This is a genomic window from Trabulsiella odontotermitis (assembly GCF_001297775.1).
GTDB classification, from domain to species: domain Bacteria; phylum Pseudomonadota; class Gammaproteobacteria; order Enterobacterales; family Enterobacteriaceae; genus Trabulsiella; species Trabulsiella odontotermitis.
In genome coordinates, this window is sequence record NZ_LIFX01000004.1 from 283,716 (window position 1) to 340,492 (window position 56,777).

57 protein-coding genes and 1 other annotated feature (2 of these 58 cut by a window edge) are annotated in these 56,777 nt (G+C 54.7%); of the genes, 30 read left to right on the forward strand and 27 right to left on the reverse strand.

The window, feature by feature from the left end; translation table 11 throughout:
- On the reverse strand, window positions 1-605 hold the 5' portion of the coding sequence (locus AOY23_RS06985; protein WP_054178523.1) for a helix-turn-helix domain-containing protein. 7 nt of this gene lie to the left of the window's left edge; the window shows 605 of its 612 coding nt (coding positions 1-605); it begins with the start codon at window positions 603-605; its stop codon lies beyond the left edge, outside the window.
- A gap of 374 nt (window positions 606-979) precedes the next feature.
- On the opposite strand from AOY23_RS06985, the gene spy reads away from it, so the two are divergent.
- Both spy and ves read left to right on the forward strand, forming a co-directional pair.
- Complete coding sequence (gene spy, locus AOY23_RS06990; protein WP_054178522.1) at window positions 980-1,471, forward strand: ATP-independent periplasmic protein-refolding chaperone Spy; 492 nt, start codon at window positions 980-982, stop codon at window positions 1,469-1,471.
- A gap of 203 nt (window positions 1,472-1,674) precedes the next feature.
- Entirely contained in the window at window positions 1,675-2,250 is a 576-nt protein-coding gene (ves, locus tag AOY23_RS06995; protein WP_054178521.1) for an environmental stress-induced protein Ves, read from the forward strand.
- Between the two features lie 22 nt (window positions 2,251-2,272).
- Here the strand turns inward: ves and nadE are convergent, their stop codons facing one another.
- Window positions 2,273-3,100 (reverse strand): ammonia-dependent NAD(+) synthetase, encoded by an 828-nt coding sequence (nadE, locus tag AOY23_RS07000; RefSeq protein ID WP_054178520.1) that lies wholly within the window; start codon window positions 3,098-3,100, stop codon window positions 2,273-2,275.
- 222 nt (window positions 3,101-3,322) lie between these two features.
- Between nadE and osmE the strand changes: the two genes are divergently transcribed.
- From osmE to chbG, 7 genes are all read left to right on the forward strand, one after another.
- Window positions 3,323-3,661, forward strand: coding sequence for an osmotically-inducible lipoprotein OsmE (osmE, locus tag AOY23_RS07005; RefSeq protein ID WP_054178519.1), 339 nt, complete (start codon window positions 3,323-3,325; stop codon window positions 3,659-3,661).
- A 282-nt stretch (window positions 3,662-3,943) separates the two neighbouring features.
- A complete protein-coding gene (gene chbB / locus AOY23_RS07010; protein ID WP_268807232.1) occupies window positions 3,944-4,282 on the forward strand; it encodes a PTS N,N'-diacetylchitobiose transporter subunit IIB in 339 nt (112 codons plus the stop codon).
- A gap of 80 nt (window positions 4,283-4,362) precedes the next feature.
- Window positions 4,363-5,721 (forward strand): PTS N,N'-diacetylchitobiose transporter subunit IIC, encoded by a 1,359-nt coding sequence (chbC, locus tag AOY23_RS07015; protein WP_054178517.1) that lies wholly within the window; start codon window positions 4,363-4,365, stop codon window positions 5,719-5,721.
- Between the two features lie 54 nt (window positions 5,722-5,775).
- Window positions 5,776-6,123 (forward strand): PTS N,N'-diacetylchitobiose transporter subunit IIA, encoded by a 348-nt coding sequence (gene chbA, locus AOY23_RS07020; RefSeq protein WP_054178516.1) that lies wholly within the window; start codon window positions 5,776-5,778, stop codon window positions 6,121-6,123.
- A 16-nt stretch (window positions 6,124-6,139) separates the two neighbouring features.
- Window positions 6,140-6,979 carry a transcriptional regulator ChbR gene (gene chbR / locus AOY23_RS07025; RefSeq protein ID WP_072170942.1) on the forward strand — a complete coding sequence of 280 codons (840 nt, stop codon included), beginning with the start codon at window positions 6,140-6,142 and terminating at the stop codon, window positions 6,977-6,979.
- A 107-nt stretch (window positions 6,980-7,086) separates the two neighbouring features.
- Window positions 7,087-8,433 carry a 6-phospho-beta-glucosidase gene (locus AOY23_RS07030; protein WP_054178514.1) on the forward strand — a complete coding sequence of 449 codons (1,347 nt, stop codon included), beginning with the start codon at window positions 7,087-7,089 and terminating at the stop codon, window positions 8,431-8,433.
- 11 nt (window positions 8,434-8,444) lie between these two features.
- Window positions 8,445-9,203 (forward strand): chitin disaccharide deacetylase, encoded by a 759-nt coding sequence (gene chbG / locus AOY23_RS07035; protein ID WP_054178513.1) that lies wholly within the window; start codon window positions 8,445-8,447, stop codon window positions 9,201-9,203.
- A 36-nt stretch (window positions 9,204-9,239) separates the two neighbouring features.
- Here the strand turns inward: chbG and katE are convergent, their stop codons facing one another.
- Window positions 9,240-11,498 carry a catalase HPII gene (gene katE, locus AOY23_RS07040; RefSeq protein WP_054178512.1) on the reverse strand — a complete coding sequence of 753 codons (2,259 nt, stop codon included), beginning with the start codon at window positions 11,496-11,498 and terminating at the stop codon, window positions 9,240-9,242.
- 144 nt (window positions 11,499-11,642) lie between these two features.
- Here katE and cedA point away from each other — a divergent pair, with 144 nt between their 5' ends.
- Window positions 11,643-11,900 (forward strand): cell division activator CedA, encoded by a 258-nt coding sequence (gene cedA / locus AOY23_RS07045; protein ID WP_072170943.1) that lies wholly within the window; start codon window positions 11,643-11,645, stop codon window positions 11,898-11,900.
- 58 nt (window positions 11,901-11,958) lie between these two features.
- On the opposite strand, the gene AOY23_RS07050 is transcribed toward cedA, so the two are convergent.
- The 3 genes from AOY23_RS07050 to hxpB all read right to left on the reverse strand — a co-directional run bounded on the left by AOY23_RS07050 (window position 11,959) and on the right by hxpB (window position 14,876).
- A complete protein-coding gene (locus AOY23_RS07050; protein ID WP_054178510.1) occupies window positions 11,959-13,350 on the reverse strand; it encodes an L-cystine transporter in 1,392 nt (463 codons plus the stop codon).
- Window positions 13,351-13,481: 131 nt separating this feature from the next.
- Complete coding sequence (locus tag AOY23_RS07055; RefSeq protein ID WP_054178509.1) at window positions 13,482-14,072, reverse strand: metal-dependent hydrolase; 591 nt, start codon at window positions 14,070-14,072, stop codon at window positions 13,482-13,484.
- 135 nt (window positions 14,073-14,207) lie between these two features.
- Complete coding sequence (gene hxpB, locus AOY23_RS07060) at window positions 14,208-14,876, reverse strand: hexitol phosphatase HxpB (protein ID WP_054178508.1); 669 nt, start codon at window positions 14,874-14,876, stop codon at window positions 14,208-14,210.
- Window positions 14,877-15,043: 167 nt separating this feature from the next.
- Here hxpB and AOY23_RS07065 point away from each other — a divergent pair, with 167 nt between their 5' ends.
- Complete coding sequence (locus AOY23_RS07065) at window positions 15,044-15,580, forward strand: YniB family protein (protein ID WP_054178507.1); 537 nt, start codon at window positions 15,044-15,046, stop codon at window positions 15,578-15,580.
- Between the two features lie 35 nt (window positions 15,581-15,615).
- On the opposite strand, the gene yciA is transcribed toward AOY23_RS07065, so the two are convergent.
- From yciA to AOY23_RS07085, 4 genes are read right to left on the reverse strand one after another with little or no spacing between them, the layout of a single operon-like run.
- Window positions 15,616-16,014, reverse strand: a complete 399-nt coding sequence (yciA, locus tag AOY23_RS07070; protein WP_054178506.1) for an acyl-CoA thioester hydrolase YciA — start codon at window positions 16,012-16,014, stop codon at window positions 15,616-15,618.
- Complete coding sequence (locus tag AOY23_RS07075) at window positions 16,014-16,550, reverse strand: septation protein A (RefSeq protein WP_054178505.1); 537 nt, start codon at window positions 16,548-16,550, stop codon at window positions 16,014-16,016. Before AOY23_RS07075 ends, yciA begins: the two co-directional genes overlap by 1 nt.
- A 51-nt stretch (window positions 16,551-16,601) precedes the next feature.
- Window positions 16,602-17,345 (reverse strand): YciC family protein, encoded by a 744-nt coding sequence (locus AOY23_RS07080; RefSeq protein WP_054178504.1) that lies wholly within the window; start codon window positions 17,343-17,345, stop codon window positions 16,602-16,604.
- A gap of 24 nt (window positions 17,346-17,369) precedes the next feature.
- A complete protein-coding gene (locus AOY23_RS07085) occupies window positions 17,370-17,774 on the reverse strand; it encodes a YkgJ family cysteine cluster protein (protein ID WP_054178503.1) in 405 nt (134 codons plus the stop codon).
- Window positions 17,775-18,052: 278 nt separating this feature from the next.
- Here AOY23_RS07085 and ompW point away from each other — a divergent pair, with 278 nt between their 5' ends.
- Together ompW and AOY23_RS07095 are read left to right on the forward strand one after the other, a co-directional pair.
- The gene (gene ompW / locus AOY23_RS07090; RefSeq protein ID WP_054178502.1) at window positions 18,053-18,691 is read left to right on the forward strand and encodes an outer membrane protein OmpW; all 639 of its coding nucleotides are present in this window, start codon (window positions 18,053-18,055) and stop codon (window positions 18,689-18,691) included.
- A gap of 410 nt (window positions 18,692-19,101) precedes the next feature.
- Entirely contained in the window at window positions 19,102-19,287 is a 186-nt protein-coding gene (locus AOY23_RS07095; RefSeq protein WP_152958465.1) for a hypothetical protein, read from the forward strand.
- A 177-nt stretch (window positions 19,288-19,464) separates the two neighbouring features.
- On the opposite strand, the gene trpA is transcribed toward AOY23_RS07095, so the two are convergent.
- Genes trpA through AOY23_RS07120 form a run of 5 tightly spaced genes read right to left on the reverse strand, consistent with a single transcriptional unit; the run spans window position 19,465 to window position 25,996 of the window.
- A complete protein-coding gene (gene trpA / locus AOY23_RS07100; protein WP_054178500.1) occupies window positions 19,465-20,274 on the reverse strand; it encodes a tryptophan synthase subunit alpha in 810 nt (269 codons plus the stop codon).
- The gene (trpB, locus tag AOY23_RS07105) at window positions 20,274-21,467 is read right to left on the reverse strand and encodes a tryptophan synthase subunit beta (protein WP_054178499.1); all 1,194 of its coding nucleotides are present in this window, start codon (window positions 21,465-21,467) and stop codon (window positions 20,274-20,276) included. The genes trpA and trpB overlap by 1 nt, the downstream gene beginning before the upstream one ends.
- Window positions 21,468-21,476: 9 nt before the next feature.
- Window positions 21,477-22,835, reverse strand: coding sequence for a bifunctional indole-3-glycerol-phosphate synthase TrpC/phosphoribosylanthranilate isomerase TrpF (gene trpCF, locus AOY23_RS07110; RefSeq protein WP_054178789.1), 1,359 nt, complete (start codon window positions 22,833-22,835; stop codon window positions 21,477-21,479).
- A 3-nt stretch (window positions 22,836-22,838) separates the two neighbouring features.
- A complete protein-coding gene (gene trpD, locus AOY23_RS07115; RefSeq protein ID WP_054178498.1) occupies window positions 22,839-24,434 on the reverse strand; it encodes a bifunctional anthranilate synthase glutamate amidotransferase component TrpG/anthranilate phosphoribosyltransferase TrpD in 1,596 nt (531 codons plus the stop codon).
- Window positions 24,434-25,996: an anthranilate synthase component 1 gene (locus AOY23_RS07120; protein ID WP_054178497.1), complete on the reverse strand. Its 1,563-nt coding sequence runs from the start codon at window positions 25,994-25,996 to the stop codon at window positions 24,434-24,436. Before AOY23_RS07120 ends, trpD begins: the two co-directional genes overlap by 1 nt.
- Window positions 25,997-26,030: 34 nt before the next feature.
- Window positions 26,031-26,125: a sequence feature (Trp leader region), on the reverse strand.
- A 158-nt stretch (window positions 26,126-26,283) separates the two neighbouring features.
- Here AOY23_RS07120 and rnm point away from each other — a divergent pair.
- Together rnm and AOY23_RS07130 are read left to right on the forward strand one after the other, a co-directional pair.
- Entirely contained in the window at window positions 26,284-27,159 is an 876-nt protein-coding gene (gene rnm / locus AOY23_RS07125; RefSeq protein WP_054178496.1) for an RNase RNM, read from the forward strand.
- A 9-nt stretch (window positions 27,160-27,168) separates the two neighbouring features.
- Window positions 27,169-27,789 (forward strand): L-threonylcarbamoyladenylate synthase, encoded by a 621-nt coding sequence (locus AOY23_RS07130; protein WP_038154311.1) that lies wholly within the window; start codon window positions 27,169-27,171, stop codon window positions 27,787-27,789.
- A gap of 35 nt (window positions 27,790-27,824) precedes the next feature.
- On the opposite strand, the gene AOY23_RS07135 is transcribed toward AOY23_RS07130, so the two are convergent.
- The 3 genes from AOY23_RS07135 to ttdA are packed head-to-tail and all read right to left on the reverse strand — an operon-like array spanning window position 27,825 to window position 30,847.
- Window positions 27,825-29,288, reverse strand: coding sequence for an anion permease (locus AOY23_RS07135; protein ID WP_054178495.1), 1,464 nt, complete (start codon window positions 29,286-29,288; stop codon window positions 27,825-27,827).
- A gap of 48 nt (window positions 29,289-29,336) precedes the next feature.
- Window positions 29,337-29,942, reverse strand: coding sequence for a L(+)-tartrate dehydratase subunit beta (gene ttdB, locus AOY23_RS07140; RefSeq protein WP_054178494.1), 606 nt, complete (start codon window positions 29,940-29,942; stop codon window positions 29,337-29,339).
- Window positions 29,939-30,847 (reverse strand): L(+)-tartrate dehydratase subunit alpha, encoded by a 909-nt coding sequence (ttdA, locus tag AOY23_RS07145; RefSeq protein ID WP_054178493.1) that lies wholly within the window; start codon window positions 30,845-30,847, stop codon window positions 29,939-29,941. The genes ttdB and ttdA overlap by 4 nt, the downstream gene beginning before the upstream one ends.
- Before the next feature lie 213 nt (window positions 30,848-31,060).
- Between ttdA and ttdR the strand changes: the two genes are divergently transcribed.
- From ttdR to AOY23_RS07165, 4 genes are all read left to right on the forward strand, one after another.
- Window positions 31,061-32,002, forward strand: a complete 942-nt coding sequence (ttdR, locus tag AOY23_RS07150) for an L-tartrate utilization transcriptional activator TtdR (protein ID WP_054178492.1) — start codon at window positions 31,061-31,063, stop codon at window positions 32,000-32,002.
- Between the two features lie 221 nt (window positions 32,003-32,223).
- On the forward strand, window positions 32,224-33,099 hold the full coding sequence (gene rluB / locus AOY23_RS07155) for a 23S rRNA pseudouridine(2605) synthase RluB (protein ID WP_054178491.1): 876 nt from the start codon (window positions 32,224-32,226) through the stop codon (window positions 33,097-33,099).
- 165 nt (window positions 33,100-33,264) lie between these two features.
- Window positions 33,265-33,810, forward strand: coding sequence for a LemA family protein (locus tag AOY23_RS07160; protein WP_038154304.1), 546 nt, complete (start codon window positions 33,265-33,267; stop codon window positions 33,808-33,810).
- Window positions 33,782-35,785 (forward strand): DUF2207 domain-containing protein, encoded by a 2,004-nt coding sequence (locus AOY23_RS07165; protein ID WP_081005621.1) that lies wholly within the window; start codon window positions 33,782-33,784, stop codon window positions 35,783-35,785. The genes AOY23_RS07160 and AOY23_RS07165 overlap by 29 nt, the downstream gene beginning before the upstream one ends.
- 32 nt (window positions 35,786-35,817) lie before the next feature.
- Here AOY23_RS07165 and cobO read toward each other — a convergent pair whose 3' ends face one another.
- Window positions 35,818-36,408, reverse strand: coding sequence for a cob(I)yrinic acid a,c-diamide adenosyltransferase (gene cobO, locus AOY23_RS07170; protein WP_054178490.1), 591 nt, complete (start codon window positions 36,406-36,408; stop codon window positions 35,818-35,820).
- The gene (locus AOY23_RS07175) at window positions 36,405-37,163 is read right to left on the reverse strand and encodes a YciK family oxidoreductase (RefSeq protein WP_054178489.1); all 759 of its coding nucleotides are present in this window, start codon (window positions 37,161-37,163) and stop codon (window positions 36,405-36,407) included. Before AOY23_RS07175 ends, cobO begins: the two co-directional genes overlap by 4 nt.
- 257 nt (window positions 37,164-37,420) lie before the next feature.
- Here AOY23_RS07175 and sohB point away from each other — a divergent pair, with 257 nt between their 5' ends.
- Window positions 37,421-38,467, forward strand: a complete 1,047-nt coding sequence (gene sohB, locus AOY23_RS07180) for a protease SohB (protein ID WP_054178488.1) — start codon at window positions 37,421-37,423, stop codon at window positions 38,465-38,467.
- 35 nt (window positions 38,468-38,502) lie between these two features.
- On the opposite strand, the gene AOY23_RS07185 is transcribed toward sohB, so the two are convergent.
- Window positions 38,503-38,754, reverse strand: coding sequence for a YciN family protein (locus AOY23_RS07185; protein WP_054178487.1), 252 nt, complete (start codon window positions 38,752-38,754; stop codon window positions 38,503-38,505).
- A 385-nt stretch (window positions 38,755-39,139) separates the two neighbouring features.
- Between AOY23_RS07185 and topA the strand changes: the two genes are divergently transcribed.
- The 5 genes from topA (at window position 39,140) to acnA (ending at window position 46,643) form a co-directional block, all read left to right on the forward strand.
- Window positions 39,140-41,737 carry a type I DNA topoisomerase gene (gene topA / locus AOY23_RS07195; protein WP_054178485.1) on the forward strand — a complete coding sequence of 866 codons (2,598 nt, stop codon included), beginning with the start codon at window positions 39,140-39,142 and terminating at the stop codon, window positions 41,735-41,737.
- A 190-nt stretch (window positions 41,738-41,927) separates the two neighbouring features.
- Window positions 41,928-42,902, forward strand: a complete 975-nt coding sequence (gene cysB, locus AOY23_RS07200) for an HTH-type transcriptional regulator CysB (protein WP_038154297.1) — start codon at window positions 41,928-41,930, stop codon at window positions 42,900-42,902.
- A gap of 326 nt (window positions 42,903-43,228) precedes the next feature.
- Window positions 43,229-43,390 (forward strand): YmiA family putative membrane protein, encoded by a 162-nt coding sequence (locus AOY23_RS21625; RefSeq protein WP_072170945.1) that lies wholly within the window; start codon window positions 43,229-43,231, stop codon window positions 43,388-43,390.
- Window positions 43,391-43,693: 303 nt separating this feature from the next.
- Complete coding sequence (gene ymiC / locus AOY23_RS22980) at window positions 43,694-43,792, forward strand: small membrane protein YmiC (RefSeq protein ID WP_235501647.1); 99 nt, start codon at window positions 43,694-43,696, stop codon at window positions 43,790-43,792.
- 175 nt (window positions 43,793-43,967) lie between these two features.
- Entirely contained in the window at window positions 43,968-46,643 is a 2,676-nt protein-coding gene (gene acnA / locus AOY23_RS07205; RefSeq protein ID WP_054178484.1) for an aconitate hydratase AcnA, read from the forward strand.
- 36 nt (window positions 46,644-46,679) lie between these two features.
- Here acnA and ribA read toward each other — a convergent pair whose 3' ends face one another.
- Window positions 46,680-47,270, reverse strand: coding sequence for a GTP cyclohydrolase II (gene ribA, locus AOY23_RS07210; RefSeq protein ID WP_038154295.1), 591 nt, complete (start codon window positions 47,268-47,270; stop codon window positions 46,680-46,682).
- 181 nt (window positions 47,271-47,451) lie between these two features.
- Here ribA and pgpB point away from each other — a divergent pair, with 181 nt between their 5' ends.
- From pgpB to yciH, 5 genes are all read left to right on the forward strand, one after another.
- Window positions 47,452-48,216, forward strand: coding sequence for a phosphatidylglycerophosphatase B (gene pgpB, locus AOY23_RS07215; protein WP_054178483.1), 765 nt, complete (start codon window positions 47,452-47,454; stop codon window positions 48,214-48,216).
- Between the two features lie 151 nt (window positions 48,217-48,367).
- A complete protein-coding gene (locus AOY23_RS07220; RefSeq protein WP_054178482.1) occupies window positions 48,368-48,676 on the forward strand; it encodes a LapA family protein in 309 nt (102 codons plus the stop codon).
- A gap of 6 nt (window positions 48,677-48,682) precedes the next feature.
- On the forward strand, window positions 48,683-49,852 hold the full coding sequence (gene lapB, locus AOY23_RS07225) for a lipopolysaccharide assembly protein LapB (RefSeq protein WP_054178481.1): 1,170 nt from the start codon (window positions 48,683-48,685) through the stop codon (window positions 49,850-49,852).
- A gap of 187 nt (window positions 49,853-50,039) precedes the next feature.
- Window positions 50,040-50,780 carry an orotidine-5'-phosphate decarboxylase gene (gene pyrF, locus AOY23_RS07230; RefSeq protein WP_054178480.1) on the forward strand — a complete coding sequence of 247 codons (741 nt, stop codon included), beginning with the start codon at window positions 50,040-50,042 and terminating at the stop codon, window positions 50,778-50,780.
- Window positions 50,777-51,103: a stress response translation initiation inhibitor YciH gene (gene yciH, locus AOY23_RS07235; RefSeq protein WP_054178479.1), complete on the forward strand. Its 327-nt coding sequence runs from the start codon at window positions 50,777-50,779 to the stop codon at window positions 51,101-51,103. Before pyrF ends, yciH begins: the two co-directional genes overlap by 4 nt.
- 104 nt (window positions 51,104-51,207) lie before the next feature.
- On the opposite strand, the gene osmB is transcribed toward yciH, so the two are convergent.
- The 5 genes from osmB to AOY23_RS07260 all read right to left on the reverse strand — a co-directional run.
- The gene (gene osmB, locus AOY23_RS07240; protein WP_054178787.1) at window positions 51,208-51,426 is read right to left on the reverse strand and encodes an osmotically-inducible lipoprotein OsmB; all 219 of its coding nucleotides are present in this window, start codon (window positions 51,424-51,426) and stop codon (window positions 51,208-51,210) included.
- Window positions 51,427-51,703: 277 nt separating this feature from the next.
- Window positions 51,704-52,453: a DNA-binding transcriptional regulator YciT gene (gene yciT / locus AOY23_RS07245; RefSeq protein ID WP_054178478.1), complete on the reverse strand. Its 750-nt coding sequence runs from the start codon at window positions 52,451-52,453 to the stop codon at window positions 51,704-51,706.
- Window position 52,454: 1 nt separating this feature from the next.
- Window positions 52,455-52,637 carry a YciZ family protein gene (locus AOY23_RS07250; protein ID WP_054178477.1) on the reverse strand — a complete coding sequence of 61 codons (183 nt, stop codon included), beginning with the start codon at window positions 52,635-52,637 and terminating at the stop codon, window positions 52,455-52,457.
- Window positions 52,638-52,784: 147 nt separating this feature from the next.
- Window positions 52,785-54,776: a cyclic di-GMP phosphodiesterase gene (gene pdeR, locus AOY23_RS07255; RefSeq protein ID WP_054178476.1), complete on the reverse strand. Its 1,992-nt coding sequence runs from the start codon at window positions 54,774-54,776 to the stop codon at window positions 52,785-52,787.
- A 177-nt stretch (window positions 54,777-54,953) separates the two neighbouring features.
- Window positions 54,954-56,777, reverse strand: the 3' portion of a protein-coding gene (locus AOY23_RS07260) for an exoribonuclease II (RefSeq protein ID WP_054178475.1). 111 nt of this gene lie beyond the right edge of the window; only the last 1,824 of its 1,935 coding nucleotides appear in the window; the start codon falls outside the window, past its right edge; it ends in the stop codon at window positions 54,954-54,956.

Below are 56,777 nucleotides of genomic sequence, written 5' to 3' on the forward strand. Positions count from 1 at the left end.
CGTTCAGGCAGGCGGTGAACGTCAATCAGTTTGCCGTTTTCCAGCGAGATGTAATCGCCTTTTTTCAGTTCGCTCAGGATCCGCTGAATACCGCTTCGCGAGAGCAGGGTACGTTCCTGCAGGTATTCCAGCACAGGCATCGTATTACGCAGCAATTCCTCTTCCTGCATAAATGCCAGCAGCGTCTGGCGAATCAGCTGGTAACTGGATTGCCCGACATAGCTGGCCGGCTGGCGAAAAAGTTCTGTTGCCATGAAACCCTGCACCCAGGCAACGCTTTTCCATAGCTGTTTTTCATCGAAAAGGGCCAGCGCCTGCTGGTGGGGGATCATCTCGTAGCGCACCGTGTTGCGCGTTTTCAGGTAGATATGCGGCTGATGGTGGCTTTCTGCTAAGGCAAAGCCCAGCACAAACGGGGCGTAAAGGTGGGCTACCAACAGATGGTCGCTTTCCCGAAAAATACCGACGATCCCTTCATGAAGCACACAGACCATCGGTTCCGGTATATGGCGTAGCGAGATGAGTTGTCGTGGCCTGGCGGTACGAATATTTTCCGGGCGGGAGAGCGCGTTGGTCAGCGTCAGAATATGGTCGGAGGGCTTCATGCATTAACCAGACAAATATGAATGCTTGTGATTATAAAGGAGGTTGATGCTTTTGCCAGGGAAAGAAAGACAATAGTGCCGGGGCTTTTTTATGACGCGTTTAGCCTGAAAGCAGAATTATCCTGGAGAATTGCTTTTCTTTTATTCAGTTTGCAGGTATGCTTTCTTCATAATTTCTTTAAAATCAGCAATATAAAATACATTCTTTCCATTCTTCATCATTCTTCCTTATTTCCTCCATAATTGATGAAAAGTTGTTTTTTACACTTTCATTGTTTTACGCACACTCTGACTAATTGACGTTAAAGGTCGTAAAGTTAATCACGTCAACACGGCAACGCGCCGTCAGAATAACTGAAAGTAAGGAATAACCTATGAAGAAGATGACTGCTCTGTTTGTTACCTCTGCTCTGGCTCTGGGTGCGGCTAACCTGGCACACGCCGCCGATACCACCACGGCACCGGCCGCGCAGCCGGACGGTAAAATGATGATGCATCATAAAGGCAAGCCGGGTATGCATCATGACATGATGTTCCAGGGGCTGAACCTGACCGATGCGCAGAAACAGCAGATCCGCGACATCATGAAAAGTCAGCGCGACAACATGAAACGTCCGTCCCTCGACGAACGTCGCGAGATGCATAACCTGATCGCCAGCGACAGCTTCGACAAAGCGAAAGCAGAAGCGCAGATCGACAAAATGGCAGAGCAACGCAAAGGCATGATGCTCTCCCGTATGGAAACGCAGAACAAAATCTACAACATTCTGACCCCGGAACAGAAAAAGACCTTTAATGCCAATTTTGAGAAGCGTCTGACAGAACGTCACGCGCCAGACGGTAAAATGCCAGTGCCTGCTGAATAACTCAGCATCCGGATTCAAGACCGCCGGTCTTGCCCACGCTGCGCCTTATGGGCTGTGGGCAGGCCCGGCGGTTTTCTTTTTTACAGTGCGACGCTAAGGTATACATCCGGTGTGCCGATAGTCATTTTCGGACAGGAAAAATAACCATAAAACGGCTGCTTACCTTGAGCCTTCCGACGCATCCGCGTCGTTCAGGAGTCGCAATGGAATACTTTGATATCCGCAAAATGCCCGTCACGTTGTGGCGCAACGGTGGCGGCGAGACCCGTGAGCTGTGTTGCTTCCCGCCTGGCACACGCGATTTTAGCTGGCGCGCCAGCATTGCCTCTATCGCCAGCAACGGCGATTTTTCTCTTTTCCCCGGTGTGGATCGGGTCATTACACTGCTGGAAGGCGGTGAAGTAGTGCTCGATGGCGGCGCGGCGTTTCAACATGCTCTGACGCATTTCGAACCGTTCTATTTCGCTGGTGAACAGCGCGTCTACGCTCAGTTGTCTGAAGGCCAGATGTCGATGGATTTTAACGTCATGACCCGGCGGGACCAGTGCCGGGCGCAGGTGCGGGTGGCGGATCGAACCTTTACCACCTTTGCACCCAACGGCGGCGTGGTGTTTGTCCTGAGCGGCGCATGGCAGTTGGGCGACAAACTGCTGACTGCCGATCAGGGCGCTTACTGGCAGAATGGACCGCATACGCTGCGGTTGCTGGAATCGGAAGGGCGGCTGCTGTATGGCGAGATAAGCTGGCTGGTGAGCCCGGCGCTGGCGGCATCAGCCTGAGGCATAATGCCGCCGTGCGGGGTTATTTCTTCCAGAAATCGTCAAACACGGTGATGGGCGGGCGGCGCTTGTGCTCGGTGCGGGTGTACCAGCCTTCGATGATTTTCGCGATGCTGTCGTCGAGCTTTTTACCCTCGAGATAGTCATCAATGTTGTCGTAGGTGACGCCCAGCGCCGCTTCGTCAGGCAGAGACGGTCTGTCGTCTTCAAGGTCAGCGGTCGGCGCTTTCTTATAAAGATGCTCCGGGCAACCCAGTGTTGCCAGCAGCTGTTTTCCCTGACGCTTATTCAGGCGGAAAATCGGGTTAATATCGGTACCGCCATCGCCGTATTTAGTGAAGAAGCCGGTCACCGCTTCGGCGGCATGGTCAGTGCCCACGACAACGCCTTTGGTCATTCCCGCAATGCTGTACTGCGCTTTCATCCGTTCGCGGGCTTTTTCGTTGCCACGAACAAAATCACTCAGCTCAATGCCTGCCTCGCGCAACGCCTGTTCGCTCGCCAGCACAGCGCCTTTGATATTGACGGTCAATACGCGATCCGGCTGGATGAAATCAATGGCATCCTGACAGTCCTGCTCGTCAGCCTGAACGCCGAAGGGCAGGCGTACGGCGATAAACTGCAGGGCCGGATTCCCGGTCTCTTCGCGCAGTTCGCTGATGGCCGTCTGGCAAAGTTTGCCGGTGAGCGTGGAGTCCTGACCGCCGCTTATCCCCAGCACCAGCGTGTGCAGGAACGGGTAGGTTTTCAGGTAGGTTTTCAGGAAATCCACGCTACGGCGGATTTCGGCGTTCGGGTCAATCTGCGGCTTCGCGCCAAGTGCACGAATAATCTCGTGTTGTAACGTCATAGCAACACCTCCATAAATGAATAAGCGTGATGTGTTAAAGCTAACGCGTTGCCAGGAAAACGACAAGGATCACAGTTTTGATTGCTGCAAAAGGGCGCGATTCAGCAGCTTATCGTTTTTTCACTAGAATGTTCCGAAAGTTATTTCAATTAGCATGCTAAGTTGAAAAATTGTCTGATCTATTCCAGGCTTATAACACGCTGATAAACAAGAGGACGGAATATGAACACAAAAATCGCAGGAATGTTAGGTGCAGCGGCAGTATTCACAATGCTGGCAGGTTGTACTGCCTACGACAGAACCAAAGACCAGTTCACACAGCCCGTGGTCAAAGATGTGAAGAAAGGGATGACACGTGCACAGGTTCAGCAGATCGCGGGCCAACCGTCATCAGAAGTCTCGATGATCCACGCGCGTGGTACCTGCCAGACATATATCCTCGGTCAACGGGATGGTAAGACAGAAACCTACTTCGTGGCGCTGGATGACACCGGACACGTGATTAACTCTGGCTACCAGACCTGTGCAGAGTACGACACCGATCCGCAGGTCAATAAATAGCTATCCGTAGTTTGTCTGAGCTCTACGAAAGCCTGTCCTCACGGACAGGCTTTTTTGATCGCCAAATCTTATTTCTTTTCGCGAATTATTTGACTGAAGTGTGAGGGTAGTCATAACCCGAGGTCAACCAGAGACAATTTTTACTAAACAGGGATTATCCACCCCTGGTGTGTTGGCGTATACTCAACTCATCAAATCAAGTAACCAAACGGTTATAAAAACACCAGCAGTCAGGGTAAGGGGAATAATCCTGGCTGTCGGAAGCAGAAAGAAGATAGAAAAATAAGTGAGGAGTCGTCTATGGAAAAGAAACACATTTATCTGTTTTGTTCTGCGGGCATGTCGACATCGCTACTGGTCTCTAAAATGCGTGCTCAGGCAGAAAAATACGAAGTGCCGGTAATTATTGATGCGTTCCCTGAAACACTGGCAGGGGAAAAAGGACCAGACGCCGATGTAGTATTACTCGGTCCCCAGATTGCTTATATGTTACCCGAAATTCAACGCTTGCTTCCGAATAAGCCCGTGGAAGTGATCGATTCAATTCTGTACGGCAAAGTAGATGGTTTAGGTGTACTTAAAGCCGCTGTCGCCACAATTAAGAAAGCAGCAGCGCAATAATTTTATTATTTTTCCCGTCAAAGAGTAATTTCACACACATGCGCCGTAATATTCATTGCGGCTTTTAAGGGTATTTTTCTATGAGTAGAGTCATCGGTTCGCTTGAAAAGGTACTCCTTCCTTTTGCAGTCAAAATTGGAAAGCAGCCTCACGTTAATGCGATTAAAAACGGCTTTATTAAATTAATGCCGTTGACCCTCGCAGGGGCAATGTTTGTTCTTATTAACAACGTCTTTCTGAGTTTTGGCGAAGGCTCGTTTTTTTTCTCCCTGGGTGTTCGCTTAGATCCCGAAACCATTGAAACCTTGAATGGTTTCAAAGCCATCGGCGGCAACGTGTACAACGGTACATTAGGTATTATGTCGCTGATGGCGCCTTTTTTTATTGGCATGGCGTTAGCGGAAGAGCGAAAAGTTGATCCTTTAGCCGCAGGTTTATTATCTGTTGCTGCCTTTATGACCGTCACACCGTACAGCGTAGGTGAAGCTTATGCCGTGGGCGCGAACTGGTTAGGCGGGCAGAACATTATTTCCGGCATGATTATTGGTCTGGTTGTCGCGGAACTGTTTACTTTTGTTATCCGTCGCAACTGGGTCATTACCCTGCCAGACAGCGTACCGGCGTCGGTGTCGCGCTCCTTCTCGGCGTTAATTCCCGGCTTCCTGATCCTCTCCATTTTCGGGATCATCTCCTGGGCGCTGACGCACTGGCAGACCAACTTCCACCAGATCATCATGGACTCCATCTCTACGCCGCTGGCGTCGATGGGTAGCGTGGTCGGCTGGGCTTACGTGGTGTTCAACTCACTGCTGTGGTTCTTCGGCGTGCACGGTTCTCTGGCGCTGACCGCACTGGACAACGGCATCATGACCCCGTGGGCGCTGGAAAACATCGCGCTGTACAACCAGTACGGTTCTGTCGACGCGGCGATTGCTGCCGGTAAACAGTTCCACTTCTGGGCGAAACCGATGCTCGACTCCTACATCCTGTTGGGTGGTTCCGGGGCGACGCTGGGTCTGATTATCGCCATCTTCATCGGCTCTCGTCGTGCGGACCATCGTCAGGTCGCGAAACTGGCGCTGCCGTCAGGCATCTTCCAGATTAACGAACCGATTCTGTTTGGTCTGCCGATCATCATGAACCCGGTGATGTTCATCCCGTTTGTCCTGATTCAGCCGATTCTGGCCGCAATCACGCTTGCCGCCTACTCGATGGGCATTATTCCACCGGTCACCAACCTGGCGCCGTGGACGATGCCAACCGGCCTCGGGGCGTTCTTCAACAGTAACGGTAGCATCGCAGCACTGCTCGTCGCGCTGTTCAACCTGGGTGTCTCGGTTCTGGTTTACCTGCCGTTCGTGACGGTCGCTAACAAAGCGCAGACGGTCATTGACGAAGAAGAGAGCGAAGAAGATATCGCTGAAGCACTGAAATTCTGATGTTGCGCGGTGTGGGAGAGTCCTCCCACACCGTCAGTCAAAGAGGGAAAAGATATGTTGGATTTGGATCACATCACGGACGCAGAAACCCCGGAAAATGACCTTGAAGAGGTCGTCATGGGGCTGATTATTAACTCAGGGCAGGCGCGCAGCCTCGCCTACACCGCGCTGAAGCAGGCAAAGCAGGGCGATTTCGACGCCGCGAAAGCGACGATGGAGCAGTCTCGCGTGGCACTCAGTGAAGCCCACCGTGTGCAGACTCAGCTGATTGAGAGCGACGAAGGCGAAGGCAAAATGAAGGTCAGCCTGGTGCTGGTTCATGCGCAGGATCACCTTATGACGTCAATGCTGGCGCGTGAGCTGGTCGCTGAATTGATTGAACTGCACGAGAAGGTACAATAACAGGCAATCAACGACGATGAGGCAACCGAAGATGATGACCATGGAAATCAGCACCGCCAGAGAACAACAGCTTTTCAACGGTAAAAATTTTCACGTCGTTATCTACAACAAGACGGAGAGTGCCGGCGGTTTGCATCAGCATGACTACTATGAATTCACCATAGTGTTAACCGGTCGCTATTATCAGGAGATCAATGGCAAGCGGGTCCTGCTGGAGCGCGGTGATTTTGTGTTTATCCCGATGGGCTCGTATCACCAGAGTTTTTACGACTTTGGCGCTACGCGAATTCTCAATGTCGGGATCAGCAAACGCTTCTTTGAAACGCATTACCAGCCTCTGCTGCCTTCTGTCCTTGTCGCATCGCAGTTGTATTCTGTTAAAAATACCTTTCTCAGCTATATCGAATCAGTGGTTGCGTCATTAAATTTCCGCGAAACGGAATTTGATGAATTTATTGAACTGGTCTCTTTTTATGTGATTAACCGTTTACGGCATTATCGCGAAGAGCCGGTTCAGGACGTCACACCGCAGTGGTTAAAAACCACTGTCGAGGAGATGCACGATAAACTCAAGTTTGGTGAAAATGCGCTGGAAATGATGGTTGGCCTTTCAGGTAAATCGCAGGAATATTTAACCCGGGCCACGCAGCGTTATTATGGCAAAACGCCGATGCAGATTATTAACGATATCCGCATCAACTTTGCTAAAAAGCAACTTGAGATTACCAACTACTCGGTGACGGATATTGCTTATGAGTCAGGTTACAGCAGCCCCAGTCTTTTTATTAAGACGTTCAAGAAACTGACTTCATTAACGCCCAGCAATTACCGTCGGCAACTTACCGTAATAAATTAACGCTTAGCGGACGATATTTCCGCAGCAATTGATTACTGAATTTACCTGTCCGTGCTGAGCGTGGAGAGTCGCCCTCGCTCAGCCTGGAGAATCCTAGGGAGAAAGTTATGAGTCAGAAATTGAAGGTCGTTACGATTGGTGGTGGCAGCAGCTATACTCCAGAACTGCTTGAGGGTTTCCTGAAACGTTATCACGAACTGCCGGTCAGCGAATTGTGGCTGGTTGATGTTGAAGACGGGCAAGAGAAACTTGATATCATTCATGCGCTTTGTCTGCGGATGGTCGAAAAAGCTGGCGTACCGATGAAGGTATTCAAGACGCTGGATCGCCGTCAGGCGCTGGAAGGGGCTGATTTCGTGACCACGCAATTGCGTGTCGGCCAGCTTGATGCGCGTGAGAAAGATGAGCGTATCCCCCTCAGCCACGGTTATCTCGGTCAGGAAACCAACGGCGCGGCCGGTCTGTTCAAAGGGCTGCGCACCATTCCGGTAATTTTCGACATCATTAAAGATGTTCAGGAAATCTGCCCGAACGCGTGGGTGATCAACTTCACCAACCCGGCTGGTATGGTCACGGAAGCGGTATACCGTCACACTGATTTCAAACGTTTTATTGGCGTCTGCAACATTCCGGTCGGTATGAAGATGTTTGTTACCGATGTGCTGAAGCTGATCGAAAAAGACGACCTGTCACTTGACCTGTTCGGTCTCAACCACATGGTGTTCCTGCGCGATGTGCTGGTGAACGGCAAGTCACGCTTTGCCGAACTGCTGGACGGCGTAGCCTCCGGCAAGCTGACGGCGAACTCCGTGAAGAATATTTTCGATCTGCCGTTCAGCGAAGGGCTGATCCGCTCGCTGAATCTGCTGCCATGCTCGTACCTGCTGTACTACTTCAAGCAGAAAGAGATGCTGGCGATTGAAATGGGTGAGTACTACAAAGGCGGCGCGCGTGCGCAGGTGGTGAAGAAGGTCGAGAAACAGCTGTTCGAGCTGTATAAAGATCCTGACCTTAACGTCAAGCCGAAGGAACTGGAACTGCGCGGCGGGGCCTATTACTCTGACGCGGCCTGCGAAGTGATCAACGCGATTTACAACGACAAGCAGACCGAACACTACGTTAACATTCCGCATCATGGCCATATCGATAATATTCCGGCGGACTGGGCGGTAGAAATGACGGCAATCCTTGGCCGCGACGGCGCGAAACCGCATGCCCGCATTACGCACTTTGATGAGAAAGTGTTAGGTCTGATTTACACCATCAAGGGCTTTGAAGTGGCGGCGAGCCAGGCGGCGCTCAGCGGTGAGTTTAACGATGTGCTGCTGGCGCTCAACCTGAGTCCGCTCGTTCACTCTGATCGCGACGCAGAAGTTCTGGCGCGCGAACTGATCCTCGCCCATGAGAAGTGGCTGCCGAACTTTGCGACCACCATCGAAAAACTGAAGCCGTAACGGGAGTGCAGATGGAACGTGTTTTAATCGTCAATGCCGATGATTTTGGCCTCAGCAAAGGTCAGAACTATGGGATCGTCGAGGCCTGCAAACACGGTATTGTCACCTCAACCACCGCGCTGGTGAACGGCGCGGCGATTGAACATGCCGCGCAACTGAGCCGCGCTCTGCCGGAACTGGCGGTCGGGATGCACTTCGTGTTAACCCTCGGCCAGCCGCTGTCCTCCATGCCATCGCTGACCCGCGACGGCACGCTGGGAAAATGGATCTGGGAGATGGCGGAAGCCGACACGCTGCCGCTGGACGAGATTGCCCGTGAGCTGGACTGTCAGTATCACCGGTTTGTTGACCTGTTTGGTTATGAGCCGACGCATCTCGACAGCCATCATCACGTGCATATGATCCCGCAGATTTTTCCGATCGTGGCGGCGTATGCGAAAGCGAAAGGTGTGGCGTTACGCGTTGACAGAGGGCTGGCGGCCTTACACCAGCTTGATACCGACGGTATCCGCAGCAGCGACGGTTTCACCAGTGAATTTTATGGCGACGCCATCAGTGAGGCGTTGTTCCTTGAGACACTGGAGAAATCCGCCGCCCGCGGGGAACGCTCGCTTGAGGTGATGTGCCATCCGGCCTTTGTTGACAATACCATCATGGGTAGCGCCTACTGCTATCCGCGCCTCGCGGAGCTGGACGTGCTGACGTCGGCCTCGCTGAAACAGGCGGTGAGCGGAAAAGGCTATCGCCCCGGCACTTACCGGGACGTATAACACTGGCCCGGCCGCCTTGCGCGCGCCGGGCTTTTTTTACGCCGGAATCGACGGAATTTTAGCTGAACGCGACCACACCCGATGCGCCGCCATCAGCGTCAACAGGTCGTCCACCGTCTGCGTGGACACGGCATCGTCTTCGACAATCCCTTCTTCGCCCTGCGCACTGACATTCAGGATCTCCTTAAACTGCCGCGCATCGCCCGCCAGCACGATGGGTTTCAGGTGCTTGTAGGCTTCCAGCAGATAATACTGCGCATCACCGTTGTGGCGAATGCTGTCGATATCACCGCCAGGCACGATGACCGCATCAACGGTCAGGGAAGGGGAACCGGCAAACGTCGCCGCGATGGGGAGCGCTGAACCGTCATCCGCCGTCACTTCGCCCATGCGTGCGTACAGCAGCTTCGCGTGCACGCCTGCGGCTTTCAGCCCGGTCAGAAGCGTCAGCACATCGGCGGAGGCCACGCGATCATTGAGCAGCACCGCGACCACCCGGCCTTTCACCGTCCCGCCCGGAATGGCGTACAGGCTCAGCATTGGATCTTTATTAACGCCACTGACGTCCGGCGGCGGCATAATGCGCTGCTGTTCGTCGGTGAGGTCGATGCCCAGATTGCCCGCCACCGCCTGCGCCAGCGTCAGGTCGATGTGCGCCAGTTGATCCACCACGCGCTCGCGAATATACGGACGACTGACTTTGCTCAGCTCAAAGCTGAAAGCGCCGACAATATGTTCCTGCTCCTGCGGTGTCTGGCTGTTCCAGAACAGGCGCGGATGGGAATAATATTCACCAAACGAGGGGCTACGCTCACGGATTTTATGCCCGTCCACGCGCTCCTGATACGTCTCAAAGCCGCCGCGTTTTGGCCCTGGCGGGGTTTCGCGCGGCCAGTTGTCGTTGATCGAGTTCGGCTCATAGTTTGCCGGATTGGTTTCGATATCCATCCGGTGCATGCCGTCACGCTGAAAATTGTGATACGGGCAGGTCGGGCGGTTGATGGGGATCTCATGGAAGTTCGGCCCACCGAGGCGGCTGATTTGCGTATCGGTGTACGAGAACAGACGCCCTTGTAACAGCGGATCGTTAGTGAAATCCAGTCCGGGAACGATGTGGCCCGGGTGGAACGCTGCCTGCTCGTTCTCAGAAAAGAAGTTGTCCGGGTTGCGGTTGAGCACCATTTTCCCGACCAATTGTACGGGGACCAGCGCTTCCGGGATCAGCTTGGTCGGGTCGAGCAGGTCGAAATCAAATTTGAATTCGTCCTCTTCCGGGATCAGCTGTAGCCCCAGTTCATATTCCGGGTAATCACCCGCTTCAATGGCCTCCCACAACTCGCGACGGTGAAAATCCGGGTCACGGCCAGTGAGTTTTTGCGATTCATCCCACAGCAGTGACGCTTTCCCGGCGATCGGTTTCCAGTGGAAGCGCACAAAAGTGGCTTTCCCGGCGGCATTGATCATGCGGAAGGTGTGAATACCGAAACCTTCCATGGTGCGATAGCTGCGCGGGATGCCGCGGTCGGACATCGCCCACATTACGTTATGCAGCGTCTCCGGTTGCAGCGAGACATAATCCCAGAAGGTGTCGTGGGCGCTTTGCCCTTGTGGCAGCGCCCAGTGCGGCTCCGGTTTCACTGCATGCACGAAGTCGGGGAACTTTAATGCATCCTGGATAAAAAAGATGGGCGTATTGTTACCGACTAAGTCAAAAATCCCTTCCTCGGTGTAGAACTTGGTGGCAAAGCCGCGAATATCGCGCACGGTATCTGCCGAGCCTGCACCGCCCTGAACGGTTGAAAAGCGAACGAAGACCGGGGTGATTTTATCCGGGTCGGAGAGGAAATCGGCCTTTGTGATGTCCGCGAGATTTTTATAGGGCTGAAAGTAACCGTGCGCGGCGGAACCGCGAGCATGCACGATACGCTCCGGGATGCGTTCATGGTCAAAATGGGTGATTTTCTCCCGCAGGATAAAGTCTTCCAGCAGCGTCGGGCCGCGGGTTCCTGCGCGCAGTGAGTTCTGATCGTCCGCGATGCGTACGCCCTGATTGGTGGTCAGCGGAAAGTTTTCGCTGCCTTTACGAAACGGCTCCAGGGAGTCCAGCTTCTTGTTGCGGGTATCCGGCGCTTTCAGGCTGCCTGAGGTGGTGGGTTGCTCCCCGGGTGCGCTCGGTTGCGGGGAAGGGCGATGCGATCCATCCTCCGGCGCCAGCGAATCAAGCCCCGGACGGGACTCACTGGAATCATGCACCGGTGATGTGTGTTGATGGGGGTTCTTGTCATTTTGTGACATTGCACTCGTCTCCTGTTTCCATTGCTGAAAATTGGTCGTTGTTGCACCAAAACCCTTCTAACTATAGAACAAACGAGCGGGCGCTCCTTACGAAGCGGGACAGGATCGGCTATCATAAAGGTTTATGTTTGCCGTATCTGCATTATGAATTCGTCAATTATGAAACCGTATCGCCAGCAAAACCGACGCATCATCAGCTATGTACCACGCGTAGAACCCGCACCGCCCGATCATGCGCTTAAAGTCGACGGGTTCCGTGATGTCTGGCTGTTACGCGGGAAATACGTTGCCTTTGTAATGATGGGCGACAGCTTTTGCCGGTCGCAGGCGTTCAGCGGGCCGGAAGCGGCACAGCGCTGGGCGTTACAGATGCGACAGGAAGGCGAGATAGGCGAGGCGTAAGGACGTTTTTCAGTTATTTCTGATGAAAAAAAATCGCCCGAAGGCGATTTTTTGTTTTTTAGCGATGCGCCAGCTCGGCGTCATCTTCACTGTCGAGGATGGTTTTATCCGTCTGACGCAACCACTGGCTGGTCAGCGTGCCCGCCGTCATTGAACCACTGACGTTCAGCGCGGTACGACCCATATCAATCAGCGGCTCCACGGAAATCAGCAGCGCGACCAGCGTCACCGGCAGGCCCATGGCTGGCAGGACGATCAGCGCGGCAAACGTTGCACCGCCACCGACACCGGCAACCCCGGCGGAGCTGACAGTCACAATACCGACCAGCGTGGCAATCCACAGCGGATCCAGCGGGTTAATCCCGACCGTCGGGGCAACCATCACCGCCAGCATCGCCGGGTAAAGCCCTGCACAGCCGTTCTGACCAATGGTCGCACCGAACGAGGCAGAGAAACTGGCGATCGACTCCGGCACGCCCAGACGACGGGTCTGCGCTTCCACGTTCAGCGGAATAGACGCAGCGCTGGAGCGGCTGGTGAAGGCAAAGGTCAGCACCGGCCAGACTTTACGGAAATACTTGAGCGGGCTGACGCCGTTCACACCCAGCAGAATGCCGTGGATCACGAACATAATGCCCAGGCCCAGATACGAGGCAATCACAAAGCTGCCCAGCTTGATGATGTCCTGCAGGTTGGAGCCCGCGACGACTTTGGTCATCAGCGCCAGTACGCCGTACGGCGTCAACTGCATCACCAGACGTACCAGTTTCATCACCCAGCCCTGCAGCGTGTCGATAGCGGTCAGGACGCGTTTGCCTTTGGCTTCGTCATCTTTCAGCAGCTTCAGCGCCGCGACGCCGAGGAAGGCGGAGAAAATCACCAGGCTGATAATGGACGTCGGGCTGGCGCCGGTCAGATCAGCAAACGGGTTTTTCGGTACGAAAGAGAGCAGCAACTGCGGCACGGTCAGATCAGCCAGTTTGCCAACATAGTTGCTCTGAATGGCGTTCAGACGCGCGGTTTCCGCGCTGCCCTGCACCAGACCTTCTGCGGTCAGACCGAACAGGTTGGTCACCAGCACACCGACCAGCGCGGCAATCAGCGTGGTAAACAGCAGCGTGCCGATGGTCAGGAAACTGATTTTACCCAGCTGAGAGGCGTTATGCAGACGGGCCACCGCGCTCAGAATCGAGGCGAAGACCAGCGGCATCACAATCATTTGCAGCAGTTGTACATAGCCGTTACCGACGATGTTGAACCACTGGATAGAGTCTTTCAGTACCGCACTGTCAGAACCATAAATCAGTTGCAGTGCCAGCCCAAAGACCACGCCGATCACCAGACCGACTAACACTTTTTTTGCCAGACTCCACTGTTTATGGCGGGTTTGCGCCAGAGCAAACAGCAAAACCACGAACACGAGAATGTTCGCGACTAATGGAAAGTTCATCCCGTTCTCCTGAATCACGTTAATGGTCGGCTTATCGGGGCCGACTCTGATGGCGCAAGAGTAACAGAAGTGTCACATGCCGCTTATATCCAAATGGAATGGAATATGTCAAAAGTGAAATTTTTGACTATTTATTGCCCGCTCTGGTGGTTTATAAATCGATCAAAGCTGGTTTGCAGGGAGTTAATCACCCCGGACGACCATCGCACCGCGCTATTCTCCGGTAGCGACTGCGGCATCCAGACGGCCCAGGCAAAGAACGCCATACAGAGCACGCGCTCAAGCTGATTACCTTTTTGCGGCACCAGAATCGGCAGGCGAAAGCGCCAGCGGCAGGGCCACAACAGCGGCACGCCCGCGGGGGTGATCATGTCAGCGACAATATGGCTGAGATAGCCCAGCACCATGCCCTGCAACGCATCCGCCGGAACAATCCAGCTGTCAGGCACTTTCAGGTAGAAGAGGGTCAGGGCGGCAAAGACGGCCAGCAGACTATGGGTGAATCCACGATGACCGAAGGCGCGTGCCACGGGTTTTGAGATCCAGCGTAAGCGCTGGCCGAGAAACGATTTGGGGTGGTCGATGTCCGGTAACAGACAGGTCAGCACCGCCGACGGAACAATATGCCACCAGTCGCCCTGCGCCAGCACAGGCGTCAGCGCAGCATTTTTGGCAAATACCGCACTGGCAATGGAAAATAGCAGGTGGCCTTCCGCCGTCATGGTCAAACCCGATGAAACTGTCGATTCATCCAGTATAGGGTTTTTATACAGTATCCGGAAGTGGTGACGTTGTAACTCTTTGTCACAATCCACGCAAAATAAGGGGCGGGCAGTGAAACGCTGCCCGCGAGGTAATTAACCGCGCAAATCCTGAATCGTCAGCTGTTGCAGACTGCTCAGTTTGACGTCGGCCAGGATGTAGCGGGGATCCTGACGGTGCTCGTTGTCCGGCACCACAATTGAACGCATGCGCGCCGCTTTACTGGCAATCATGCCATTAACGGAGTCCTCCAGCGCCACGCAGCACAGCGGGTCAACACCCAGCTTCGCCGCACAGTCGATGTACACCTGCGGATGGGGCTTGCTGTAGGGCAGCGCTTCCGCCGACGCCAGCGCGTCAAACTGTTCGCGCAGGTCAAACATGATGAGCACTTTTTCCAGCATGTGCAGCGGCGAGGCGGAAGCAAGGCCCACTTTGAGCCCGTTCGCTTTACACAGCGCTACCGCTTCGCGTACGCCTGGCAACAGCGGGCGCTCTTCTTCGACCAGTGAAATGGCGCGGTTGATAATGAGATCCGTCACTTCTGCGCGATCCGGGCCTACCCACGGCTGGTGGGCGTACCACAGATCAACGACCATATCGATGCGCAGACCCAGCGTGTCCGGCAGCTCGCCGCGACGCGAGATATCCACACCCAGACTTGCCATCACTTCCAGCTCAGCGCGATCCCACAAGGGTTCGGAATCAATCAGCAGTCCATCCATATCAAAAATAGCGGCAAGAATTTGACGCGGGGTCGGCATAACCACTTCTCCTGTAGAGTCATCGGGAAGAAAACATTGCCTTCATGGTAACGTATTTCCCCTGAAAGATCGGGCGAAAAATTTCAGCTACAGGTAGACTTAACTGCTGTAGCATGAGGGCGATTCGTTTTGCCAGACTGGAGCAGGATTTTTTACAAGGGGAAGTCATGACGTATCAACAAGCTGGACGTATCGCTGTACTCAAACGTATCGCAGGATGGGTGATTTTCATCCCGGCAGTGGTTTCCACGCTGATCTCCGTTTTAAAATTTATGTACGACCACAGTGAAAAACAGACCGGTATTGATGCCGTGATGCTGGATTTCGCCCATGTCATGATTGATATGATTCGCGTTAACACCCCGTTTCTTAACGTGTTCTGGTACAACTCACCGGTACCGGATTTTAAAAGCAGCCTCAATATCCTGTTCTGGATTATCTTTGCGCTGATGTTTGTCGGGCTGGCATTGCAGGCTTCCGGCGCACGCATGAGTCGTCAGGCGAAATTTATTCGCGAAGGGGTTGAGGATCAGCTGATTCTGGAAAAGGCGAAAGGGTCGGAAGGGTTATCCCGCGAGCAGATCGAATCCCGCATTGTTGTGCCGCATCACACGATGTTTCTGCAGTTCTTTCCGCTGTACATCATGCCGGTGATTTTCATTGTCGTCGGCTACTTCTTCTTTTCGTTGCTGGGCTTTATCTGAAAAGAGACCGGCCGCAGAGCGCGGCCGGGAAATATTTATAGCGCCGGTAACGGACGCGGTTTCCCGTCGTTGTCGACCGCTACGTAGATAAATAAGGCTTCTGTCGCTTTATAGCGCTGACCAATCGGTTCAGACGATACCTTCTTCACCCACACTTCAATGTTGATATTAATCGAGGTGTTGCCGCGTTTGACGCAGCGGGCGTAGCAGCACACCACATCACCCACCGCGACAGGGCGTAAGAAGGTCATGCCATCGACTCTGACGGTGACCACACGACCATGGGCAATCTCTTTCGCCATGATCGCGCCGCCGATGTCCATCTGCGACATCAGCCAGCCACCGAAGATATCGCCATTGGCGTTGGTGTCTGACGGCATTGCCAGAGTCCGCAGAACGAGTTCGCCCTGCGGCGCGTTAACGATATCGGTCATTATTGCTCATCCTGCGGCATGTGACGGTAGATGTAGACACCACTCAATAGCGTAAACACCAGCGTCAGCGCTGTCAGGCCGAAGACTTTGAAGTTTACCCAGATATTCTGCGGCAGCCAGAACGCGATATAAATATTCGCCAGCCCGCAGAGGATAAAGAACACCGCCCAGGCGATGTTAAGGCGTGACCACACGGCTTCCGGCAGGTTGATCTCTTTGCCCAGCATGCGCTGGATCAGCGGTTTTTTCATTATCCACTGGCTGATTAACAGCGCACCTGCGAACAGGGCGTAAATCACCGTCACTTTCCATTTAATAAATTCGTCGTTATGGAAGAACAGCGTCAGACCGCCAAACACCGCCACCAGCACGAAGGTGACGAGGGCCATTTTTTCGATTTTACGAAAGCGCACCCAGCTGTAAATCAGCACCACTGCGGTGGCGATGATCAGCGCTGTGGTGGCAGCATAGATGTCGTACATTTTGTAGAAAGCAAAAAATACGACTAACGGTAAAAAATCCAGAAACTGCTTCATACATCGGTTCCGTTATTCAGTCATGGCCCGGTAGCCGGGCCTGCAATAAGTTTAGTTGCGGATCAGCATATACAGGCGGAACAAATAGACAAGCAACACGGCGGAAATCAGGTTGCTCAATGTATTCACCACCACGGCACCGACATACGGCGTCAGAACGGCAAAGTCTGCGGCAAACAGCAGCAGCACGGTTTTTGCCAGCAACCAGGCGATCACCGCCGGAGCCACGAGGCGCATATTTGCCCACGCGAGGCGAATACTGTTACGCATCGACGAAATGACGCCCTGTTTGTCCTGCACCAGCATAACCGGCGCGAAGGCCAGTACGATGGCCATCAGCACGCCCGGCACCACCACCAGCATCACGCCCATCTGCACCAGGAACGTGGTGAGTAAAATCAGCAGGAACAGCTTCGGCAACACCGGCGCACTGGCACCAATCGCGCGAAGAGCGCTGACACGATGCCCGGCGGTAATAAGCTGAATAAGCAACATCACGCCGCCTGCCAGAATCGCATTACCCACCAGCCCGGAAAAGGTCGAGGCGGCTGACGCGCGCAGCAGGATTTGCTGCTGTTCCGGCGTCATGTTTCGCACCAGTTCGAACAGACCGACGCTGCCCTCAAGGTTATCGCCTTCGCGCAGGACAGCGAGTTGCTCTTCGCTGGGTGAAAACGCATGGCCAAGCACTACCGTGATAAATGCGCACAACAATGCAATCAGCAAAATCGTAACGAACTGATTACGAAAAAAATTACCCGTGTCACGGTAAACGGACTTCGCCGTGATAGACATGCACTCTCCTTGAGTATGCAGGTGTTAATGAGGCGGTGATTGTAACTCAGAAGAGGCCAGCGTGGCAGCATCAAGACCTGTATGGAAAGGCATATCTTTGTAAAGAGGAGGTAAGCCGTAACGGGCGCGCGCACGGTTACAGGCGTCATTCTCTTCGCCATTTTCACCGGACATCGCAAATTCCCGGCACGGTGATGGCCGGTTTTCATAAATGGAACAGCTGACGCTGACGCCTGGCTCACCGGACAGCGCAGCGCAACGGCTCTGCCGGTTGTTAGTGCCGCTCATGCAGCGCAGGAAAGGGGTCAGGGGTTCGGTCAGGGACGCAGGGACACAACCGCCCGCATCGTCGGCTTCAGCCCAGTAAAAGGAGACACGAAAATACGCACAACAGGCACCGCATGTCATGCACGGATTTAACTCGCTCATAACTCACCTGAAAAAAACGCATCATGAAAGATTGTCCTGGCTAACGTATGCCGCGGCGATTGCCACCGCAAGTGGGTAACGCAAAAATAACGCTGTACCAGTAAGGAAATCTTAAAATTGATATAGATAGGATTTCAATTATCAAATTGTGTTTTATAAAAATTAACCTGGATCAATGAAAGTTAAATCTAATCATTTATTGTGATCTGTGTTGGATCACACCTACTCAAAAATGAGTATATTTTCCGCGCAGGTAAAACCATAACGAGGGTAAGGATATGAAGAAATTAGCTGTGGCGGCATTGGTTTTAAGCACACTTTCTGCTGGCGGGGCATGGGCGCATGAAGAGGGGGAATTCTTTATTCGCGCAGGTAGTGCAACAGTTCGACCAACGGAAGGTTCGGATAACGTTCTCGGCGCGCTTGGCGAGTTCAATGTTAACAACAATACCCAACTGGGTTTAACCTTCACGTATATGGCAACGGAAAACATCGGCATTGAGTTGCTGGCTGCAACGCCGTTCCGCCATAAAGTCGGCACCGGCCCGACCGGTACTATCGCGACGGTACATCATCTGCCGCCAACCTTAATGGCGCAGTGGTACTTTGGTGATGCGAGCAGCCAGTGGCGTCCGTACGTGGGTGCAGGTATTAACTACACCATGTTCTTTGATGAAAATTTCAATGATACCGGCAAAGACGCCGGACTGAGCGACCTGAGTCTGGACAACTCCTGGGGCGCTGCGGGGCAGGTGGGGCTTGACTACCTCATCAACCGCGACTGGCTGTTGAACATGTCCGTCTGGTATATGGATATCGACACCGACGTGAAATTTAAAGCCGGTGGCGTGGATCAGTCCGTCAGCACGCGTCTGGATCCGTGGGTGTTTATGTTCTCTGCGGGTTACCGCTTCTAATCCCCTCCAGAAAAAATACTGCTGAACAACTGGCCCTCTGCGGCCAGTTGTTATTTTGTTATCCGCATCAGACGTCTTCTCCTTTCTTCGCCCCACCAGGATCAATTCTGTTACTTTTGCACCCCGTGTGACATTGCCTTCATGTTAATGACACAACATCAGGTTAACGTTATTGAACGATTCCGCATCGTGCCGGGGCAAACTCCGGCTCCCCTTATTTTATCTTAAATCGGTGAGGTGGTTTTGAATCAACAGCTTAGCTTTTTCCCGATACGTCATAGAGATGAGAAAAAATCAGGAAATATAAAATCAAATCACTACTGATTCGCGGTGTGCTGCGCTACGTTAGCCTCTCCCAATGGAAAGGAATAACAACTAAAAGGGTTTGATCAATCACTATGGCTGAATCTATGTTACTGAGCAGAATTGCATCCTGTAATTGCATTGCAAAACTTGAATTACTGCATACCCTGATTTGCAGGAATATCCCGGCGAAAGATCGCGGGCAGTATATTCTGGCGCTGAATACCCGCCACGATGAGCTGGCGAGCATCATCTATTACGAGCGAGATTATCTCGACCTCGAAACCTTCTGAGCAAAAAAAAGCCCGCACGATGTGCGGGCAAGTCATACTGGAAGCAATGTGAGCAATGTCGTACTGAATACCTGAGTGATTCGCTCAACTATTCAGTAATGAGAAAGATAATATTTCTCATCTAAGATATCAACCCCAACTTTATTGCGGGTGCTCACATCACTTACGCTACCGTCATCACGCCCGGGCGGTGGCGGCTTTCATGTTGCGAACAAACGCTTTCAGCTCATCCAGCATCGCCGGGTGATTGTTGACATTTTTCTCAATGATTTTCACGATCGCCGAGCCGGAAATCGCTCCGGCCGCACCCGCGGCAATGGCCGCGCTGACCTGATCCGGCGACGAAATCCCGAATCCCTGCAACGGCGGGGCCGCGTGATATTCGGTCAGTTTTTCCACCAGATGATGCAGCGGTAACGCCGCGCGATTCTCGGCCCCGGTAACACCGGCGCGCGACAGCAGGTAGGTATAGCCGCGACCGAAGGACGCTATCTGGCGCAGCAAATCGTCATCAGCATTCGGCGGGCAGATGAAAATCGGCGCAATATTATGACGCATCGCCGCCTGGCGAAACTCAGCGGATTCCTCCACCGGCACGTCGGCCACCAGCACCGAATCGACACCCACGCGGGCACACTCGGCGTAAAACGCATCAATACCCCGGTTAAACACCAGGTTGGCGTACATCAGCAGGCCAATCGGGATGGTCGGGTGTTTCTGGCGGATTGCCGCCAGTAGCTCAAAACACTGCGTCGGGGTAACGCCCGCCGCAAATGCGCGCAGGGTGGCGTTCTGAATCGTCGGGCCATCGGCCAGCGGATCAGAGAACGGAATACCCAGCTCCAGCGCGTCGGCCCCGGCTTCAATCAGTGCATCGATGATGTTCAGCGACTGCTCCGGGCCCGGATCGCCGAGCGTGACGAAGGGAACAAACGCGCCTTCCTTGCGGGCCTTCAGTTGTGCAAACAAAGTGTCATAGCGTTCCATCAGATTTCCCCTCGCGCTTTCAGAATATCGTGTACGGTAAAGATGTCTTTATCACCGCGACCGGACAGGTTCACCACCAGCAACTGCTCCTTCTGCGGATCGTCGCGCATCATTTTCAGCGCGTGCGCCAGTGCATGCGACGACTCCAGTGCCGGAATAATGCCTTCATGAAGGCTCAGGGCTTTGAACGCCTCCAGGGCTTCGTCATCGGTAATAGAGACATAATCCGCGCGACCGATGCTGTTAAGATACGCATGCTGCGGCCCGACGGACGGGAAATCGAGCCCGGCAGAGATGGAATAAGATTCTTCAATCTGGCCTTCATCGGTCTGCATCATCGGCGATTTCATGCCGAAGTAGATCCCCACGCGGCCGTGTTTCAGTGGTGCGCCATGCTCGCCAGTTTCGATACCGTGACCGGCAGGCTCCACGCCAATCAGCCCGACGGAGGTTTCGTTGATAAAGTCAGCGAACATGCCGATGGCGTTCGAGCCGCCGCCGACGCAGGCAATGACCGCATCCGGCAGCCGACCTTCTTTTTCCTGAATCTGCGCTTTGGTCTCTTCACCAATCATGCGCTGGAATTCACGTACGATGGTCGGGAACGGGTGCGGGCCTGCCGCGGTGCCGAGCATATAGTGCGCGTTTTCGTAGCTGCCGGACCAGTCGCGCAGCGCCTCGTTACAGGCATCTTTCAGCGTGGCGGAACCGCTGTGCACCGGGATCACTTCAGCGCCCATCAGACGCATACGGAAAACGTTCGGCGACTGACGTTCAACGTCTTTTGCACCCATATAAATGCGGCACTTCAGACCGAGCAGGGCGCTGGCGAGCGCTGAGGCCACGCCGTGCTGTCCGGCGCCGGTCTCGGCGATGATTTCGGTTTTACCCATCCGTTTCGCCAGCAACGCCTGTCCCAGCACCTGGTTGGTCTTATGTGCGCCGCCGTGGAGCAGATCTTCACGCTTCAGGTACAGCGTGGTGTTGGTGCCAGCCGTCAGGTTGCGGCATTTGGTCAGCGCGGTCGGACGACCGGCATAGTTTTTCAGCAGGTCGGTAAATTCCGCCTGAAACGCCGGATCTTTCTGCGCGCTGACAAACGCTTCTTCGAGCTGGCGCAGGGCAGGCATCAGGATTTGCGGCACATACATGCCGCCAAACTCGCCGAAATACGGGTTAAGTAAAGTGCTCATTATTGCTCCTTAATATGCGCGCAGCGTCTGGAAAACCGAGGCCAGTTTGCTGGCATCTTTAATACCCGGTTGCGACTCTACACCTGAATTGAAATCGAGGCCTGCGGCGCCGCTTCTGGCGGCTTCCACGCAGTTATCGGGGCTCAGACCGCCCGCCAGCAACACGTTGCTGAGGTCGGCGCCGCTGAGCAATGACCAGTCAAAACGCACGCCTGTACCGCCCTGGCCGTTGTCAAAAATGTATTTATCGACGTGGTTCAAATCGCGGACGGGCAGCGTGTCGCCGACGCTGAGCGCTTTCCAGATTTGTACCTGCTCCGGTAGCGTCGCGCGCAGCGCATTGATGTACGCCTGATTTTCGTCCCCATGCAGCTGAACCGCGGCCAGTTTGAGCGCAGTGGCTTTCGCGACCACCTCATCAATGGTGGCGTTACGGAACACGCCGACGTAACTCAGCGGTGCCGCGTTGATGACATCGCGCGCCTGGGCGTCGTTCACGACGCGGGGCGATGAGGTGACGAAAATCAGCCCGCCGTAAATGGCGCCCGCTTCGTAAGCCGCCTGGGCATCCTGGGCGCGGGTCAGTCCGCAGACTTTATTTTCGCCCAACAGCACGCGGCGTACCGCGGCGCTGAGATCATCATGGGACATCAGCGCCGAGCCAATCAGAAAGCCATTGGCGAAGTGGCTCAGCTCGCGAACCTGGGCGTACGTATTGATGCCGGATTCGCTGATCACCGTCACGCCGTGACCCAGACGTGGCGCCAGCTGACGGGTGCGGTTGAGATCAATAGAGAGATCGCGCAGGTCACGGTTATTAATACCCACCACTTTCGCCCCGAGCGCCAGGGCGCGCTCCAGCTCTTCTTCGTTGCTCACTTCGGTCAGTACACCCATACTCAGGCTGTGGGCGACGGCGGCGAGCTGTTGATACTGCTCGTCATCCAGCACGGAGAGCATCAGCAGACAGGCATCGGCCTGGTAATAGCGCGCGAGGTAAATCTGGTAAGGATCGATAATGAAGTCCTTACACAGAATCGGCTGCGGCGCGATGTTGCTGACGATGGGCAGAAAATCAAAGCTGCCCTGAAAGTATTTTTCATCGGTCAGCACGGAGATCGCCGAGGCATGATGCCGGTAAATACTGGCGATACGCGCCGGGTCAAAATCGTCGCGGATCACCCCTTTGGAAGGCGATGCCTTTTTACACTCCAGAATGAACGCGGTACGCGCCCCCTGCAGCGCGTCATAAAAGCTGCGCGTGCTGGGGATGATCTCGTTCTGGAACGTCGCCAGCGGCTGTTGCTGTTTACGGGCTTCCACCCAGATCGCTTTGTCGGCAACAATTTTCGCTAATACGGTCTGCATCATTTACCCTCTTGCCGCGAGTGCGGTCACTCTGTCATACGCTGCACCGCTGCGCAGGACGTCAATCACCTGTTGCGCATTGGCTTTGAGATCGTTATGGCCGTGCAAACGCAGCAACATCGCGACGTTGGCGGCCACCGCAGCCTCGTGGGCTGCCTCGCCCTTACCTTGTAGCAGACGGGTGAGAATGTCACGGTTTTCTTCCGGCGTGCCGCCCGCCAGTTGTTCCTGACGATACGGCGTCAGGCCAAAGTCCTCGGCGGTCAGTTGATAGCTGCTGATCTCGTCATCATTCAGTTCAGCAACGATGGTCGGCGCATGCAAGGAAACTTCGTCCATTCCGCCGCTATGCACCACGGCGGCACGCTGATAACCAAGCACCCGCAGGGTTTCCGCAATCGGCAACACCAGTTCGGCGCTGTAGACGCCAATCAGCGCCAGCGGCGGATGCGCCGGGTTAATCAGCGGCCCGAGCACGTTAAACAGGGTGCGGGTTTTCAGCTGCTGACGAACCGGCATCGCGTGGCGGAACCCGGTGTGATATTTCGGCGCAAACAGGAAGCAGACGCCCAGCTCATCCAGTGCTTCGCGGGATTTCTCAGCATTCATATCCAGATTAATGCCGAACGCCGCCAACAGATCGGACGAACCGGATTTACTGGAAACGCTGCGGTTGCCGTGTTTCGCGACTTTCAGACCACAAGCTGCCGCGACAAAAGCGCTGGCGGTGGAAATGTTGATGCTGTTGCTGCCGTCGCCGCCGGTGCCGACAATATCCGCAAACGGATAATCGGGGCGCGGAAAAGGCGCGGCATTTTCCAGCAGGGCGGTGGCGGCACCGGCAATTTCGTTCGGGTGCTCGCCGCGCACTTTCATGCTCACCAGCACCGCCGCAAGCTGCTCGGGCTTCATCTCGCCGCGCACCACGGCGGAGAAAAGCTGGTGGCTTTCCTGCTGGGTCAGCGTTTTCGCCTGATAGAGTTTTTCCAGAATCGGCTGCAACGTGTTGACCGGCTCCAGTTTCTGTTGCGCCCAGGCCAGCGTCTGCTCCAGCAGGCGTGCGCCGTGGGTGGTCAGAATCGATTCCGGGTGGAACTGGAAGCCACAGACGCGATCGGTATCATGACGCACCGCCATCACCATGCCGCCAAAATGCGCGTTGATGGTCAGTCCGGCCGGAATATCGCTGCCAACCAGCGAATGGTAGCGCGCCACCGGCAGCGGGTTTGGCAGCCCGGCAAACATCGCCTGACTGTCGTGTTCAATGCTGGATGCCTTGCCGTGTAGGATTTCCCCGGCCTGGCCGACGTAACCGCCATATGCTTCAACAATCGCCTGATGGCCGAGACAGATACCGATAATCGGCAGTTTACCGCGCAGACGGGTCAATAACTCCGGCATGCAACCGGCTTCGGACGGCACGCCTGGCCCCGGCGACAGCATCAGCACCGGATTTTTCATGGTCGCCAGACGGTCAATTAACGTTTGTGCCGGAACATGGTTACGGTAAATCACTACATTGTGTCCCTTCGAACGCAGCTGATCCGCCAGGTTGTAAGTAAACGAATCGATATTATCGAGCAGCAGAATATCAGCCATCAGAACGTCTCCTGTGCGTGGTGTGCCTGAGCGATTGCGCGCACCACCGCGCGTGCTTTATTACGTGTTTCATCCGCTTCCGCCTGCGGGACGGAGTCCAGCACCACGCCCGCGCCCGCCTGCACGGTGGCAATGCCGTTTTCGACGTACGCAGAGCGGATAACAATGCAGGTGTCCAGGTCGCCGTGAGCGGTAAAGTAGCCCACCGCGCCGCCGTAGCTGCCGCGGCGCTTGCCTTCTGCTGCGGCAATCAGTTGCATCGCGCGGACTTTCGGCGCGCCGCTCAGCGTGCCCATATTCATGCAGGCGCGATAAGCGTGCAGCACGTCGAGATCGCTGCGCAGTTCACCCACTACGCGGGAAACCAGATGCATCACGAAGGAGTAGCGGTCGACTTTGGTTAAGTCAGCGACGTAACGGCTACCTGGCGTACAGATGCGCGCCAGATCATTGCGCGCGAGGTCAACCAGCATCAGATGTTCAGAAAGCTCTTTATGATCAGTCCGCATTTCCAGCTCGATGCGGCTGTCGAGGTCACGATCCAGCGTGCCATCAGCACGACGGCCGCGCGGACGGGTACCGGCAATCGGGTAGATTTCAATCTGGCGTGAGCTGGCGTCATATTTCAGTGAGCTTTCCGGCGAGGCGCCGAACAGCGTGAAGTCATTGTCCTGCATAAAGAACATGTACGGGCTGGGGTTGCTCTTTTTCAGCACGTCATAAGCGGCGAGCGGTGACGGGCAGGGCAGCGAGAAGCGACGGGACGGCACCACCTGGAAAATTTCCCCGGCACGAATTTCGCGCTGCATTTTGCGCACTACCGCGCCGTACTGATCGTCACTTTGATCGCATTCGCACTGCAGGTGCGCCATCATCTGTACCGGCAGCGGCGATACCGGCTCGCTAAGTTGCTGCTCAAGTTCGGCGATGCGCTGCGTTAAGCGATCTTTTTCGCTGGCGGATGGCGTGAAGAGGCTGGCCTGAATACGGGTGCTTTTCGCCTGATGGTCGATAATCAACAGCGTTTCGGCGAGGTAAAAGCAGTAGTCCGGGCAGGCGTTGTCAGCGTCGAGATGCGGTAAATTTTCAAACCCGGCCACCAGGTCATAGGCAAACAGGCCGCCGAAGAACATCGCTTCGCGCTCACCGGCGGGCACGGTCACCAGATCCTGCAGCAGGCGGAAGGCGTCAAACACCGACAGCGAACGCAGGCGGGCGTCTTCGTCCAGCAATGCGCTGACCGCCGGGAAACGCAGCACGCGGGACATCGGCTGGCGTTCGTTTTCAATCCCGGATGGCAGCGCGTTATCCAGCAGCGCGAGCAGCGCGGCGCCGTTGTCGGAAAGCGCCTGCAGGGTGACCGTATTGCCGAGCGCGGTAATGCGCAGGGCGCTGTCGACCAGCAGCAGACTTTTTAAATCATTTTTACTGTCGATATCTGCAGATTCGAGCAACAGCGTGGCCGGACGCGCGCCGCACAACTGGTGAAACAGCGCGGTGGGGTTATCCCGATAGAGGGCGTTGCTGGTCAGAAGTTCGAGCGCAGGTTTTGGTGTTTGCATCTTCGTTCTCGCCTGTCTGGATAAAATGGTGTTCAAAAAAAAGCCCGCTTGTAGGCGGGCCAGGTATCTGTATGCGGATTGCAGACGTACAACACTTGCCCGTTAACAGGAAGTGCGCCACCAGCCACCGTTCATGCGAATTTGCGTTTTCATGTGAGATACCGTTTTCTTATGAGCTTGTGTACTAGTTAACTAGTTCGTGAAAATAAAGTCAACCCCTGATTTCAGAAAAAGCGTCTGAACCGCTATGATGTGGCGCTGACCCCACTGATGTAACGGGTGCCACCTTGAGTGACCATAACGACAATTACGCAATTATTTACGACCTGCATAGCCACACTACCGCTTCTGACGGGCGTTTAACGCCGCAGGAGTTGGTTCATCGCGCCCATGAAATGCGTGTCGGTACGCTGGCGATTACCGACCATGACAGCGTGGCGGCCATTCCGGCCGCGCAGGCGGAAATCGCCCGCGCCGGTTTACCGCTGACGCTGATCACCGGCGTGGAGATTTCCACGGTCTGGGAAAATCATGAAATTCATATCGTCGGTCTGAACATCGACATTGACCATCCGCAAATGACCGGCTTTCTGGCTGAGCAAAAAGAGCGCCGTCAGCAACGGGCGAAACTGATTGCTGAACGGCTGGAAAGAGCCCATGTGCCAGGTGCCTGGGAAGGCGCGCTGGCGCTGGCGGACGGCGGGGCGGTGACCCGCGGACACTTCGCCCGTTTTCTGGTGGAGGCGGGAAAAGCCAGTAACATGGCCGATGTGTTTAAAAAATACCTTGCGCGCGGGAAAACGGGTTATGTTCCGCCGCAGTGGTGTACAATAGATCAAGCTATTGATGTGATTCATCATTCTGGCGGTAAAGCGGTGCTGGCGCATCCGGGTCGGTACGATTTGTCCGCCAAATGGCTGAAGAGGCTGTTGGCTTACTTCACCGAATGTGGTGGAGACGCAATGGAAGTCGCGCAGTGTCAGCAGGCACCCCATGAGCGCGCGCAACTCGCTACCTACGCTCGCCAGTACGGTCTGCTGGGATCGCAGGGCTCTGATTTTCATCAGCCCTGTCCGTGGATTGAACTCGGCCGCAAGCTGTGGCTTCCCGCTGGCGTGGAAGGCGTGTGGCAGACCTGGGAACAGCCGCAGAATAATTTGTGAGAGGGAAGTATGAGTCAGTTTTTTTATATTCATCCGGACAATCCGCAAGCCCGCCTGATCAACCAGGCTGTGGAAATCGTGCGTAAAGGGGGCGTTATCGTTTACCCCACTGATTCCGGGTATGCGCTGGGTTGCAAAATTGAAGATAAAGGGGCGATGGAACGCATCTGCCGCATCCGTCATCTTCCGGACGGGCATAACTTTACCCTGATGTGCCGCGATCTGTCCGAGCTGTCGACCTACGCGTATGTCGACAACGTCGCGTTTCGCCTGATGAAAAACAACACCCCAGGCAACTACACGTTCATTCTTAAGGGCACGAAAGAGGTGCCGCGCCGCCTGTTGCAGGAAAAGCGTAAAACCATCGGCATGCGCGTGCCGTCGAATCCGATTGCGCAGATGCTGCTGGAAGCGCTCGGCGAGCCGATGCTCTCCACCTCGCTGATGTTGCCTGGCAGTGATTTTACTGAGTCTGATCCGGAAGAGATTAAAGACCGTCTGGAGAAGCAGGTTGACCTGATCATTCACGGCGGTTATCTCGGTCAGCAACCAACCACGGTTATTGATCTGACCGACGAAGCGCCGGTGGTGCTGCGTGAAGGCGTTGGTGACGTTAAGCCTTTCTTGTAACCAACGGGGCGACCGTTATGTCGCCCCTGCGGGAGTTAAAGTAAAACCAGAGGCATCCAGGTCAGCCCGGTGATGACCAGCAACACCAGGAAAACCAGCCCGAAAATGGCGCCCAGTCGCCAGTAATCCGCCGTCGGCAGATAACCACTACCGTAGTAGATCGGGCTTGGACCGGTCGCATATGGGGTAATAATGCTGCCCAGACCAATTGCCGCGCCAACCATCAGGCCGAAGACAGGTAACGGAATGTCCGGCATAGCCAGCGCGGCCGCAATCATCATGGGCGCCAGTGCGGAGGTATATGCCGTGGCGCTGGCGAAGAAGTAGCGCAATAAATAAAACACCACGATCAACGCCACCATCACCATCACCGGCGAGTAACCGCTCAGTCCGTTTGCCAGCAGCTTACCAAACCAGGTGATGAAGCCTGTGTCATTAAGGCCGGTGGCAAGCGTTATCAGCGATGCCAGCCAGAAGAAGACGTTCCATGCTGATTTATTACTGATGATGTCATCCCAGCAGATGATGCGTAATACCAGCATCAGCGCGACCACGCTGTAGCCGACCATTGCGGCATCAATATAACTTCCCCCGAAGATCCACAACACCAGCGCGCCGACCATCAGCACCAGCATCTGTTTTTCGCGGGTGCAGAGCGGCCCCATCGCCTTCAGTTCCGCCTCTGCCCAGCGCGGTACCTGATCGCCTGATTTCAGAACTGGCGGGTACAACACATAGGCCAGCCACGGCACCAGCAGTACCAGCAGAATACTCAGCGGCAGCATACCCAGGAACCAGTCTCCCCAGCTCAGCGCGGTATGCGAGGCGCTCTTCATCAGACCAATCAGCAACAGGTTAGGTGCCATCGCCGTCAGGAAAATGGCGCTGGTCACACAGTCGGCGGTGATCCCCATCCACATAATGTAAGAGCCAATGGAGCGGGCGCTGCCGTCGCCAGGTTGTGAGTTATACAGTGGTGGCAGGTTGCGGATGATCGGGTAGATAATCCCTGCGCCGCGCGCGGAGTTGGACGGCGTGACGGGGGAAAGGATCAGCTCAGAGAACATCACCGCGTAGCCCAGGAACAGCGTGCGGTGCCCCATCTTTTTGACCAGCATCAGTGCGATACGCCGACCGAGGCCCGTTTTTTCATAGCCGGTACCAAACATAAAGGCGGCGAAAATCAGCCAGATAACGGAGTTGGAAAAACCCGACACCGCCCACGACAACGCTTTGGATGTAAATTTGAAACCCGCCTGGGCAAGTTGTTCCGGGCTGAACAGCAGCCAGGGCGAAAGGACAGCAATGATCGAAATGCCGATCATTGCCACGACCGCGCCCGGTACAGGCTCCAGAATGAGTCCCACGATGACGCCGGTAAAGACCGCAAAATAGAGCCAGGAATGGCTCTCAAGACCGGCGGGAACGGGCAAAACAGCAATAATGGCGATGACCACCAGCGGAGCCAGATATCGCCACCAACCAGTTAATGGTGCCATAGTCGTATCCCTGCATGAAGGGAGAGACAGCGCGTCTCTCCGGAAGGGTTATTTGATGTAATGCACGTGCTCGCAGATTTCGTCGACGATGGGGCCGCGACGCTCAGCGAACATTTTTTTGTTTTCGGCGATCAGGTTGTTGCCGTGGGTATCTATTGAGACGATCAGTGGCCCGAACTCTTTCACCCGACATACCCATAGTGATTCCGGCATGCCCAGTTCCGTCCAGTGCACCTCTTCAATCTCTTCAACCTGGGTTGCCGCCAGTACGGCGCAACCTGCCGGGAAGATCACATGCAATGCCTTAAATTTCTGGCAGCCTTCTTCCGTCAGTGGTCCCATGCCGCCTTTCCCCACTACCAGTTTGACGCCGGTCTGCTCAATGAACTCCTTCTCGAAGGCTTCCATTCTCATGCTGGTGGTCGGACCAACGGAGACCATCTCCCATTTTTCACCGTTCTTACGCACAATCGGCCCGGCGTGGAAAATCGCTTTGCCGTTCAGGTCGTAAGGGATAGGGCGTTTGAGTTCAATCAGGCGGCGGTGACAGACATCGCGGCAGGTCACCAGCATGCCAGTCAGGTAGATAACATCACCCACGCGGATGTCTTCCAGATCGTCGGCTTTGATCGGGGTTGTCAGGATCTTTTTCATAACGCGCTCCGGGTGTGAGACAGGTTTTCGAAAGAGAGGTCAGAATGAACCCGCAGCGTGCCGCGGCGGTGCGCCCAACAACCGGTGGAGACCGCCACACCAATCGTTGACGGGTGACGCGCGGCGGATTCGATATGAACCCCCATCACCGAACTATTGCCGGTGAGTCCTTGCGGACCAATCCCCAGGCGATTTAATCCCTCTTCCAGACGCAGTTCGAGCTCAGCCGCTTTTGGATTCGGGTGACGGGTACCGATGGGGCGCAGGATGGCTTTGCGTGAAAGTACGGCGGCGGTTTCAACGGAAGTGGCAATCCCCACACCGACCAGCACCGGCGGGCAGGCATTTACTGCTAACGTCGAAATATTTTCAAAGACGAATTTGACGACGCCTTCGTAGCCTTCCGAGGGCATCAGCACTTTCGAGCGCCCTGGCAGCGTGCAGCCGCCGCCCGCCATGTAAACTTCGATTTCAGCATCGTCGCCATCCGGGATGATGTCCCAGGTCACCCACGGCACGCCGCTGCCGGTATTTTTCCCGGTATTCACCTCGTCAAAAATCTCTACCGCGTTATGACGCAGCGGCGCTTTCACCGTGGCATCTTCTACTGCCTGTTTAAGGATTCGTTGCAGTTCGCCGAGCAGAGGAAAGCGCGAGCCCACCTTCACAAAGAACATGATTTCACCCGTGTCCTGGCAGGCCGGACGATTAAGATCGATAGCCTTTTGCATGTTGTCGAACATCGTGTGGTAGATGATTTTCCCCATGGAGGATGTTTCGGCGTCCCGCAGCTGTTTTAATTTATCCACCACGTCATCGGGCATCCGGGTGGATATCATGGCGGTAAAATTAGCGACAATTTCCGTCAGCGTATTCACCGCAGCTTGATTATTTTGATTGCTCATCCTGTTAACTCCAGTTCTTTTATTTATCTGGAAAGAAACTCTCCGCAATAAACTAACACTAAAAATGTGGTTTTATATTTTTTGGTACTGTGAATGTGCAATTAACACTTCGTAAATCACGCTGAAGAAAGACGCTGGAAATTGAGCAAGGGCAGGGATTAATCGCTTTTTGCGAATTACACTGCGGGTATTAACATCACGGGTAATGTGACGATGCTGAAAACGTGGCCCTTAGCCAAAGATCTGCAAGTGCTGGTGGAAATTGTTCATACAGGAAGCTTCAGCGCTGCCGCCGCCGCGTTGGGGCAGACACCGGCGTTTGTCACCAAGCGGATTCAGATTCTGGAGACGACGCTTGATACCACACTGCTTAACCGCTCGGCGCGGGCGGTCGCGCTCACGGAAAGCGGGCAGCGCTGCTATGAACAGGCGCTGGCGATCCTCACGCAATACCAGCGCTTAGTTGATGAGGTCACGCAAATCAGAATGCGGCCAGAAGGGATGATTCGCATTGGTTGTAGCTTTGGATTTGGCCGTAGCCATATTGCGCCAGCCATTACTGAATTGATGCGCATCTATCCTGAGTTACAGGTTCACTTTGAGCTCTTCGATCGGCAAATTGATTTGGTGCAGGATAATATCGATCTGGATATCCGTATTAATGATGAGATTCCTGATTATTATATTGCGCATTTGTTAACGAAGAATAAAAGGATATTGTGTGCGTCCCCGGAGTATTTACAAAAATATTCCATGCCTGAGTCCCTGCAGGAATTAAGTCGACATGATTGCCAGGTAACAAAAGAACGTGATATGACGCACGGAATATGGGAGCTGGATAATGGAACAACGAAAAAGTCGGTCAAAGTAAGCGGGCACCTCTCCTCAAACAGTGGTGAAATTGTGCTGCAATGGGCGCTGGAAGGGAAAGGGATTATGCTGCGCTCGCAATGGGATGTGCAGCCGTTTCTGGCGAGCGGCAAGCTGGTTCGGGTTCTGCCGGCGTATGCGCAGAGCGCAAATATCTGGGCAGTTTATCAGGAGCCACTGTATCGCAGCGTGAAGCTCAGAGTCTGCGTAGAGTTTCTGGCGACATGGTGCCAGCAGAGGCTGGGCAAGCCAGATGAGGGTTATCAGGTGCCCCGTCATCCTTAAACCCCCCATATCCCACGGGTTGTTCTGACCAGGGCTGATGAAACTAGATGAATCATTTAGACTAAAGTTCGTGTAGTATGTGCGCCCACGAATCAGCGTGTGAGACACGTTGTGTGCCATGAAATAGTTTCATAGCAGTGAGTTAATATGAGATTGTTATTAACTTATTGTTTTATAAAGTATATCAGACGCCTGTGAAGGCGACACCTATAGGAAGCTCTATGAGCGAAAAATTGCAGAAAGTGCTGGCCCGTGCGGGCCACGGCTCGCGTCGTGAAATTGAATCCATTATTGAAGCCGGTCGCGTGAGCGTGGACGGCAAGATCGCCACGCTGGGTGATCGCGTGGAAATCACCCCGGGTCTGCGGATCCGCATTGATGGTCATCTTGTCTCCGTAAAAGAATCCACCGAACAGATTTGCCGTGTACTGGCGTACTACAAGCCGGAAGGCGAACTCTGTACCCGTAACGATCCGGAAGGGCGCCCGACGGTATTCGACCGTCTGCCGAAACTGCGCGGCGCGCGCTGGATTGCTGTTGGTCGTCTGGACGTTAACACCTGTGGTCTGCTGCTGTTCACCACCGATGGTGAACTGGCGAACCGTCTGATGCACCCGAGCCGCGAAGTTGAACGTGAATATGCGGTGCGTGTGTTTGGTCAGGTGGAAGAGAACAAAGTGCGCGATCTGGCGCGTGGCGTTCAACTGGAAGATGGTCCGGCGGCGTTCAAAACCATCAAATTCAGTGGTGGTGAAGGCATTAACCAGTGGTACAACGTCACCCTGACAGAAGGGCGTAACCGCGAGGTGCGTCGCCTGTGGGAAGCGGTCGGTGTGCAGGTCAGCCGCCTGATCCGCGTACGCTACGGTGATATCCCGCTGCCGAAAGGCCTGCCTCGTGGCGGCTGGACGGAACTCGACCTGGCGCAGACCAACTACCTGCGCGAGCTGGTGGGGCTGAAGCCAGAAACCGAATCCAAAGTGGCTGTCGAAAAAGATCGTCGTCGTATGAAGGCGAATCAGATCCGCCGTGCCGTGAAGCGTCACAGCCAGGTCAGCAGTAATCGCCGCTCTGGTAGCCGCAACAACAACGGCTAATCTTCTCTCCCGGCTCAGGGGCGAATACCGCCCCTGACGTCGTTTCCTGCCGCAAGAAAAAATCTCATTTTGTAGACGGCTCGATTCCCACACGTTTACTGCCAGAATAAAATTCCTCCTTCACAGAAAGGCGTTTTAGCTTCGCTGCAAAGGGACAGGACACACATGGAAATTTATCTGGTACTCGCCGTTATTGCCGTTGTCATTATCTGGTTCATTTTCACCTATAACCGTTTTATTCGTCTGCGCCGTTTTAAGGATGAGGCGTGGAGTGGTATTGCCGTCCAGCTTAAACGTCGTCACGATCTGGCGCCAAACCTGCTGAGCCTGGTGAAGCGCTATGCCGGGCATGAAAAAGAACTGCTGGAAGCGATTTCACGCCAGCGCGGCGATCTGACAGGCAACACGCGCGATATTGCCGAAAACGAGCGCGATTATGCCGGTATTCTGGGGCGTGTCTTCGCCCTCGCCGAAGCCTGGCCTGAACTCAAGGCGAATGAGAACTTCCTCTCACTACAGCAAACCCTTGAAGAAATCGAAGAACAACTCCAGCTGGCCCGTCGCTATTTCAACGGTACGGTACGCGATCTGAATATTCTGGTGGAGTCTTTCCCGAGTCTTATCGTGGCGCGGGTTTTTGCGTTTAAAACCGGTGACTTTTTTGAGCTGGAGGAGCCGACTGATGCTGCTGTTCCACGGATGGACGTTTAGTCGTAAAAGCGTGCGCGGACTGTTGTTCTGGGGATGGATCTGTTTCTGGTCACCGTTTTCCTTCGCGGCGTCTGATTATGAGCATATTCTCGCCTTCGACGTGCAGGCCAGCTTCAGTAACGATGGCAGCATGGCGGTGACCGAGTCGATTACGGTCTATGCCACTGGTGACGAGATCAACCACGGTATTTTCCGCACGCTACCACTGACCTGGAATCGCCAGGACGGCAAAATTTTCCGCGTCGGGTATCAGGTGGAACAGGTGCTGCGCGATGGTAGCCCTGAGCCGTACAGCGAAGCGCGCACCGGCGACATGCTGGAACTGCGCATCGGAGATGCCTTCCGCACGGTGGACACCGGCGAGCATACGTACGTCATTTACTATCGGGTCTCCAACCATTTCAGCCGCTTCCCGGACTGGGATGAACTTTACTGGAACGTGACGGGCAACGGCTGGCCGTACGACATCGACAGCGCCAGTTTTCAGCTAACGTTGCCAGACTCAGCGGCGCATCTGAACAGCGACGGCTATGACCAGCGTCTGCGCAGCATCGATGTCTATACCGGTTATCAGGGCGAACGCGACGCGCAGGCCGAAATTCTGGCGGACGGCAGCGTCAGCACGGTGGCATCGCTGAGTGCGCAACAGGGACTGACGGTGGTCTATACCTGGCCGCGCGGGATTCTGGCAAATGCCCCCGACCCGGATGCGGTCAATCCGTGGATTTACGCGCTGCTGCCGAACGAAAAATCACTGGTATTGTGGATACCGGTACTGGCGATGCTCGTCTGGTTCCCGGTCTGGTGCTGGCGAAAAGTTGTCCGCGCCGGGTTGAAAAAGCCGCCGGTGATCCCGTTGTACGATATTCCGGAAGGTATTACACCGGGTTTCATTCGCTACGTCAGCCAGCGCCGTTTTGATAACGTCGTATTCAGTAGCGACCTGCTGGATCTGGTGGCCCGGCGGACGCTCTCCCTGACGCTGAAAACGCCGAAAGCGAGCAAGCAGGGGTTCTGGTCCTCATCACCGAAAGAAGAACAGTGGCTGTCACGACAGACTGAGGGCCGGACGGTGGATATCACCCCGGATGATCAGCAACTGCTGAAAACGCTGTTTCCCGATGCAAAGAGAAGCATCAACCTCAATCAGGCGCATCAGCCAGTGATGCAGAAAGCGCTCAGGCTGGTGGAACAACGTTACAGCGCCCAAAAGAGCGCGCTGTTTCTGGGCTGGAGAAAAGCATTCTGGGTCGGCATTCTTCTCCTGCTGACTGTCCCGTTGCTGTGTGCCGTTTTTATCAATGGCGGGGTGGGCGTGTTGACGCTACTGGCGCTGGCCTTCCTTCTTTTTACCGCGATGTTTGCGTTTATCGCGTTTACTGTTCTGCGAGCATCAAGCCGGGGCGTCATGCGCTGGGGCTGTGCGCCGCTTATTCTGCTGGCTGTCTCGATACCAAACGTTATCGCTGTGATGAGCTGGACTACGTCAATGCCGCTGGGGCAACTGCCTGCGGGGTATATCGGCGCATTACTGGCGGGGATGGCGATCCTGCTGGTGTTCGGGATAACGGTGCCGAAATACACACAGCAAGGGCTGGTGGCGCTGGCGATGGCGGAAGGGCTAAAGCGTTATCTGAGTACCGCTGAAACGCATCGTTATGAAACGCTCTATCCGCCGGAGCAGCGGGTGACACATTTCGAGCGCATGCTGCCTTATGCGCTGGCGCTGGGCGTCGGAGAAACCTGGGCCAATGCGTTTTCGGATTATCTGGTGGATAGCGGCAGCATGTCGGAGATCTTTAGCAACACGGACTGGCACCATGTGCGCTCCTTCAGTGATTCATGTCGCTCATCGGCGATGGCAAAACCCAGCGCGAGCCGTGGCGGGTCTGGATCGCGATCCAGCGGTTCGGGTTCGTCGGGCAGAGGATCGTCAGGGGGCGGTTCGGGTGGCGGCGGAGGCGGCGGCTGGTAAAAACGGCTGGCGCTGAGGCCAGCCGCAGGGCGCTAGTAATCTATGCCCGGCTGCGCTTTGACGCCCGCATCAAACGCATGTTTTACCGGACGGAGTTCGCTGACGGTGTCTGCCAGTTCCGTAATCTCACGGTGACAACCACGACCGGTGATGATCACCGATTGCTGCGCCGGGCGATTTTTCAGCGCCGTCAGCACCTCTTCCAGCGGCAGATAATCATACGCCACCATATAAGTGAGCTCATCGAGCACCACCAGATCGAGATCCGGGTCGGCAAGCATGCGTTTGCCATGCTGCCACACGGCGAGGCAGGCCGCGGTATCGCTTTCCCGGTTTTGTGTGTCCCAGGTAAACCCGGTCGCCATCACCTGAAACTCGACGCCGTGCGGCTCAAGTAAATTGCGCTCGCCGTTGGGCCAGTCGCCTTTAATAAACTGCACCACGCCGACTTTTTTGCCGTGCCCGACGGCGCGCGTGGCAGTGCCAAACGCCGCAGTCGTTTTGCCTTTGCCATTGCCGGTAAAGACCATCAGGACGCCACGTTCGTCCTGTGCGGCCGCTACGCGGGCATCGACCTTCTCTTTGACCCGCTGTTGACGCTCACGATAGCGTTCATCACTCATTGTGCGATCCCCGGTTTACGGCCTGGCTGCGCGTCAAACGTCATGCCTGTTTTGCGGCGGCTGTCGTCGCCCATCAGCCACAGGTAAACCGGCATGATATCCGCCGGGGTCTTCAGCTTTTGCGGATCTTCCGTCGGGAACGCGCTGGCGCGCATGCCGGTTCGGGTACCGCCCGGGTTGATGCAGTTCACCCGCAGTCGCCCCTGATACTCTTCCGCCAGCACCTGCATCATCCCTTCGGTGGCGAATTTCGACGCGGCATAGGCGCCCCAGTTGGCGCGACCTTCGCGTCCGACACTCGACGATGTAAAGACCAGCGATCCGGCATCGGATTTAAGTAATAAAGGAAGCAACGCCTGTGTCAGCATAAATGTGGCGTTCACATTCACCTGCATCACCTGTTGCCAGACCTTCGGACGCTGCTCCGCCATCGGCGCGACATCGCCCAGCAACCCGGCGTTATGCAGTACGCCATCCAGACGCGGCGAATGAATAGCGATTTTCTGCGCCAGTTGCTGGCACTCGTCCGGCGTGCAGGTCAGCAGATCGAGGGTAAACCAGTGGGCGGGAAGGAGCCCTTCGGCTTCAATCTGTTGGGAGACGGCGCGGAGTTTGTCATCGTTTCGCCCGAGCAGGATCACGGCGGCGCCGTGGCGGGCATAGGTTAATGCGGCTTCGCGACCAATACCGTCGCTGGCGCCGGTGACCAGAATAATACGATTTTGCAGTAAATCGCGCTGTGGTTGGTAATGCACGGCAACTCCTTGACTGGTCACTTTCGGACCAGACCTGTGTTCATTTGATCTGACTTTTCGGCTTTATGCCTTAAATAGCGCCTCATTACAATCAGCCAGGGGGAAAGTCAGCCATACTGTTAACATTTTGCAACGGTTTCATTGTCCTGCAAAAAAACGGGAAGGCGGCTCGCAGCGTAGAATAACGCCAGAGACGCTGCCCGGGGTGTGATGTAAACTGAGCGCGTATGTTGGGTGAACTTAACCAAGGTGGAAGAGTGGAATTACTTTCTCAGTACGGGTTGTTTTTAGCAAAGATTGTCACTGTTGTGGTGGCGATTGCCGTCGTGGCAACCATCATCGTTAACCTGACACAACGGAAACGACAGCGCGGCGAATTGCGGGTAACCAACCTGAGCGAACAGTATCAGGATATGCAGGAAGATATGTCAGTCGCCATGCTGGATAACGCGCAGCAGAAGCTCTGGCATAAAGCGCAGAAGAAAAAGCGCAAGCAGGAAGCCAAAGCGGCAAAGGCCAAAGCGAAGCAGGGCGACCTGAAAGACTCCGGCAAACCCCGCGTATGGGTGCTTGATTTTAAAGGCAGTATGGATGCCCACGAAGTCAACAGCCTGCGAGAAGAGATAACCGCCGTGCTGGCGGTTGTAAAACCGCAGGATGAAGTCGTGTTGCGCCTCGAAAGCCCCGGCGGTGTGGTGCATGGCTACGGGCTTGCAGCATCGCAGTTGCAGCGCCTGCGTGAGAAAGCCATTCCTCTGACGGTGGCGGTAGACAAGGTCGCGGCCAGCGGCGGTTATATGATGGCCTGTGTAGCGAACAAAATCGTCGCCGCGCCGTTCTCCATCATCGGCTCGATTGGCGTGGTGGCGCAGATCCCGAACTTTAACCGTTTCCTGAAAAACAAAGACATCGACGTTGAGCTGCACACTGCCGGGCAGTACAAACGCACGCTGACGTTGCTCGGTGAAAACACCGACGAAGGGCGGCAGAAGTTTCGCGAAGATCTGAACGAAACCCATCAGCTGTTTAAGTCGTTCGTGAAGCGTATGCGTCCGGAACTGGACATCGACACGGTCGCTACCGGCGAACACTGGTATGGCGTTCAGGCGCAGGAGAAAGGGCTGGTTGATGATGTCGGCACCAGTGATGATCTTCTGCTGGGTCTGATGGACGGCCGCGAGGTGATTAGCGTTCGTTACCTGCAACGCAAGCGCATGCTCGACCGCCTGACCGGTAGCGCGGCGGAAAGCGCCGACAGGCTGCTACTGCGCTGGTGGCAGCGCGGTCAGAAACCGATGCTGTAAATGCGAAAACGCGAGGCCTGGCCTCGCGTTTTTGTTTAATCGATCAGATGGTATTTTTCTGAGAGTTCATGCGCCAGGTATTTAAACATGTTGAATACCGCGGTGCTTTTCGGGGTGGGTAATCCCTGCTCATCAAGATAATACTCGCCGCTAAATACCAGCACGCCATTACGCTGGGTGACGCCGGTCGCTTCGATGCCCTTCATGGTATCGTCGTGCTCGCGAATGAGACGGTTCGCCTCTGCCAGTAAGGTTTGTTTGTCGATGGGTTGGGTTGTACCTTGCATTATTTACTCCTTAAATCTCAGGCATTAGTCTACGCCGCCAGCGGATTATCGGCAAATTTCCCCTTGTTTTTCCAGGGAAATGGAATAAGTTACACCGCTGGCAGGATCCGCGTTTGCATGCTAATAAAGTTGCGTAACGAATTTTATCAGGTAGAGTGTCACGCTTTCAGCAATCTGGTATCAGAATTGCTTGACAATCGACCGAAAATTCTTCGTGCTATACCACCTGACGGGAAAACGTCAGTAAACTCAGCCATCTGGCGCCAGCTTTCCGGGTTCGGTTCAGATAAGGGGTTGATATCCATTGACGTCGCCGCAATATCAGGGCTCGTCGCCAGTGGAAGGTGAATCTGTGTGCGATGCATTCAATCAGGTAAAGGTGAATATGGGTAAAGCTCTCGTTATCGTTGAGTCCCCGGCAAAAGCCAAAACGATCAATAAGTATCTGGGAAATGACTACGTGGTGAAATCCAGCGTCGGTCATATCCGTGACTTGCCGACAAGTGGCTCAGCCTCCAAAAAGAGCGCCGACTCTACCTCCACCAAAACGGCTAAGAAGCCGAAGAAGGATGAACGTGGTGCTCTCGTCAACCGTATGGGCGTTGACCCATGGCATGACTGGAAAGCACAGTATGAAGTGCTGCCGGGCAAAGAAAAGGTAGTTTCAGAGCTCAAACAACTGGCCGAAAAAGCCGACCACATCTATCTCGCAACCGACCTTGACCGCGAAGGGGAAGCCATTGCCTGGCACCTGCGGGAAGTGATCGGCGGAGATGACAAACGTTACAGCCGCGTGGTGTTTAACGAAATCACCAAAAACGCGATTCGTCAGGCGTTCGAGCAGCCAGGCGAATTGAATATTGATCGTGTCAACGCTCAGCAGGCGCGCCGTTTTATGGACCGCGTCGTGGGTTACATGGTCTCGCCGCTGCTGTGGAAGAAAATTGCCCGTGGTTTATCCGCCGGGCGCGTCCAGTCTGTGGCCGTGCGTCTGGTGGTGGAGCGCGAGCGTGAAATCAAAGCGTTCGTCCCGGAAGAGTTCTGGGAAATCGGCGCGAACACGACCACGCCTGCGGGTGATGCGTTGCCGCTGGAAGTGACTCACCAGAACGACAAACCGTTCCGTCCGGTGACCCGTGACGAAACCATGGCGGCGGTGAGCCTGCTTGAAAAAGCGCGCTACAGCGTTGTCGAACGTGAAGACAAACCAACCAGCAGCAAGCCGGGTGCGCCGTTCATCACCTCCACATTGCAACAGGCCGCCAGCACGCGTCTGGGTTTCGGCGTCAAGAAAACCATGATGATGGCGCAGCGTCTGTATGAAGCGGGCCATATTACCTACATGCGTACCGACTCCACCAACCTGAGTCAGGATGCGCTGAGCATGGTGCGCGGTTATATCGGCGATAATTTCGGCAAGAAATACCTGCCTGCCAGCGCCAATCTGTACGCCAGCAAAGAAAATTCTCAGGAAGCGCACGAAGCGATTCGTCCGTCTGACGTCAGCGTCATGGCGGAAAGCCTGAAGGATATGGAAGCGGATGCGCAGAAACTGTATCAGTTGATCTGGCGCCAGTTCGTCGCCTGCCAGATGACGCCAGCGCAGTACGATTCCACCACCCTGACCGTCGAAGCGGGCGCGTTCAAACTGAAAGCGCGTGGCCGTACGCTGCGCTTTGATGGCTGGACGAAAGTGATGCCTGCGCTGCGTAAGGGCGATGAAGATCGCACTCTGCCTGCGGTAAACCAGGGCGACACCCTGTCGCTGGTCGAACTGCAGCCTGCGCAACACTTCACCAAACCACCGGCACGTTTCAGCGAAGCGTCACTGGTGCGTGAACTGGAAAAACGCGGTATCGGCCGTCCGTCGACCTATGCGTCTATCATCTCCACCATTCAGGATCGCGGTTACGTGCGGGTGGAAAACCGCCGTTTCTACGCTGAAAAAATGGGTGAGATTGTTACTGACCGTCTGGAAGACAACTTCCGCGATCTGATGAACTACGACTTCACCGCGCAAATGGAAGATCACCTCGATGAGGTGGCAAACCATAAAGCCGAGTGGAAACAGGTGCTGAATAACTTCTTCGGTGATTTTACCCGTCAGCTTGATACGGCGGAAAAAGATCCGGAAGAGGGTGGCATGCAGCCGAACCAGATGGTGCTGACCAGCATCGACTGCCCGACCTGTGGCCGTAAAATGGGGATCCGTACCGCCAGCACTGGCGTATTCCTCGGTTGCTCCGGTTACGCGTTGCCGCCGAAAGAGCGCTGCAAAACCACCATCAACCTGGTGCCGGAAAATGAAGTACTCAACGTGCTGGAAGGCGATGATGCCGAAACCAACGCGCTGCGTGCGAAACGTCGTTGCCCGAAATGCGGCACGGCGATGGACAGCTACCTGATCGATCCGAAGCGTAAGCTGCATGTCTGTGGTAACAACCCGACCTGCGACGGCTACGAGATTGAAGAAGGCGAGTTCCGCATCAAAGGGTACGACGGTCCAATTGTTGAATGTGAGAAATGTGGTTCTGAAATGCACCTGAAAATGGGGCGTTTCGGCAAGTACATGGCCTGCACTAACGACGACTGTAAGAACACGCGCAAAATCCTGCGCAATGGCGAAGTGGCGCCGCCGAAGGAAGATCCGGTGCCGTTACCGGAACTGCCGTGCGAGAAATCAGACGCGTATTTCGTGCTGCGTGACGGTGCGGCTGGCGTGTTCCTGGCGGCGAATACTTTCCCGAAATCACGCGAAACCCGTGCGCCGCTGGTGGAAGAGCTGTTCCGTTTCCGCGATCGTCTGCCGGAAAAACTGCGTTACCTGGCCGATGCGCCGCAGCAGGATCCGGAAGGCAACAAGACGATGGTGCGCTTCAGCCGTAAAACCAAACAGCAGTATGTTGCGTCCGAAAAAGAAGGAAAAGCCACTGGCTGGTCTGCCTTCTTCGTTGACGGGAAATGGGTGGAAGGGAAGAAATAATTCTCAGATTTTTCACCACATTTCAGCGAAAAGGGCCACGTTGTGGCCCTTTTTTATAACCTTGTTATTATTTTTTGTTCCCGTCTATACACATCCGGTATAAATGATATAGTGGTTATAGTTAACCCAATTTTTATTCTCTAATCGTCTTAAGCGATGGATATCGCCGAGTCAACACCGGATACCCGCCATGAAATTACAACAGCTCCGCTATATCGTTGAGGTCGTTAATCACAATCTGAACGTCTCTTCTACGGCTGAAGGCCTTTATACCTCCCAGCCTGGTATCAGTAAGCAGGTGCGCATGCTGGAGGATGAGCTGGGGATCCAGATTTTTGCCCGCAGCGGTAAGCATCTGACGCAGGTGACGCCTGCCGGGCAGGAAATCATCCGCATCGCCCGTGAAGTGCTGTCGAAAGTGGACGCCATCAAATCGGTGGCCGGAGAACACACCTGGCCGGATAAAGGCTCGCTGTACGTTGCCACGACTCATACGCAGGCCCGTTACGCGCTGCCGGGCGTCATCAAGGGGTTTATCGAGCGTTACCCGCGCGTGTCGCTGCATATGCATCAGGGATCGCCGACGCAAATCGCCGAAGCCGTCTCTAAAGGCAACGCTGACTTCGCTATCGCCACCGAAGCGCTGCATCTTTACGACGATCTGGTGATGCTGCCGTGCTACCACTGGAACCGCTCTATTGTCGTCACGCCGGAGCATCCGCTGGCGTCAAAATCCTCTGTCTCCATTGAGGAACTGGCGCAGTATCCGCTGGTGACCTACACCTTCGGTTTTACCGGTCGTTCTGAGCTCGACACCGCGTTTAATCGCGCCGGGCTGACGCCACGCATCGTCTTTACCGCCACGGATGCCGACGTCATTAAAACCTATGTCCGTCTGGGGCTTGGCGTGGGCGTTATCGCCAGTATGGCGGTGGATCCGGTCTCCGATCCGGACCTGATCAAGCTTGATGCGCATGAAATTTTCAGCCACAGCACGACCAAAATCGGCTTCCGCCGCAGCACCTTCCTGCGCAGCTATATGTATGATTTTATTCAGCGCTTTGCGCCACATTTGACGCGTGATGTGGTCGATACCGCCGTAGCATTGCGCTCGAATGACGACATCGAAGAGATGTTTAAGGATATTAAATTACCCGAGAAATAATTCCGTCAGTGATAATGATATCCCCGGAAACGGGGATATCGTGAAATAGATCACTAAAGCTAAATTAGAACCGCCCGCATTATCATTTCTGTATTTATCAATTTCCCTCCACGCTAATACTTTACTAGTACTAAAGTGTCGCCATAGCCCGACAAAAGTAGAAACTATTTATCCGTAGCGCAAATTTTATGGGTCAATTATTTATTTGCCGTCAAAAGATTGAATTATTCCATGGTTGAAATGAGTAAATTCACTGGATTTTTGGTTAATTTTTAATTAGGATTTATCTCAGTGATGATTACTTGTACCGATTGTTTGGTGCCAAAATGATAAGCGATGTCGATTGTAAGAGGTTAGCGATGCCATCAGGAAGCGAAGGGCCGCAAAGGGATCCGGCGCTCAAGCGCAAAGCCTGGCTAGCGGTGTTTCTGGGTTCAGCGCTTTTCTGGATTGTCGTCGCATTGCTCATCTGGAAATTCTGGGGTTAAGAATGGTCGTTTCTGGTCAGTTTCAGTCAGCAAAATCAATGTGTAAATCTGATGACAAAGTGAAAGCGTCCGTGAAGGTCAGGTCAACGGTTCCCCCGTCCTGGAAACTCACGACGAAACAACAGTCATTTATTGATGCCTTTGCCGAAGACGAATCGAAGAAACAATAATTTATTTAATAAACCCATTTAATTATCAGGACTATTTCTCCTGAATATCAGCATATTATTATGCACATCAGCAATATACGTTCTGCCTGAAAAGGCAGTTCAGTTGAATAAATACGTAAATGGTAGTGGAATTATGAATCAACATAGCGAGATGAAATACTGGTCGTGGATCGGTGCTTTCACGCTATCGGTCCTGTTCTGGGGCCAGATGGCCTGGATGCTGATCAACTAATCCGTAAAAACCCGGCCCTGGCGTCGGGTTTTGTTTTTTCCCCCTTCCTGCAAAGAAATTCTCTGATTTATCATTTTGGGTTGTTATCAAATCGTTACGATATGTTTGTGTTATCTTTAATAACAGACCCTGAGGATTATCAGGGTATCGTCATATCTGTCATTAAGGAGGAGCTATGTCGTCAACCCTACGAGAAGCCAGTAAGGACACACTGCAGGTCAAAGAGAAAACGTATCATTATTACAGCCTGCCGCTGGCCGCTAAACAGCTTGGAGACATCTCCCGTCTGCCGAAATCGTTGAAGGTGCTGCTGGAAAACCTGCTGCGCTGGCATGACGGAGATTCCGTCACAGAAGAAGACATTCATGCGCTGGCCGGATGGCTGAAGAGCGCTCATGCCGACCGTGAAATTGCTTACCGTCCTGCCAGGGTGCTGATGCAGGATTTTACCGGCGTACCGGCGGTCGTTGATCTGGCCGCGATGCGTGAAGCCGTTAAACGCCTGGGCGGCGATACCGCCAAAGTCAATCCGCTCTCGCCCGTTGACCTGGTCATTGACCACTCGGTGACCGTCGATCACTTTGGCAGTGATGACGCTTTCGGTGAAAACGTGCGTCTGGAAATGGAACGTAACCACGAACGTTACGTCTTTCTGCGCTGGGGACAGCAGGCGTTCAGCCGCTTCAGCGTGGTTCCGCCGGGCACCGGTATTTGCCACCAGGTTAACCTCGAGTATTTAGGCAAAGCCATCTGGAGTGAAGAGCAGAACGGTGAATGGGTGGCTTACCCGGATACGCTGGTCGGCACCGACTCGCACACCACCATGATCAACGGTCTCGGCGTCCTCGGCTGGGGTGTCGGTGGGATCGAAGCGGAGGCGGCGATGCTCGGGCAGCCGGTGTCGATGCTGATCCCGGACGTGGTCGGATTCAAACTGACCGGCAAATTGCGCGAAGGGATCACCGCCACCGACCTCGTGCTGACCGTCACTCAGATGCTGCGTAAGCATGGTGTGGTGGGTAAATTTGTTGAGTTTTACGGCGATGGTCTGGATTCGCTGCCACTCGCCGACCGTGCCACCATCGGCAACATGTCGCCGGAATATGGCGCGACCTGCGGTTTCTTCCCCATTGATGCCGTCACGCTGGACTATATGCGGCTCAGCGGACGTAGCGAAGAACAGGTGTTGCTGGTGGAAGCCTACGCTAAAGCGCAGGGGATGTGGCGCAATACCGGCGACGAACCGGTGTTCACCAGCTCGCTTGAACTGAATATGGCGGATGTCGAAGCCAGTCTCGCCGGGCCAAAACGTCCTCAGGACCGCGTGGCGCTGGCTGATGTGCCGAAAGCCTTTGCCGCCAGCAATGAGCTGGAAGTTAATGCGGCGCAGAAAGATCACCGGCCTGTCGATTTTACGCTGAACGGTCAGCAGTATCAGTTACCGGACGGCGCGGTGGTGATCGCGGCGATCACCTCCTGCACCAATACCTCGAACCCCAGCGTACTGATGGCGGCGGGGCTGCTGGCGAAAAAAGCAGTCGATCGCGGTCTGAAACCGCAGCCGTGGGTCAAAGCTTCGCTGGCGCCGGGCTCGAAAGTGGTCTCTGATTATTTAGCTCACGCACAACTGACCACCTCGCTGGATGCCCTCGGTTTTAACCTCGTCGGCTATGGCTGTACCACCTGCATCGGGAATTCCGGGCCGTTGCCTGATCCCATCGAGACGGCGATAAAGCAGGGCGATCTGACGGTCGGTGCGGTGCTCTCCGGCAACCGTAACTTTGAAGGGCGTATTCATCCGCTGGTGAAAACGAACTGGCTGGCGTCACCGCCGCTGGTGGTGGCCTATGCGCTGGCGGGCAACATGAATATCAATCTGACGACGGATCCGCTGGGCCACGACTGGCAGGGCAATCCGGTCTACCTGAAAGATATCTGGCCGAGCGGTCAGGAGATCGCGCACGAAGTGGAGAAAGTCTCCACCGAGATGTTCCACAAAGAGTATGCCGAAGTGTTTGAGGGCACGCCGGAATGGAAAGCCATTCAGATCACGCGCTCCGATACCTACGGCTGGCAGGATGACTCCACGTATATTCGCCTTTCGCCGTTCTTTGATGACATGCAGGCGCAGCCGAAACCGGTGGAAGATATTCGTGGCGCGCGCATTCTCGCCATGCTGGGCGATTCGGTCACCACTGACCATATTTCGCCAGCAGGCAGCATCAAGCTTGACAGCCCGGCGGGGCGCTATCTGCTGAGTCACGGTGTTGAGCGTCGCGATTTCAACTCTTATGGTTCACGACGCGGTAACCATGAAGTGATGATGCGTGGGACCTTTGCCAACATCCGTATTCGTAACGAGATAGTGCCAGGGGTTGAGGGTGGCATGACGCGACATCTGCCTGGCACGGAGGTGGTCTCCATTTATGACGCGGCGATGCGTTATAAAGAAGAGAACACGCCGCTGGCGGTGATTGCCGGTAAAGAGTACGGTTCAGGCTCCAGCCGCGACTGGGCTGCCAAAGGGCCGCGTTTGCTGGGTGTTCGCGTGGTGATCGCCGAGTCGTTTGAACGTATTCACCGTTCGAACCTGATTGGGATGGGGATCCTGCCGCTGGAGTTCCCGCAGGGGGCAACGCGGAAATCGCTGGGGCTGACCGGGGAAGAAAAAATCGACATTTCTGACCTGAACCAGCTCAAACCCGGCGCCACGATACCGGTTACTGTTACGCGGGTGGATGGTCGTCAGGAGGTGATCCCTTGTCGCTGCCGTATTGATACCGCGACCGAGCTGACGTATTACCAGAACGACGGTATTCTGCATTACGTCATACGTAATATGCTGAATTAACCTGCTAAAAACGGCGCCCCGGGGCGCCGTTATCGTTTATTCGTCGAGAAGGTGACCCATCTTCGCCGCCTTGGTATCCAGATACCCGGCGTTCTTCGGGTTGCGTCCGACAATCAATGGCACGCGCTCAACGATATTAATGCCCGCCTCGGTCAGCACTTCGACTTTGCGCGGGTTGTTGGTCAGCAGTCGCACTTCATCAACGCCGAGCAGTTTGAACATATCTGCGCAGAGGGTGAAATCACGTTCGTCGGCGGCAAACCCCAACTGGTGATTCGCTTCGACTGTGTCGTAGCCTTGATCCTGCAGCGCATAGGCGCGAATTTTGTTCAGCAGACCAATGTTACGTCCTTCCTGACGGTGATACAGCAGGACACCGCGACCTTCTTCCGCAATATGTGCTAACGCCGCTTCCAGCTGGAAACCGCAATCACAACGCAAACTAAAAAGCGCGTCGCCCGTCAGACATTCTGAATGGACACGCGCCAGTACAGGGATCTGGCCGGAAATATCGCCGAACACTAAGGCGACGTGATCCTGCCCGGTTGCCAGTTCTTCAAAGCCCACCATCAGGAAATCGCCCCAGGGGGTTGGCAGTTTGGCTTCTGCCACACGTTTAAGCTGCATGTGATTCTCCAGACTAATCCGGCACGTAGTGTGCCTTCTGTTTGTCGTTATTTTGCCACATTGCGACAGTCTTCACCTAATGACTCACCGAAGGGGCTGCACAAAGCGCACAATTTTGTCACTTTTACCGTCACGTGGGTTTTCAGTTATGATGATGAAAGACTGACAACAAGGAGTTCCGATGCTTTCCATTGCCAGGCGTACCACTTACGGTGCGGCGCTGTTACTGATTATGCCGCTTGCGGTCTGGGTTTCTGGCTGGCGCTGGGCGCCGGGGCAGGACAGTCAGTGGCTGAAACTGCTGTACTGGATGACAGAAACAGTGACGCAACCGTGGGGGATAATCACCCACGTGCTGCTGTGCGGCTGGTTTTTCTGGTGTCTGCGCTTTCGCCTGCGCGCGGCCATCATGCTGTTTGCCATTCTGGCGGGGGCGATTCTCATTGGCCAGGGAATGAAGTCATGGGTCAAGGAACGTGTGCAGGAGCCGCGTCCCTTTGTCATCTGGCTGGAAAAAACACAGCAGATCCCCGTTGAGGAGTTCTACACTTTAAAGCGGAAAGACAGGGCCAGCCTGGTGAAAAAACAGCTGTCGCAACAGACGGAAATTCCACCGTTTTTACGCAAACACTGGCAAAAAGAGACCGGATTTGCCTTCCCGTCTGGCCACACGATGTTTGCCGCCAGTTGGGCGCTGCTGGGCGTCGGGCTGCTCTGGCCGCGTCGTCGCACCGTGACCATTGCGATTCTGCTGGTCTGGGCCACTGCGGTGATGGGGAGCCGGCTGCTACTCGGGATGCACTGGCCGCGGGATCTGGTGGTGGCAACGTTGATGTCATGGTTGCTGGTCACGCTGGCAACGTGGCTGGCACAGCGTATCTGCGGGCCGCTCACGCCGCCTGGCGAAGAGGCGCAGGACATCAAAAAGCGCGATCCGCTGCCGTAGCGAGGGTTGATTTTCAGTGAAACTAACCGCAGATCAACATGTGACATTGCGGTTAACCGTTTCGCAGGTAAGGCGAAGATGATACTTTATAGGGCTGGAAGCGTCATGTCGCACAAACTTTATTCGCGCAAACCACATAACGGGAAGTAATGTGAAATATTTACTCATTTTCTTACTGGTGTTAGCGATCTTCGTCGTCTCAGTCACGCTTGGCGCGCAAAACGATCAGCAGGTGACGTTTAATTATCTGCTGGCGCAGGGTGAGTTTCGGATCTCAACGCTCCTGGCCGTGCTGTTTGCCGCAGGGTTCATCATCGGCTGGCTGGTCTGCGGGATTTTCTGGCTTCGCGTGCGCGTCTCGCTGATGCGTGCTGACCGCAAGATAAAGCGCCTGGAAAACCAGATTACGCCTGCAACCGTGTCACCGTCCGAACCGGGTGTCCCGGCTGTGAAGGAATAATTATTTATGCTGGAGTTGTTGTTTCTGCTTTTGCCTGTTGCCGCTGCGTATGGCTGGTACATGGGTCGCAGAAGTGCACAACAGTCCAAACAGGACGAGGCTAACCGTTTATCCCGTGACTATGTCGCGGGGGTTAACTTTCTGCTCAGTAATCAGCAAGATAAGGCGGTGGATCTGTTCCTCGACATGCTCAAAGAGGATACCGGCACCGTTGAAGCGCATCTGACCCTCGGCAACCTGTTCCGCTCCCGTGGTGAAGTCGACCGCGCTATCCGCATCCACCAGACCCTCATGGAAAGTGCCTCTCTGACTTACGATCAGCGCCTGCTGGCCGTGCAGCAACTGGGGCGTGACTACATGGCGGCGGGGCTGTATGACCGCGCCGAAGACATGTTCAGCCAGCTGGTGGATGAGACAGATTTCCGCATCGGCGCGCTACAACAATTACTGCAAATTTATCAGGCGACCAGCGACTGGCAGAAAGCCATCGACGTCGCAGAACGGCTGGTTAAGCTCGGCAAAGAACGGCATCGTGTAGAGATAGCCCATTTCTGGTGCGAGCTGGCGCTTCAGCAGATGGCTAACGACGACATGGACAAGGCCATGCAACTCCTGCGCAAGGGAGCCGCAGCCGACCGTAACAGCGCGCGTATCTCCATCATGATGGGCCGGGTGTGGATGGCAAAGGGCGATTTCGCCAAAGCGGTGGAAAGCCTGCAACGGGTGATCGATCAGGATCGCGAGCTGGTCAGCGAAACGCTGGAGATGCTGCAGGCCTGCTATCAACAGCTCGGTAAAAACGACGAATGGGAAGTGTTCCTGCGTCGTTGCGTTGACGAAAACACCGGGGCGACGGCTGAACTGATGATGGCGCAAATCCTCGAGCAAAAAGAGGGCAGCGACAACGCGCAGACCTATATCACCCGCCAGCTCCAGCGCCACCCGACGATGCGGGTGTTCTATAAATTAATGGATTATCACCTCAATGAAGCAGAAGAAGGGCGCGCTAAAGAGAGCCTGATGGTGCTGCGTGATATGGTGGGCGAGCAGGTGCGCAGTAAGCCGCGCTATCGCTGCCAGAAATGTGGCTTTACCGCTTACACGTTGTACTGGCATTGTCCGTCCTGCCGCGCCTGGTCAACCGTGAAACCGATTCGCGGCCTTGACGGGCAGTAATTTTTAAAAAAATCCCACTTTAGTTACAACATCCTTAATGTTTGCTCCCACATGCACCTGCAACACCGTGCCTGCATCGCCAAGCAGTGGGGAACCGCCGCTGTCAATTTGCTGACATCGCAGGTAGAATGCTCGCCGTTTACCTTTTTCGCGCCTGAACTGCGCCCATCAATAAGAAGGTCTGCTCATGACGTCACCTGCTTCATCTTCTTCCTCCGTGGTTACCACATCTCCCGTTATTGTCGCGCTGGATTATGCCGATCGAGACAAGGCGCTGGCGTTCGTTGATCGCATCGATCCGCGCGACTGCCGTCTGAAAGTCGGAAAAGAGATGTTCACCCTGTTCGGGCCGCAGTTTGTACGTGAACTGCAACAGCGCGGTTTTGCGATTTTCCTCGACCTGAAATTTCACGATATTCCTAACACCACAGCCCACGCGGTTGCCGCTGCGGCCGATCTCGGCGTGTGGATGGTGAACGTTCATGCCTCGGGCGGGGCGCGGATGATGACCGCCGCGCGCGAAGCGCTGCTGCCTTTTGGCAAAGAGGCGCCGTTGCTGATTGCCGTCACGGTACTGACCAGTATGGAAGCCAGCGATTTGCAGGATCTGGGCGTGACGTTATCCCCGGCGGATTACGCCGAAAAACTGGCGGCACTGACGCAAAAATGCGGTTTAGATGGCGTGGTCTGCTCGGCGCAGGAAGCGGTGCGCTTCAAACAGGCGTTTGGACAGTCATTCCGGCTGGTGACGCCGGGCATCCGTCCGGCAGGCAGCGAGGCAGGCGACCAGCGGCGTATCATGACGCCGGAGCAGGCGCAGGCGGCGGGGGTAGACTATATGGTGATTGGTCGCCCGGTGACGCAATCTGCCGATCCGGCGCAGACGCTGCGGGCGATTAACGCGTCACTGCGAAAGGAGGGCGAATGAGCGATGCAAACAGTCGTCTGGTCTATTCGACGGAGACCGGGCGAATTGATGAACCGAAAGCCGCGTCGGTACGGCCAAAAGGCGACGGTATTGTGCGCATTCAGCGCCAGACCAGCGGACGCAAAGGCAAAGGCGTCAGTCTGATAACCGGCATTGATGAAAGCGATGAGGCGCTGGCGAAACTGGCGGCAGAGCTGAAAAAGAAATGTGGCTGTGGTGGCTCAGTAAAAGATGGCGTGATTGAAATTCAGGGAGATAAACGCGATCTGATTAAATCACTGCTCGAAGCCAAAGGATATAACGTTAAGTTAGCGGGCGGCTGATATATTTTGGGCCACGGTGCAAAGCACGTGGCCCATAATTATTTTGGTGCGTAAGTCAGACCTGAAAACCAAATACTTTATTTTCGTTATAAGGCTGGTATGGCTTATTTTCCAACCTGGTGACCGATAATACCACCTACGGCAGCGCCACCCAGAGTACCCAGCGTGCTTCCGTCGGTTAAGACTGCGCCACCGAGAGCACCTGCACCCGCACCGATAGCGGTGTTACGGTCACGTTTAGACCAGTTAGAACAGGCGCTAAGCGACATTACCAGTGCTACCGCCAGAGCGGCCGCTGTCATTTTTTTGCTCATTGAAGTCATCATATTTTCTCCTGAATTATCGATTCATGGAAGAAACTCCCTTTAAGCATAGTCGAAAAGATCTGCCCTGAGGAATTCCATGAAACACGGTTGCGCAGGTAACAAGTAGTGCTGGAAATCACGCAAGTGATAATCACGTCCTGTTATATCGCTAATATTAATTTTACGTCTCCGGAGAATAACAGACAGGTAAAAACTCTTAATTGGCGGTTAAGAAAAGTCTCATATGCGAGGAATATTGTCCGATACGTACAGATGGCGTACCGGACGTTAATTTTCAGGGGCGTTGAACGATATCAACATGCAGGCCGGATTGCTCCAGCGCCAACTGGTTGGAGGCCGCGAGGCCACTGTCGGTAATCACACGATTGAATTTGCTGACCGGGCCGAGGGTATACGGGTGGACGGCGCCAAATTTTGAGCTGTCGGTGAGGATAATGGCTTCACAGCCTTTTTCCAGCACGCCGTTAACTACATCCGAGCGCATCATGTCGCGGCCGGTAAAACCGGTTTCTGGCTGCCAGCCGTCAATACCAATAAAGGCTTTGCTGAAATGAACCTGCTGGAGAAATTGCCGTGTCAGCGGGCCGACCATGCTTTCACTTTTCTTCTGATATATTCCGCCCAGCAAAATCACTTCGCCGGGTGTCTCTTTCAGTAAATGGGCGATATAACTGCTGACGGTGATAATCGTCACGTCGCCGCGCTCCGCCAGCGTACGGGCGAGCAGGGCATTGCTGCTGCCGTTCTCGATAAACACCGTTTCTCCGGAATTGACGAGCGAGGCGGCAAACGTCGCCAGTTCGCGCTTCAGGGAGAAGTTATTCATCATCCGCGTTTCCATATCTTCGCTGTCGAGCGGCACCGCGAAGCCGTGGGTACGGCGCAAATAGTTTTGTTTTTCCAGCAGATTCAGATCCTGGCGAATCGTCACTTCCGAAACGCCGGTCATTCTGGCGAGATCGGTCACACTCATGCGACCTTTATCGATCACGTTCTGGAGGATAGATTGTTGTCGGGCGTTCATATTATATTTCCCAGGGCGATTTCGTCGGCCCCGATTTGTTTTCCTGCTCATCCTGTGCTTGCGCCAGCAGTTCAGCTTTTAAAATTTCCAGATTATTTATTGCCGAGTGGGTATCACCGGCGACAAGAATGTCCAGAATGGTATCAATACGTTGGGCGACCTGTCGTGCATCGAAATCAGACATGGCGTTATCCTGACAATAAAATGAATGAATTCAATGATGCAAAAAATAGCGGCAAAAGAGAAGTGAAAAAAAATCCTGGTTTAGTACCTCGCGGTAAGTGATTAATAATTACCCCCGATATATCCCGGTCATCCTGCGCAACGCCGGTTAACGGGTTTTGCGCGACTGACGCCGTTTATACCAGCGTTCGAAAACGGCGGCAGGCATGGGCTTAGCAAATAAAAATCCCTGCCGCTCATTGACGCCGTTTTTGGTAAGAAAGGCGTCTTCTTTTGCGCTTTCAACCCCTTCCGCAATCACCTGCAAATTCAGCGCCTGCGCTACCGCCATGATCGCCCGGACCAGCGATTGCGCGACAGGGTGTTTATGGATATCGCGCACGAAAGCCTGATCCAGCTTAATAGCGTCAATCGGGAAACGGGCCAGTTGCGACAGTGACGAATACCCCGTACCAAAATCATCCAGATGTATCTGCGCGCCGAGTTTACTGAACTGTTCGATGACTGACTGCGCCAGCGCTTCGTTTTCAATCAGACAGCTTTCCGTCAGCTCGACGTCGATAGGGCAGTATTCGAGATTGAGATCGTGCAACGCCTGTTTCAGATCACTGAAAATGGTCTGGTCGGCAAGTTGCCGCGCGGAGACGTTGACTGCCACGCGCAGATCAAGACCTTTGTCGCGCCACTTCGCCACCTGGCGAACCACGTCCAGCATCACCCAACGGCCCAGCGGCACAATCAAACCAGACTCCTCGGCATAAGAGATAAAATCCATCGGCTGAATCAGTCCGCGCTCCGGCGACTGCCAGCGCACCAGCGCTTCCAGGCTGCGCACTTCACCACGCCAGGTGATTTTCGGCTGGTAGTGGATCACCAGTTGATCGTTTTCCAGCGCCTTACGCAGATTGGTGTCCAGCCACAGGTATTCAAACACGCGCTGGTTCATTTCCGGTGAAAAGACGCAAAATTTGCCGCGACCGCTCTCTTTGGCCGTATACATAGCGGTATCCGCGTTGCGGATCAGGCTTTCGCGATCGGTGCCATGCTGCGGGGCGAGGGAGATACCCAGCGAACAGCCGGAATAGACTTCAATCAGGCCAATGCGGAACGGCTCGCGCAGGCGTGTCAGGATGCGTGATGCCATCGCTTCCAGAGCGCTTTGCGAGGAATCGGTCGCCAGCACGATAAACTCATCGCCGCCCAGTCGCGCCAGCGTCTGGCCTTCTTCGAGACAACTCAGAATCGACAGCGAAACCGACTGCAACAGCTGGTCGCCGAACATATGCCCGTAGGCATCGTTGACCTTCTTGAAGTTATCGAGGTCGAGATAAACCACGCCAACCTGCGTCTCGCCACGGTTAGCGATAGCGTCGGCGATCATGTCGTGGATCGCGTTGCGGTTGGGCAGGCCGGTAATGATATCGGTGTTCGCCAGCACGCGCAGGCGCTCCTGGGCGCGGCGTTCATCGGTGATGTCCGTACCGGAGCAAATCAGGAAAATTTCATTTCTGCCGCTGCCACTGTGGACGAATTTATTGCGAAATAAAAACAGCCGCTGCCCTTTTTGCGTTTTGATCCAGCGCTCGGCTTCATAAGCATTGCCGTTGCGGAAAAAGCCGGTGATCTTCTTTCTTGAGGCTGCTGCTTCGGTGCGGCTCATAAACAGTTTAAAAACATTCTGACCAATCACCTCATGCTCTTTCAGACCGGTATATTCTTCGCTCAGTCGATTGAAGCGCTGAATATTTCCCTGCTTATCGAGGATGACGATCACTGAATTGGCTTCGGAAACGACCTGCTCGGCAAAAGAGAGGCCCTGCACCAGATCACGGGTCACAGAGGGAGTGTCATGCCAGGCTGACGCAGTACCACCCCATTGAGATTTGCTGATTTTACGTCCAACGAGATGAACGGGCACGTCCTCGCCGTAAAAGGAAATGGTCATCGTGATACTGGAGGTGATCACCGTCATTTCACGAATGCTGTCGGCCTGTTCGGGGCTCAGGGCGATCACCTGACGCGTTTCTGTTCCTTCTGTCGCCGCCAGATGCAGGGCGTTGCTGTCGCCTGCCAGTCGCCAGTATGGGCTGGTGGTGCCCAGATAGCGATAGAGCAGATTGTGCTCCAGTTCCTCAGTCATGACTTCTCCCGGCCTGATCGCGCAGTCAACATATGTCCATATCGGCGTCGCGGTAATTCTTTTTATTGTGAATGGTTTTGCTGTTTTGTGGAGGGGATTTGCAAAAAAATTGTGGCGGATAAAGCAGATGAGAGGGAGAAATGAGCGATCTCCCGTCGGAGACCGCTCAGTAAAGCATCAGGCAACCGGACGCGCGATCACGCTGCGGGTTTCCATGCGTACTTCAGCGATCGTCACGTCAATCACATCGGTGACTTTGCAGACGGTTTCGCCTTTGATTTGCACAGTGCCGTTTTCCTGACTGCATACCAGCTCGTCACGAACAGCATGCAGGAACGGAGCGGGAATGAATGCCACCGCGCCGTTATCTACCAGACGAACACGCATACCGCCACGGCTGATATCGATGATCTCAGCGGCGTAACGTGTATCCGTCCCGGCTTTCGCATTCAGGAAACGCGCGTACAGCCAGTCGGCAACGTCACGTTCCGCCATGCGGTTCAGGCGACGACGTTCCGCCATCTGCACCGTCACCTCGTCCTGCGGACGGGCAATGGTTTCACCTTTGATGATCGCTTTCAGCAGACGATGGTTGATCATGTCGCCATATTTACGAATCGGTGAAGTCCAGGTTGCGTACGCTTCGAGACCCAGACCGAAGTGCGGACCTGGCTCGGTGCTGATTTCCGCGAAAGACTGGAAGCGACGAATGCGGCTGTCGAGGAAACCGGAGGGCTGTGCATCCAGTTCGCGACGCAGCTTGCAGAAGCCGTCCAGCGTCAGCACTTCCTGCGGATCAACATGCACGTCGTGGGTTTTCAGCAGGGCAGCCAGCTGTTCGCTGTTGGTCGGATCGAAACCGGTATGAACGTTGTAGATGCCAAAACCGAGTCTGTCGCGCAGCACACGGGCGGCGCAGATGTTGGCGGCAATCATCGATTCTTCAACGATACGGTTCGCAATGCGGCGCGGTTCGGCAATGATGTCCAGCACTTCGCCTTTTTCGCCCAGCACAAAGCGGTAATCCGGGCGATCTTTAAACACCAGCGCATGGGTGTGACGCCATTCGCCGCGCAGCTGGCAAATACGCTGCAACAGGGTAATTTGCTGCGCGATCGCCTCGCTTTCCGGCTTCCAGCTACCGCTGTTTTCCAGCCAGTCGGAGACATCGTCATAGGCCAGTTTCGCTTTTGACTCGATGGTCGCGGCGAAAAAGTCGATATCGTCTTCAATGGTGCCGTCGGCGGCGATAGTCATGCGGCAGGCCAGCACCGGACGCACTTCACTGGCGCGCAACGAGCAGAGATCGTCAGACAGTTCGCGCGGCAGCATCGGAATGTTGAAGCCCGGCAGGTAGTTGGTAAAGGCGCGGATTTTCGCGGCGTTATCCAGCTTGCTGCCTTCAACAATCCAGGCGGTCGGATCGGCAATCGCCACTGTCAGGTGCATTTTGCCATCGTCAGCAGCTTCGGCGTATAACGCGTCATCCATATCTTCCGTGCTGGCGCTGTCGATGGTGACAAACGTCAGGCCGGTCAGATCGCGACGCTCAAGACCTTCGTCCTGCATCTCGGTGGCAACGCCATCCGGCGCTTCTTTTTCAAGGTTATGACGGGCGAGGGTGACCCACCACGGCACGAAATGATCGTCGCCAAAGGTGATGAACTGCGTCAGTTCAGCGTAAAAACCGCGATCACCTTTCAGCGGGTGACGGCGCATTTCCGCAACGGCCCAGTCGCCTTCTTTAAAATCGTGCTCAACGCCACGGACGGCGCGGCAGGGAATGGCTTCTTTCAACAGGGGATGGTCAGGGGTAATTGACAGACGGTCGTCTTTCTTGTGAATACGTCCGACGAAGCGTGTCAGGAACGGCTCGACCAGTTCTTCCGGCTCGGCGCTTTCGCGATCTTTCTCAGAATGAATGACCGCAATGATGCGATCGCCATGCATCACCTTTTTCATTTGCGGCGGCGGAATGAAGTAGCTTTTTTGCGCGTCCAC

Coding starts and splice junctions, on each gene's coding strand:
- spy (WP_054178522.1), top strand. CDS start 980: ATGAAGAAGATGACTGCTCTGTTTGTTACCTCTGCTCTGGCTCTGGGT.
- ves (WP_054178521.1), top strand. CDS start 1,675: ATGGAATACTTTGATATCCGCAAAATGCCCGTCACGTTGTGGCGCAAC.
- nadE (WP_054178520.1), bottom strand. CDS start 3,100: ATGACGTTACAACACGAGATTATTCGTGCACTTGGCGCGAAGCCGCAG.
- osmE (WP_054178519.1), top strand. CDS start 3,323: ATGAACACAAAAATCGCAGGAATGTTAGGTGCAGCGGCAGTATTCACA.
- chbC (WP_054178517.1), top strand. CDS start 4,363: ATGAGTAGAGTCATCGGTTCGCTTGAAAAGGTACTCCTTCCTTTTGCA.
- chbA (WP_054178516.1), top strand. CDS start 5,776: ATGTTGGATTTGGATCACATCACGGACGCAGAAACCCCGGAAAATGAC.
- chbR (WP_072170942.1), top strand. CDS start 6,140: ATGAGGCAACCGAAGATGATGACCATGGAAATCAGCACCGCCAGAGAA.
- AOY23_RS07030 (WP_054178514.1), top strand. CDS start 7,087: ATGAGTCAGAAATTGAAGGTCGTTACGATTGGTGGTGGCAGCAGCTAT.
- chbG (WP_054178513.1), top strand. CDS start 8,445: ATGGAACGTGTTTTAATCGTCAATGCCGATGATTTTGGCCTCAGCAAA.
- katE (WP_054178512.1), bottom strand. CDS start 11,498: ATGTCACAAAATGACAAGAACCCCCATCAACACACATCACCGGTGCAT.
- cedA (WP_072170943.1), top strand. CDS start 11,643: ATGAATTCGTCAATTATGAAACCGTATCGCCAGCAAAACCGACGCATC.
- AOY23_RS07050 (WP_054178510.1), bottom strand. CDS start 13,350: ATGAACTTTCCATTAGTCGCGAACATTCTCGTGTTCGTGGTTTTGCTG.
- AOY23_RS07055 (WP_054178509.1), bottom strand. CDS start 14,072: ATGACGGCGGAAGGCCACCTGCTATTTTCCATTGCCAGTGCGGTATTT.
- hxpB (WP_054178508.1), bottom strand. CDS start 14,876: ATGCCGACCCCGCGTCAAATTCTTGCCGCTATTTTTGATATGGATGGA.
- AOY23_RS07065 (WP_054178507.1), top strand. CDS start 15,044: ATGACGTATCAACAAGCTGGACGTATCGCTGTACTCAAACGTATCGCA.
- yciA (WP_054178506.1), bottom strand. CDS start 16,014: ATGACCGATATCGTTAACGCGCCGCAGGGCGAACTCGTTCTGCGGACT.
- AOY23_RS07075 (WP_054178505.1), bottom strand. CDS start 16,550: ATGAAGCAGTTTCTGGATTTTTTACCGTTAGTCGTATTTTTTGCTTTC.
- AOY23_RS07080 (WP_054178504.1), bottom strand. CDS start 17,345: ATGTCTATCACGGCGAAGTCCGTTTACCGTGACACGGGTAATTTTTTT.
- AOY23_RS07085 (WP_054178503.1), bottom strand. CDS start 17,774: ATGAGCGAGTTAAATCCGTGCATGACATGCGGTGCCTGTTGTGCGTAT.
- ompW (WP_054178502.1), top strand. CDS start 18,053: ATGAAGAAATTAGCTGTGGCGGCATTGGTTTTAAGCACACTTTCTGCT.
- AOY23_RS07095 (WP_152958465.1), top strand. CDS start 19,102: ATGTTACTGAGCAGAATTGCATCCTGTAATTGCATTGCAAAACTTGAA.
- trpA (WP_054178500.1), bottom strand. CDS start 20,274: ATGGAACGCTATGACACTTTGTTTGCACAACTGAAGGCCCGCAAGGAA.
- trpB (WP_054178499.1), bottom strand. CDS start 21,467: ATGAGCACTTTACTTAACCCGTATTTCGGCGAGTTTGGCGGCATGTAT.
- trpCF (WP_054178789.1), bottom strand. CDS start 22,835: ATGCAGACCGTATTAGCGAAAATTGTTGCCGACAAAGCGATCTGGGTG.
- trpD (WP_054178498.1), bottom strand. CDS start 24,434: ATGGCTGATATTCTGCTGCTCGATAATATCGATTCGTTTACTTACAAC.
- AOY23_RS07120 (WP_054178497.1), bottom strand. CDS start 25,996: ATGCAAACACCAAAACCTGCGCTCGAACTTCTGACCAGCAACGCCCTC.
- AOY23_RS07130 (WP_038154311.1), top strand. CDS start 27,169: ATGAGTCAGTTTTTTTATATTCATCCGGACAATCCGCAAGCCCGCCTG.
- AOY23_RS07135 (WP_054178495.1), bottom strand. CDS start 29,288: ATGGCACCATTAACTGGTTGGTGGCGATATCTGGCTCCGCTGGTGGTC.
- ttdB (WP_054178494.1), bottom strand. CDS start 29,942: ATGAAAAAGATCCTGACAACCCCGATCAAAGCCGACGATCTGGAAGAC.
- ttdA (WP_054178493.1), bottom strand. CDS start 30,847: ATGAGCAATCAAAATAATCAAGCTGCGGTGAATACGCTGACGGAAATT.
- ttdR (WP_054178492.1), top strand. CDS start 31,061: ATGCTGAAAACGTGGCCCTTAGCCAAAGATCTGCAAGTGCTGGTGGAA.
- rluB (WP_054178491.1), top strand. CDS start 32,224: ATGAGCGAAAAATTGCAGAAAGTGCTGGCCCGTGCGGGCCACGGCTCG.
- AOY23_RS07160 (WP_038154304.1), top strand. CDS start 33,265: ATGGAAATTTATCTGGTACTCGCCGTTATTGCCGTTGTCATTATCTGG.
- AOY23_RS07165 (WP_081005621.1), top strand. CDS start 33,782: ATGCTGCTGTTCCACGGATGGACGTTTAGTCGTAAAAGCGTGCGCGGA.
- cobO (WP_054178490.1), bottom strand. CDS start 36,408: ATGAGTGATGAACGCTATCGTGAGCGTCAACAGCGGGTCAAAGAGAAG.
- AOY23_RS07185 (WP_054178487.1), bottom strand. CDS start 38,754: ATGCAAGGTACAACCCAACCCATCGACAAACAAACCTTACTGGCAGAG.
- topA (WP_054178485.1), top strand. CDS start 39,140: ATGGGTAAAGCTCTCGTTATCGTTGAGTCCCCGGCAAAAGCCAAAACG.
- cysB (WP_038154297.1), top strand. CDS start 41,928: ATGAAATTACAACAGCTCCGCTATATCGTTGAGGTCGTTAATCACAAT.
- AOY23_RS21625 (WP_072170945.1), top strand. CDS start 43,229: ATGATAAGCGATGTCGATTGTAAGAGGTTAGCGATGCCATCAGGAAGC.
- ymiC (WP_235501647.1), top strand. CDS start 43,694: ATGAATCAACATAGCGAGATGAAATACTGGTCGTGGATCGGTGCTTTC.
- acnA (WP_054178484.1), top strand. CDS start 43,968: ATGTCGTCAACCCTACGAGAAGCCAGTAAGGACACACTGCAGGTCAAA.
- ribA (WP_038154295.1), bottom strand. CDS start 47,270: ATGCAGCTTAAACGTGTGGCAGAAGCCAAACTGCCAACCCCCTGGGGC.
- pgpB (WP_054178483.1), top strand. CDS start 47,452: ATGCTTTCCATTGCCAGGCGTACCACTTACGGTGCGGCGCTGTTACTG.
- lapB (WP_054178481.1), top strand. CDS start 48,683: ATGCTGGAGTTGTTGTTTCTGCTTTTGCCTGTTGCCGCTGCGTATGGC.
- pyrF (WP_054178480.1), top strand. CDS start 50,040: ATGACGTCACCTGCTTCATCTTCTTCCTCCGTGGTTACCACATCTCCC.
- yciH (WP_054178479.1), top strand. CDS start 50,777: ATGAGCGATGCAAACAGTCGTCTGGTCTATTCGACGGAGACCGGGCGA.
- osmB (WP_054178787.1), bottom strand. CDS start 51,426: ATGACTTCAATGAGCAAAAAAATGACAGCGGCCGCTCTGGCGGTAGCA.
- yciT (WP_054178478.1), bottom strand. CDS start 52,453: ATGAACGCCCGACAACAATCTATCCTCCAGAACGTGATCGATAAAGGT.
- AOY23_RS07250 (WP_054178477.1), bottom strand. CDS start 52,637: ATGTCTGATTTCGATGCACGACAGGTCGCCCAACGTATTGATACCATT.
- pdeR (WP_054178476.1), bottom strand. CDS start 54,776: ATGACTGAGGAACTGGAGCACAATCTGCTCTATCGCTATCTGGGCACC.